Annotated in this window: 36 protein-coding genes and 1 pseudogene; 10 read left to right on the top strand and 27 right to left on the bottom strand. The window is 60.4% G+C overall.

Translation table 11 applies throughout. The features are described 5' to 3' along the window. From selB to AC07VR_RS06460, 13 genes are all read right to left on the bottom strand, one after another. The coding region (gene selB, locus AC07VR_RS06400; RefSeq protein ID WP_495010739.1) for a selenocysteine-specific translation elongation factor at positions 1-1,015 on the bottom strand (1,015 nt) is incomplete at its 3' end. Further along, positions 1,012-2,436 carry an L-seryl-tRNA(Sec) selenium transferase gene (selA, locus tag AC07VR_RS06405; protein WP_495010740.1) on the bottom strand — a complete coding sequence of 475 codons (1,425 nt, stop codon included), beginning with the start codon at positions 2,434-2,436 and terminating at the stop codon, positions 1,012-1,014. The genes selB and selA, both read right to left, overlap by 4 nt. A 220-nt stretch (positions 2,437-2,656) precedes the next feature. Further along, positions 2,657-3,583 carry a formate dehydrogenase accessory protein FdhE gene (gene fdhE / locus AC07VR_RS06410; protein WP_495010741.1) on the bottom strand — a complete coding sequence of 309 codons (927 nt, stop codon included), beginning with the start codon at positions 3,581-3,583 and terminating at the stop codon, positions 2,657-2,659. Between the two features lie 4 nt (positions 3,584-3,587). Further along, entirely contained in the window at positions 3,588-4,241 is a 654-nt protein-coding gene (locus AC07VR_RS06415) for a formate dehydrogenase subunit gamma (protein ID WP_494992826.1), read from the bottom strand. Continuing rightward, entirely contained in the window at positions 4,238-5,188 is a 951-nt protein-coding gene (gene fdxH / locus AC07VR_RS06420) for a formate dehydrogenase subunit beta (protein WP_494992825.1), read from the bottom strand. The genes AC07VR_RS06415 and fdxH overlap by 4 nt, the downstream gene beginning before the upstream one ends. After that, the gene (gene fdnG, locus AC07VR_RS06425) at positions 5,189-8,254 is read right to left on the bottom strand and encodes a formate dehydrogenase-N subunit alpha (protein ID WP_494992824.1); all 3,066 of its coding nucleotides are present in this window, start codon (positions 8,252-8,254) and stop codon (positions 5,189-5,191) included. Between the two features lie 554 nt (positions 8,255-8,808). Next, on the bottom strand, positions 8,809-9,585 hold the full coding sequence (locus tag AC07VR_RS06430; RefSeq protein ID WP_495010742.1) for a TorF family putative porin: 777 nt from the start codon (positions 9,583-9,585) through the stop codon (positions 8,809-8,811). A 109-nt stretch (positions 9,586-9,694) separates the two neighbouring features. After that, positions 9,695-11,437 carry an amidohydrolase gene (locus tag AC07VR_RS06435; RefSeq protein WP_495010743.1) on the bottom strand — a complete coding sequence of 581 codons (1,743 nt, stop codon included), beginning with the start codon at positions 11,435-11,437 and terminating at the stop codon, positions 9,695-9,697. Positions 11,438-11,502: 65 nt separating this feature from the next. Beyond that, complete coding sequence (locus tag AC07VR_RS06440) at positions 11,503-12,801, bottom strand: NAD(P)/FAD-dependent oxidoreductase (RefSeq protein ID WP_495010744.1); 1,299 nt, start codon at positions 12,799-12,801, stop codon at positions 11,503-11,505. Between the two features lie 52 nt (positions 12,802-12,853). Then, positions 12,854-13,942, bottom strand: a complete 1,089-nt coding sequence (locus AC07VR_RS06445; protein ID WP_495010745.1) for a polyamine ABC transporter substrate-binding protein — start codon at positions 13,940-13,942, stop codon at positions 12,854-12,856. A gap of 41 nt (positions 13,943-13,983) precedes the next feature. After that, on the bottom strand, positions 13,984-15,342 hold the full coding sequence (locus AC07VR_RS06450; protein WP_495010746.1) for a glutamine synthetase family protein: 1,359 nt from the start codon (positions 15,340-15,342) through the stop codon (positions 13,984-13,986). Between the two features lie 152 nt (positions 15,343-15,494). Beyond that, positions 15,495-16,379 (bottom strand): helix-turn-helix domain-containing protein, encoded by an 885-nt coding sequence (locus AC07VR_RS06455; protein ID WP_495010747.1) that lies wholly within the window; start codon positions 16,377-16,379, stop codon positions 15,495-15,497. 232 nt (positions 16,380-16,611) lie between these two features. Next, positions 16,612-17,544: a LysR family transcriptional regulator gene (locus AC07VR_RS06460; RefSeq protein ID WP_495010748.1), complete on the bottom strand. Its 933-nt coding sequence runs from the start codon at positions 17,542-17,544 to the stop codon at positions 16,612-16,614. Between the two features lie 121 nt (positions 17,545-17,665). On the opposite strand from AC07VR_RS06460, the gene AC07VR_RS06465 reads away from it, so the two are divergent. Further along, entirely contained in the window at positions 17,666-17,911 is a 246-nt protein-coding gene (locus AC07VR_RS06465; protein WP_494992816.1) for a DUF2790 domain-containing protein, read from the top strand. A 20-nt stretch (positions 17,912-17,931) separates the two neighbouring features. Here AC07VR_RS06465 and AC07VR_RS06470 read toward each other — a convergent pair. The 4 genes and pseudogenes from AC07VR_RS06470 to AC07VR_RS06485 all read right to left on the bottom strand — a co-directional run. Beyond that, positions 17,932-18,309 (bottom strand): annotated as a pseudogene (locus AC07VR_RS06470) (methyl-accepting chemotaxis protein); the annotation flags it as partial. A gap of 515 nt (positions 18,310-18,824) precedes the next feature. Then, the gene (locus AC07VR_RS06475; protein WP_495010749.1) at positions 18,825-20,093 is read right to left on the bottom strand and encodes an OprD family porin; all 1,269 of its coding nucleotides are present in this window, start codon (positions 20,091-20,093) and stop codon (positions 18,825-18,827) included. Positions 20,094-20,170: 77 nt separating this feature from the next. Continuing rightward, on the bottom strand, positions 20,171-21,385 hold the full coding sequence (locus AC07VR_RS06480; protein WP_495010750.1) for a benzoate/H(+) symporter BenE family transporter: 1,215 nt from the start codon (positions 21,383-21,385) through the stop codon (positions 20,171-20,173). A 127-nt stretch (positions 21,386-21,512) separates the two neighbouring features. Beyond that, complete coding sequence (locus tag AC07VR_RS06485; protein WP_495010751.1) at positions 21,513-22,856, bottom strand: aromatic acid/H+ symport family MFS transporter; 1,344 nt, start codon at positions 22,854-22,856, stop codon at positions 21,513-21,515. 444 nt (positions 22,857-23,300) lie between these two features. Between AC07VR_RS06485 and AC07VR_RS06490 the strand changes: the two genes are divergently transcribed. From AC07VR_RS06490 to AC07VR_RS06500, 3 genes are all read left to right on the top strand, one after another. Then, entirely contained in the window at positions 23,301-24,401 is a 1,101-nt protein-coding gene (locus tag AC07VR_RS06490; RefSeq protein ID WP_495010752.1) for a polyamine ABC transporter substrate-binding protein, read from the top strand. A gap of 56 nt (positions 24,402-24,457) precedes the next feature. Continuing rightward, positions 24,458-25,876 (top strand): aminotransferase, encoded by a 1,419-nt coding sequence (locus tag AC07VR_RS06495; protein WP_495010753.1) that lies wholly within the window; start codon positions 24,458-24,460, stop codon positions 25,874-25,876. Between the two features lie 77 nt (positions 25,877-25,953). Next, positions 25,954-26,829: a helix-turn-helix domain-containing protein gene (locus tag AC07VR_RS06500; protein WP_495010754.1), complete on the top strand. Its 876-nt coding sequence runs from the start codon at positions 25,954-25,956 to the stop codon at positions 26,827-26,829. Between the two features lie 90 nt (positions 26,830-26,919). Here the strand turns inward: AC07VR_RS06500 and AC07VR_RS06505 are convergent, their stop codons facing one another. The 10 genes from AC07VR_RS06505 to pedF form a co-directional block, all read right to left on the bottom strand. Continuing rightward, on the bottom strand, positions 26,920-28,647 hold the full coding sequence (locus AC07VR_RS06505; protein WP_494992812.1) for a PAS domain-containing hybrid sensor histidine kinase/response regulator: 1,728 nt from the start codon (positions 28,645-28,647) through the stop codon (positions 26,920-26,922). Next, positions 28,631-29,794 carry an alcohol dehydrogenase-like regulatory protein ErcA gene (ercA, locus tag AC07VR_RS06510; protein WP_494992811.1) on the bottom strand — a complete coding sequence of 388 codons (1,164 nt, stop codon included), beginning with the start codon at positions 29,792-29,794 and terminating at the stop codon, positions 28,631-28,633. The genes AC07VR_RS06505 and ercA overlap by 17 nt, the downstream gene beginning before the upstream one ends. A gap of 237 nt (positions 29,795-30,031) precedes the next feature. Beyond that, complete coding sequence (pqqB, locus tag AC07VR_RS06515) at positions 30,032-30,946, bottom strand: pyrroloquinoline quinone biosynthesis protein PqqB (protein WP_495010755.1); 915 nt, start codon at positions 30,944-30,946, stop codon at positions 30,032-30,034. 57 nt (positions 30,947-31,003) lie between these two features. Further along, positions 31,004-31,075, bottom strand: a complete 72-nt coding sequence (gene pqqA, locus AC07VR_RS06520) for a pyrroloquinoline quinone precursor peptide PqqA (protein ID WP_010209364.1) — start codon at positions 31,073-31,075, stop codon at positions 31,004-31,006. 271 nt (positions 31,076-31,346) lie between these two features. Further along, positions 31,347-32,867 carry an acetaldehyde dehydrogenase ExaC gene (gene exaC / locus AC07VR_RS06525; RefSeq protein WP_495010756.1) on the bottom strand — a complete coding sequence of 507 codons (1,521 nt, stop codon included), beginning with the start codon at positions 32,865-32,867 and terminating at the stop codon, positions 31,347-31,349. Positions 32,868-33,134: 267 nt separating this feature from the next. Then, positions 33,135-34,913, bottom strand: coding sequence for a PQQ-dependent methanol/ethanol family dehydrogenase (locus tag AC07VR_RS06530; protein ID WP_494992808.1), 1,779 nt, complete (start codon positions 34,911-34,913; stop codon positions 33,135-33,137). Positions 34,914-35,146: 233 nt separating this feature from the next. Further along, a complete protein-coding gene (locus tag AC07VR_RS06535; protein ID WP_495010757.1) occupies positions 35,147-36,079 on the bottom strand; it encodes a quinoprotein relay system zinc metallohydrolase 1 in 933 nt (310 codons plus the stop codon). Between the two features lie 15 nt (positions 36,080-36,094). Next, positions 36,095-36,856, bottom strand: coding sequence for a quinoprotein dehydrogenase-associated SoxYZ-like carrier (locus AC07VR_RS06540; protein ID WP_495010758.1), 762 nt, complete (start codon positions 36,854-36,856; stop codon positions 36,095-36,097). A 9-nt stretch (positions 36,857-36,865) separates the two neighbouring features. Beyond that, positions 36,866-37,741, bottom strand: a complete 876-nt coding sequence (locus AC07VR_RS06545; RefSeq protein WP_495010759.1) for a substrate-binding periplasmic protein — start codon at positions 37,739-37,741, stop codon at positions 36,866-36,868. Between the two features lie 3 nt (positions 37,742-37,744). Further along, a complete protein-coding gene (gene pedF / locus AC07VR_RS06550; protein WP_495010760.1) occupies positions 37,745-38,206 on the bottom strand; it encodes a cytochrome c-550 PedF in 462 nt (153 codons plus the stop codon). Positions 38,207-38,762: 556 nt separating this feature from the next. Between pedF and AC07VR_RS06555 the strand changes: the two genes are divergently transcribed. From AC07VR_RS06555 to AC07VR_RS06580, 6 genes are all read left to right on the top strand, one after another. Then, positions 38,763-39,947, top strand: a complete 1,185-nt coding sequence (locus AC07VR_RS06555) for an ABC transporter substrate-binding protein (protein WP_495010761.1) — start codon at positions 38,763-38,765, stop codon at positions 39,945-39,947. A gap of 31 nt (positions 39,948-39,978) precedes the next feature. Further along, a complete protein-coding gene (locus AC07VR_RS06560) occupies positions 39,979-40,938 on the top strand; it encodes a YVTN family beta-propeller repeat protein (protein WP_494992802.1) in 960 nt (319 codons plus the stop codon). After that, entirely contained in the window at positions 40,935-41,678 is a 744-nt protein-coding gene (locus tag AC07VR_RS06565) for an ABC transporter ATP-binding protein (RefSeq protein WP_495010762.1), read from the top strand. Before AC07VR_RS06560 ends, AC07VR_RS06565 begins: the two co-directional genes overlap by 4 nt. Next, on the top strand, positions 41,675-42,466 hold the full coding sequence (locus tag AC07VR_RS06570; RefSeq protein WP_495010763.1) for an ABC transporter permease: 792 nt from the start codon (positions 41,675-41,677) through the stop codon (positions 42,464-42,466). Before AC07VR_RS06565 ends, AC07VR_RS06570 begins: the two co-directional genes overlap by 4 nt. A 266-nt stretch (positions 42,467-42,732) precedes the next feature. Next, positions 42,733-43,290: a PQQ-dependent catabolism-associated CXXCW motif protein gene (locus tag AC07VR_RS06575; protein WP_495010764.1), complete on the top strand. Its 558-nt coding sequence runs from the start codon at positions 42,733-42,735 to the stop codon at positions 43,288-43,290. Between the two features lie 56 nt (positions 43,291-43,346). Next, on the top strand, positions 43,347-44,012 hold the full coding sequence (locus AC07VR_RS06580; RefSeq protein ID WP_494992798.1) for a response regulator: 666 nt from the start codon (positions 43,347-43,349) through the stop codon (positions 44,010-44,012). Positions 44,013-44,133: the final 121 nt, after the last annotated feature.

Genomic DNA, 44,133 nt, shown 5'->3' on the forward strand with positions numbered 1-44,133 from the left:
GGACCAGGCGGTCGCCATGCACCGCCTGCAGCGGCGCGTTCACCAACAGTTGCGCGAACATCCGCTCACCCGGTGCCAAGCGGGTGCCCTCCAGCAAGGCGACCCGGGCGGTGACGTCCTGAGTGCCCAGATGCACGTGTACCGGGCTGAAATGTTCGAAGGCGCGTGGTTCGCTGCCCAGCAACTGCATCTCGATGTCCAGGCGTTGAGTGGGTGCATACAGCCACTCGGCCAGCAACCAGTCGCCACGGTGGATCTGCTCCAGGGCCAGGCGTTCGGCGCTCAGGTTCAACGCCACTCGCTGCCCGGCCCAGGCCTGGACGGTGGCCTGGTTCTGCGCATGCAAGCCACGCACCCGCACAGGCTTGCCGGCCTGGCCCAGCAGCAGCGTGTCGCCCACCCGCACTTGCCCGGCGAGGGCGGTGCCGGTGACCACAATACCGGCCCCGGCTACGCTGAAGGCACGGTCGATGGCCAGGCGCAAACCGCCGCAGGCGCTACGCTGCCGGACCTCGCGCTGGGCCGCCAGCAACGCCTGACGCAGGGCCTCGATGCCCTCCCCGGTCAGGCTCGACACCACGAACTGCGGAGCGCCGCAATAAGGCCCGGGCGCCAGCAATGCCGTAATCTGGGCTTGTACCGCCTGCACCCGGGCCGGCTCGACCCGGTCGCATTTGCTGATCGCCACCAGAGCCTTGGGGATGCCCAACAGCTCGACAATCGCCAGATGCTCGCAGGTCTGAGGCATCACCCCGTCATCGGCAGCCACCACCAGCAGCACCAGGTCAATGCCCTGGGCGCCAGCGAGCATGTTGTGGACGAAGCGCTCGTGGCCGGGTACGTCGATAAAGCCGGTCAGGCTCGCCCCCGGTTCCAGCGCGGCATATAGGTAGCCCAGATCGATGGTGATGCCGCGCTCGCGCTCTTCCCGGCGGCGGTCGCCGGCCTGGCCGGTCAGGGCCTTGAGCAAGGCGGTCTTGCCGTGGTCGATGTGTCCTGCCGTGCCGACGATCACTTTGCCTCGCCCTCCCCTTGTAGCTGGTCCAGTTGGGCGAGCCAGGCCGCCTCGTCGTCCAGTTGGCGCAGGTCCAGCCACAGGGCATCGTCGTCGATGCGGCCGAGCACCGGAATGGGCAAGGCCCGCAAGGCCGCCTCCAGGCCATGCAGCTGATGTCCGCGAAGCCGTTTGGTCACATGCGGGCGCAGGCACAGGGCGGCGCTTGGCAACCGTGCCAGCGGTTGGCTGCCGCTGCCGATCATGCCCAGCGCCGGCAGAGCGGCCACCCCCCAGCCGTCGCCCAGCACGCGAGCCAACAGCGGGCGCAGGCGTTCGGCCTGGGCGAGGATATCGGCTTGCGGGCGGGTCAGCAGGCGCAGGCTGGGCAAGCGTTCGGCCAGCCGGTCGGGGTCGCGGTACAGACTCAACACCGCTTCGAGGGCCGCCAGGGTCAGTTTGTCGACCCGCAAGGCACGCTTGAGCGGGTTTTTCTTGATCCGCGCGATCAGGTCCTTGCGGCCTACGATCAACCCGGCCTGGGGACCACCCAACAACTTGTCACCGCTGAAGGTGACGATATCGGCCCCATCGGCCAGGGCTTGTCGCACCGTGGGTTCGGCGGGCAAGCCCCAGCGGGTCAGGTCCAGCAGGCTACCGCTGCCCAGGTCTTCGAGCAGTGGCAGGCCATGCCGGTGAGCCAGTTGTGCCAGTTCGGCGGTCGGCACCTGGGCGGTGAAGCCCTGGATGCTGTAATTGCTGGTGTGCACGCGCATCAACAGACCGCTGCGCGGGCCGATGGCGGCCTCGTAGTCGTGGGCATGGGTGCGGTTGGTGGTGCCGACTTCATGCAGCCTGACCCCGGCCCGGGCCATGATGTCGGGAATGCGAAATGCGCCGCCGATTTCGATCAGCTCGCCGCGGGAGATGATGCCCTCTTTGCGCGCCCCCAGGCTGTTGAGCGCGAGCAACACGGCGGCGGCATTGTTGTTGACCACCGTCACCGCTTCGGCGCCGGTCAGCTCGCGGAGCAGATTTTCGATCAAGTCGTCGCGGTCGCCGCGCTTGCCGCTTTGCAGGTCCAACTCCAGATTGAGCGGAAAGCGGGCAGCCAGTTGCACCGCCTCGATGGCTTCCTGCGGCAATAGCGCCCGCCCCAGGTTGGTGTGCAGCACCGTGCCGGTGAGGTTGAACACCCGCCGCACCCGGCTGCTGTGTTGGGTTGCCAGGCGCTCGCCTGCCCTGCCCGCTAATACCTGGTCGGTGAATTCAACGGCGTCGAGTTGGCCAAGCCGGACCGGTTCACGCACGTCATCGAGCAATTGCCGCAGAGTGGCGAGCAAGGCGTCGCGGCCATAACGTTCGGCCAGTGGCTGGCAGGCAGGGCTGCGCAGCAGGCTGTCGATGGAGGGCAGATGCAATGGGGGCTTGGCAGACAACATAGCAATTCCCACAGTCTGTACAGGCCTTGAGTGTAGATGCCGTCTTGCTTCTCGTAAGGCAAGCGCTAACGTTGAGTCAAATGGTGGCCCCCCGTAGCAGCTGCCGAAGGCTGCGTTAAAGTCCGCAGGACTTTCATGCAATCATAAATCATGCGCCCGCTTCGCGAGCGGACGCAGCCTTCGGCAGCTGCTACAAGGGTTACGGCATGCGTGGCTGTGATCAATCGCCGCCAGGCGCCAGCATCAGGTTCGGCGCCAGGCGTTGGTAACCTTCCAGGTCCAGGCGCATGTCCAGCGCCAGACTGCTCAGGTCCGCCGAGAGGGCTTCGGCGTCGGCGTCATTTTCCAGGTAGAGCAGTTTCAGGTAGCTGTTGCAGCCGGGACAGATTTCAGCCCGCAGTGGCGCCTGGCTGGCCGTGTGGCGGTCATCATCGAGGCTGACGTATTTGAGCCCCTTGCTCTGTTCGCAGTAAACGCACTTGACCCGCACCACATGCCATTCGCAGGCGCACAGCGAACACACCAGGTAGCGCAGCCCGTTGTACTTGCCCCGTTGGTGGATCACCCCGGCCATGGCCGGCGAGCCGCAGGCCGGGCATTGGCCCAGGCTGGCGCAAGGCTTCAGCTCGCCAGCCTGCATGCTTAGCAGCCAGTGGCTCCAGGCCGCCTGCAAGGCAGCACCGAGAAACGGTACCAGCGCCGCCGGCAGCCCTGCATATTGGCCGCTGAGCAAGGCAATCGCCCAGACCTTGCGTTGCGAGACGCTGGCGCTGCGCAAGGTCGCCACGGCCTGTTGCACCGTAGGCTGCGGCGGTGCCTGGTAACGCCGCAGCAAGGCATCCAGGTACGCCAGCCAGCCGTCCTCGCGCACCAGACTGTCGGCGGCCAGCGGCGGCATGCCATGTTGCTGGCACACCATCAGGTGTTCAGGGTCCAGTGCCGTCGACACCGGTAGCTCGTCCAACAGGCTCTGCTGGAGGTGGCACAGACCGGCGACCAACCGCAGGTAGTCGGCCAGTGGATGCCCGTTGGCCAATTGTTCCAGGCGCACAGCACGCAAAGTGAACAGGTTGTGCGGTGGCAGGCGCAGGAACGGCGGCGTGCTCGCCGAGGCTTCGATCTGTCCGGGCTCCAGTATCAGGCTCAAGGTGTCATCCCTTTTTGGTTATCTGGCTGTCCGGCGTCTCGTCGCGGGTCACCTCACGGTACCAGAGCTCATGGTGTTTCTTCGCCCAGGCGCGGCTGACCCAGCCATGCACCATCGCGCTGACCGAGCCTTTGATCCAGATGGCAGCGTAAATATGCACGATGATGCTCAACACCAGCACGAACGCCGCCAGGGCATGCAGCAGGGCTGCCAGGCGAATGGAGGTGATACCGAAGTACTGGCTGAAATAGGCCCGCCAGATCACCAGCCCGCTAAACAGTAGCACCAGCATGCAGGCCAGCAGGACCCAGAACAGTAGCTTCTGACCGGGATTGTATTTGCCAATCGGCGGTACGCCCTGCTCTTCGTTACGCATCACCCGGTCAATCCGTTTGAGCCACAGGCGGTCGTTGGCGATAAAAATATTAGCCCGCCAGAAGCGAATCACCAGCCCCAGGAAAAACACGAACATCAGCACGCCCATGAACGGGTGCAGGATGCGCGTCCAGGGGCCCCCACCGAACAGTTGGCTGAGCCAGAACAGCGCTGGATGGAACAGTGCCAACCCCGACAGGGCCGCCATGACGAACAGTATCGCCACCAGCCAGTGGTTGGTGCGCTCGTTGGCGTTATAGCGCAGGATCGTTTTGTCTTTCATGGTCGTCTGCCGTCCTGCGGTCCAGGTTTGTTCGGGTCATAGACATGCACGGCCGGGTCGACCTCGTGCACGCTGTCGTCCTTGCCGGCCGGGTGCTCGTCTTCCTCGACCCGCTGCGGGCCGATGCGTACGTAATGGAAGAATCCGGCCAGCACCGCGGCCCCCATGGCCAGTAACGCCAATGGCTTGCTCACGCCCTTCCACAGTCCTACCAACGGGCTGATGACCGGCTGATTCGGCAGGCCGGCGTACAGCGATGGCTGGTCGGCGTGGTGCAGCACGTACATCACATGGGTGCCACCCACTCCCGCCGGATCGTACAGACCCGCGTTGTCGAAGCCCCGTGACTTGAGGTCAACAATGCGCTCGGCGGCATGCTCTTTCATGTCCTCCTTGCTGCCGAACACGATGGCGCCGGTCGGGCAGGTCTTGACGCAGGCTGGCTCCAGACCGACCGCCACCCGGTCCGAGCACAGCGTGCACTTGTAGGCCTTGTGGTCCTTCTGCGAAATACGCGGAATGTCGAACGGACAGCCGGTGATGCAATAGCCGCAGCCAATGCAATGGTCCTGGTCGAAGTCGACAATGCCGTTGGCGTGCTTGATGATCGCCCCCGGGCTGGGGCAAGCCGCCAGGCAGCCAGGTTCGGCGCAGTGCATGCAGCCGTCCTTGCGAATCAACCATTCCAGATTGCCCTGAGGGTTTTCGTACTCAGTGAAGCGCATCAGTGTCCAGGTCTCGGCGGCCAGGTCCTGGGGATTGTCGTAAGTCCCGTGGGTGTGGCCGACCTCGTGGCGCAATTCATTCCATTCCGAACAGGCGACCTGGCACGCCTTGCAACCGATGCACTTGGTGGTATCGATCAGCTTGGCCACTTCCTCCTGCTGTCGAACCGAGGGCGGCGCGGTGGTGGTAGCCGAACGGGCAATGATGTCTTGACTGGCCATTTATATTTTCTCCAGGTTGACCAGGAATGACTTGGATTCCGGGGTCTGGGTATTGCCGTCACCGAGGAACGGCACCAGGGTGTTGGTCAGATAGCCATGCCGGGTCGCTCCGGTGAAACCCCAGTGCAATGGAATGCCGATCTGGTGCACGGTCTGGTTGTTGACCTGCAGCGGACGGATCCGCTTGGTCACCACCGCCACTGCCTCGATATGCCCGCGTTTGGAACTGACCCGCACCCGGTCGCCGGCGGCAATGCCCTTCTCCTTGGCCAGCACTTCGCCGATCTCGACGAATTGCTCGGGCTGGGTCACGGCATTGATCGGGCAATGCTTGGTCCAGAAGTGGAAGTGCTCGGTCAGCCGGTAGCTCGTGGCGGCATAGGGGAAGTCCTTCGCCGTCCCGAGCGACTCCCAGACGGAATCGAAGATGCGCCCGGCCGGGTTGCTGGTCGCCTTTTTGTTGTTGGGGTGCAGCGGGTTGATGCCAATGGGCGTCTCGAACGGTTCGTAATGCTCCGGGAACGGCCCTTCGTTCATCTTGTCGACGGCAAAGAACCGCGCCACCCCTTCGGGATTCATGATGAAGGGGTTCATCCCCGCTTCCGGCGCCACGTCGGCCTTGTAGTCGGGCACGTCGGTGCCGCTCCAGACCTTGCCGTTCCACCACACCAGGCGCTTCTTCGGATCCCAGGGCTTGCCCTGCAGGTCAGCCGAGGCACGGTTGTAGAGAATGCGCCGGTTCATCGGCCAGGCCCAGGCCCAACCCAGGTTCTGCTTCATACCGTAGGGATCGCTGTTATCGCGGCGGGCCATCTGGTTGCCCTGCTCGGTCCAGCTGCCGCAGAAGATCCAGCAGCCGGACGCTGTGCTGCCGTCGTCCTTGAGCTGGGCGAAACCGGACAGCTGCTGCCCGGCCTTGACCGTCGTCCCCGTGGCGTCGGTGACGTCGGCAATGGCGTAGCCGTTGAACTCCTTGGCAATCTCCTCGGGCGTCGGCGAGTCGGGCACCTTGTAGGGCCAGCTGAGCTTGAGTATCGGCTCGGCGAAGGCACCGCCGTTGGCCTGGTAACGCTGACGCAGACGTATGAACAGGTCGCTCATGATTTTTACGTCGGTGCGTGACTGTCCCGGGCCCTCGGCACCCTTCCAGTGCCATTGCAGCCAGCGACCGCTGTTGACCAGCGAGCCGTCCTCTTCGGCGAAGCAGGTGGTCGGCAGGCGGATGACTTCGGTCTGAATGCTGGCTGTTTCGACATCGTTGTAAGGCCCGACATTGCGCCAGAATTCCGAGGTTTCGGTGGTCAGCGGGTCCATCACCACCAGCCACTTGAGTTTGGCCAGCGCGACCATCACACGGTTCTTGTCGGGCAAGGCGGCGATGGGATTGAAGCCCTGGCAGACGTAGCCGTTGACCTGCCCTTTGCCCATCATGTCGAACACTTTCAATATGTCGTAGCCGGGAATGTCGAGCTTGGGCAGCCAGTCGTAGCCCCAGTGGTTGTCGGCGGTGGCGTTGGCGCCGTACCAGGCTTTCATCAGGCTGACGTGGAACTTGCCGTAGTTCTGCCAGTAGGACAACTGCCCGGGCCGCAACGGCTTGAGCGCACGCTTGGCAATGTAGGTGTCGTAGTCCTGTTCGGCATCGCCCGGCAGTGTCAGGTAACCGGGCAGCAGGTTCGACAGCAACCCGAGGTCGGTCAGGCCCTGGATGTTGGAGTGCCCGCGCAGGGCGTTGACGCCCCCGCCCGGCATGCCGACATTGCCCAGCAGCAGCTGCACCATGGCCGCGCTGCGGATCATCTGCGAGCCGGTCGAATGCTGGGTCCAGCCCAGGGCATAGAGGATCGTCATGGTCTTGCCCGGTTGCGAGCAGGTGGCGATCTCTTCCCAGATTTTTTTCATGGCATCTTGCGGCATGCCGCAGATCTGACTGGTCAGTTCCAGGGTGTAGCGGCTGTAGTGCTGCTTCATCAGCTGGTAGACGCAGCGCGGGTGCAGCAGGGACGGATCGACTTTGGCAAAACCGTCCTCGCCGATTTCATAGCCCCAGCTCGACTTGTCGCTGTAAGTGCGCTTGGTCGCATCGTAGCCGGTAAACAGCCCGTCCTCGAAACCAAAGCCTTCCTTGACGATGAACGACACGTCCGTATAGGCGTGCACGTACTCGTGCTGGATTTTGTTTTCAGTGAGCAAATAGTTGATCAGACCGCCCATGAAGGCGATGTCGGTGCCGGTGCGAATCGGTGCGTAATAGTCGGCCACCGAGGCGGTACGGGTGAAGCGTGGGTCGATCACGATCAGTCGCGCCTGGTTGTGCGCTTTGGCTTCGGTCACCCATTTAAAGCCACAAGGGTGGGCTTCGGCGGCATTACCGCCCATGACCAGGACCAGATTCGCGTTGGCGATATCAGTCCAGTGATTGGTCATCGCGCCACGGCCATACGTTGGGGCAAGACTTGCCACCGTCGGGCCATGTCAGACACGTGCCTGGTTATCGAACCCCAGCATGCCCAGACTGCGAACGACCTTGTGGGTCATGTAACCGGCCTCGTTGGAGGACGCGGAGGCAGCGAGAAAACCCACCGTCAGCCAACGATTGACCGTCTGGCCCTTGGCGTTCTTCTCGATGAAGTTGGCGTCACGGTCGGCCTTCATCAGATCGGCGATGCGATCCAGTGCGTCATCCCAGGACACCCGTGTCCACTCGTTGCTGCCCGGCTTGCGCACCTGCGGGTATTGCAGGCGGCTGGGGCTATGGATGAAGTCCAGCAGGCCCGCGCCTTTGGGGCACAGGGTGCCGCGGTTAACCGGGTGGTCGGCGTCGCCTTCGATGTGGATGATGCTCTGGGCGACGTTCTTGGCCGTATCGCCCTGGCTGTACATGATCAAGCCGCAACCCACTGAGCAGTAGGGGCAGGTGTTGCGGGTTTCATGGGTATGGGCCAGTTTGAAGTGGCGCACTTGCTCGGCGAAGGCGGGTGCCGGGGCCATGCCCAGCGCGGCCAGGCTCGAGCCTCCTAGGCCGATGGCGGCGACCTTGAAGAACTGACGACGGTTGAGGTCCATCGTGCACTCCTGATCAGGTGGAGTTACCCGGTACATGGCCGGGATCTCTTGGACGATCACGGCGACGGTTTTACAGCCGCCGACACTTGAAACTTTAGTCAAGATTGCAAGGAATGTATTGAAACCTGATCGTCGGTGGTGTGCTCAGCGTTCATGAACACATCTTGTGAACAGCGCAAGGGAACAAGCATGATCTGGTCAAGTAATCCAGGACACCGGTAATGGTGTTTATGCGAGGCTTTTAAATGATATGAATGATCGACATGCCCCACAGGCTGAAGATCATAGTGTCCCTGCATTCCATGCAGTTGATCTCTTGAGTTCTCCGAACTAAAGACTCCCAGACCTGGAAACTAATGCTTCCAGATGGCGGTGCTCCCGCCGGTTTCATTCTTTGGCACGTGATCCATGGGGGTCAAAGATCTGGTTACCGCCATTGCGAATCACCCATGAAGACCTGAATCTATCGGGAGGCGTCAGAGCGACTCCCTCCAACGGGCACTCCCATTTCAGGCTTGGTCATGAGGCGTTCAGCCGCCCCACTCCACAGGGCTTCAGAACGTCTTGCCGACGCTGGCCACCAGGGTTGCGCCGCACAAGTCGTCGTAACCGGTAAAGCTCAGGCATTCGCTTTTCGAAAGATCAGTATCGATGTAACTCACGCCCCAGGTAATGCCGACAAAGTCACGACTCAGTTTGATTTCCCAATCGTGGTAGTCGGGCCGGCTGTTGCCATTGGCGCTGAAGAATACGTCGTCCTTGTAGTCAACGTACTCAAAGCGCGCTTGCAGGCCGATTTCTGCGGGCAGCACGGTGTGGTAGCCGATAAACACCGAAGAAACGTCTTCGTCTTTTTTGCCCTTCTGGAAATTGCCATCTTCATCCACGTAGTCAGGGCCTTTCATATTGTTGACGTATTTGCCACCGAGCAAGACGCCATAAACATCAAGGGTGGACTGGATGTCGCTCTGGTTATACTGGCTTGCACGCGGGTACTCGTACTTTGTGTAGAAGGTGTCGAGGCTGATGTTGTCGGCAAATTGCCAGAAATAGCCGCCATAGTATTCGAGCTCCTGACGCGTACTGGAGTCATCGCCAAAGTCGACATTCGAGGTCCAGATACCGGCATACAAGCCGCTGGAGTGGTTGAGGGTGATCGCCAGTTGCGCCGCAGGGTCGCCGAGGGTTTGCGAGATGCCGCTAGCGCGATAATCACTGACCAGGGTGGGAGTAATGGCGAGGACGAAGTTGTCGTTGAGTTCCAGCGCCTGAGCGCCGATCAGTGGCGACAGCGCAAGGCCGGCAAGCACGAAGACAGACAATGCGTTCATATGGATTCTCTTATTTTTATGAGTGCGCGGGTGATTTTGGGCAAGGCAGCGCCCAACGCCCCGCAACGCGCGGCGTCAGGTGTGTTACGTGGCGTGGGCGCGTGGGTTGTCAGGCGTCGGGGGCGTAAACCTGCTTGCCGGCAAAAAAGGTTTTCAGGACCTTGGTGTCGAACAACTCGTCGTCGCTGACCTTGAATACATCGCGGTCGAGGATGATCAGGTCGGCCTGTTTGCCGGGCTCCAGAGAGCCAATCTGCTGATCCAGACGCAGGGCTTTGGCGGCGTTGATGGTGTAGGCGTAGAACATGGTCTGCCGATCAATGCTTTCCTTGGCATTCAGCACACCCAGCGGACCTTTCCGAGTGTTGGCCTGAGCAATGGCGTTCCACGGATTGGGGCTGGAAACCGGCCAATCGCTGGCCCCGGCAATCATGGCGCCAGCTTTATGCAGGGACTGCGCGGGATACTGGTAACGGTAGGCAAAGGCACTGATATAGGGTTTGACCAACTTCACCGTGTAGTCCTCACCAGTGGCCCAGAGTAGCTGCATGGAGGCGATCACCCCAAGCTGCTTGAAGCGCGGAAACTCTTTGGGGTTGACCAGTTGCAGGTGGCTGATGCTATGGGCCATCGGCGTCGGGTTGAGCTTACGTGCATATTCAAAGCCATTGAGTGACTCACGGACCGCGCGGTCGCCAACGGCATGCATGTGCACGATCCAGTTGCGCTTTTCTGCCGCCACCACCAGCTCACCAAAGTGCGCCGGGTCGATTAGCAATTGGCCACTTTTAAGACTGTTCTTGAACGGGTCGATAACCGCGGCGGATTGCCCTGGAAATTCCATGATGCCGTCTGCAAAGACCTTGATACCCGGGAAGGTCAGGTTGGGTACGCCCTCGAATTTTTTCATCACCTTGGCCAGAACTTCCAGGTCGGCCGGCTTGCTTTTCGGATTGGTGATCAGCAAAGCGGCGACGTGTGCGCTGAGTTCGCCCTTCTCTGCCAGTTCGCGGTAGAGCGGCAGTACGCCGTAACTCTGCTCAGTCGGGGTGAATTCGAATAGTGAGTCACCGCTGCCGGCATTAGCCGCTGCGTCCATCCAGGCGGTGACGCCGTACTGGTTGTTGATTTTCACCGCCTCGCGGGTGGCGTTCAGCATGAGCTCTGCGGGGGGTGCGGGAAGTTGACTGCGGACCCGGTCCCAGCCATTTTCTGCAAAATAACCATTGGGTGTGAAGTCCGCTTCGTGGCCGATATAGTTGCGCTCTTTTTCCGGCAGGCTTTTGACCAGTGCAGCATCGATCTTCAGGCGCTTGAGCATGGCGTTATTGGCCCAGCCGGTATGACCGTCAATACCGTTCAGTACCACCGGTTGCTCGGCCCAGCGGCCCTGATTGAAGCGTTTGCCGAGTTCGCGGCTTTGTTCCCAATAGGCCGAGCTGACCCCGGCAATGCTAACCACGTCCGCCATGCGCGCGTGACCGGCCTGATCCTCGGTCAGGATCCATTGCTCAAGGTCGGCCAGCGGTTTTACTTCGTCATTTAGATTTGCGCGCAGGCTAGCCATGCCGGCCATCACCGGGTGACTGTGGCTGTCGATCATGCCCGGCATCAAGACCTTGCCGGCGAGATCGATCCGTTGCGTATGGGCGTCGGCCAGTGCGTTGATGTCTGCATCGCTACCGACTTTCAGGATCTTGCCGTTTTCTACCGCAACTGCTTTAGCCAGGGCTTGCCCGGGAATGCCGGTAAATACTTTGCCATTGGTGAGTACCAGGTCCGCCGCCGCCATGGCCTGCAGTGAGGGGAGCGTTAGCATTGCCGCCAGTAAGCACGGGGTAAATCGCTTCATCTGAACATCCTTTTATGTTTATATTTTTGTTTTTATCTTGGTTTTGCTCTTGGCGACTGAGCGAATCAGTGGCCTGCGATTTCCTTGAGCCGGTACCAAAACATGCCCAATGCCAACAATGGAGAGCGCAGCAGTTTGCCGCCGGGAAAAGTCATGTGCGGCACGCTGGCGAACAGGTCGAAACCTTTGCTGTGTTCAAGGCTGATGGCTTCAGCCACCAGCCGAGCCGCCATGTGCGTGGTATTGAGCCCATGCCCGGCGTAAGCCTGGGCGTAGAACACATTAGGCTGAGCCTGCAAGCGACCAATCTGCGGCAGTCGGTTAGCGCCGATGCCAATCATCCCGCTCCACTGAAAGTCGATGCGTTTAGCCGCTAGCTTTGGAAACACCTCGAGCATTTTCGGGCGCATGTAGCCGGCGATATCCTTGAGGGTCCGTCCTGAGTAGTGACACGCGCCACCAAACAGCAACCGCCGATCCGCCGACAAACGATAGTAATCCAGCCCCACACGCTGATCGCACAGCGCCCGGTTGCCGGGTATCAGTGTCTGGGCAAGGGCCTCGCTCAACGGTTCAGTCGCCACGACGTAGCTGCCGGCAGCAAGCACCTTGCCGCTGAGTGCCGGTTCCAGATCACCCAGATGGGCATTGCCGGCGAGTACCAGCGTCTTGGCGTGAACCACACCGTTGGCGGTGTGCACACGAATGCTGCTGCCATATTCGATACGAACGGCCGCACTGTTTTCGCACAAGCGTACGCCCAGACGTTGGGCCAGAGCGGCCTCGCCCAATGCCAGGTTGAGCGGATGCAGATGCCCCGATCCCTCGTCTATCAGGCCGCCGACATAGCGATCAGAACCCACTACTTTGTGCATGTCGCGTTGTTCGACCAGCTCGACCTTGTGAGGGTAACTCTGGTTTTTGAGTGCCTCCTGCTCCGCCAACAGGTTCTGAAAATGTCGGGGGGTGTTCGCCAGTTCACAGTGGCCCCAGCGCAAATCACACTCGATGCCGTGCTGCTGTACCCGCTGACGGACCAAATCAACCGCGTCCAGGCCCAATTGCTCAAGCACCTTTACGCCTTCGCTACCGATGGCTTTTTCGTGCGCACCAAGGTCGTGTCCAATGCCACGAATCAACTGACCGCCATTGCGTCCGGTGGCGCCCCAGGCTATCTGGTGTGCCTCCAGAACGATCACCGAGTGGCCCCGCTCAGCCAGTTCGATCGCGGTATTCAATCCGGTGAAACCAGCACCGACGATGCACACATCAGCCTGTGCCTGGCCTTCAAGTGGCGGGCAGTCGAGCTGACGATTTCGAGTGGCGCTGTAATACGACTGCGGTGAAGAAAACTGGGACGTCATAAGAGCTACTGCCTATCAGTTGCCGGGCGCAAGTTGCAACCCGGCGCAGGGGTTAACGCCCGGACTTGAGGTTGCTCCAGGAACGATTCATCCAGCGCATGATGTCGGGTGGCAGTTGCGTCGAGACGTAGAGCTTTGCCTGTACCGATTCGGGGGGATAGATCGATGGATTGCCGGTGATGTCCTCACTCATCAGTGCCGTAGCCGGGGTATTGGCGTTGGCGTAGCCCACATACTCGCTGACCTTGGTAATCACCTCGGGTTTGAGCAGATAGTTGATGAAGGCATGAGCTTGTTCGGGGTTTTTGGCATCGGCCGGAACGGCCAACATATCGAACCAGAGGTTGCCGCCCTCCTTCGGGACCGTGTAGGCGATCCTGACTCCGTTCCCGGCCTCCTGGGCGCGATGGATTGCCTGGTACACATCGCCTGAATAGCCGAAGGCGATGCAGATGTTTCCGTTGGCCAGATCCGAGACGTATTTGGAGGAATGGAAATAGGTGATGTAAGGACGCAAGGTCAGCAGTTTGCGCTCCGCGACCTTGTAATCTTCCAGCCGGGTGCTGTTGGGGTTCAGTCCCAGGTAATTGAGCATTGCCGGCATAGCCTCGTCTGCGGAGTCCATGAAGGCGACGCCGCAGGCCTGCAGCTTCTTGAGGTTCTCGACCTCGAACAGCGTGCTCCAGGAGTCGATGGTGTCGACGCCCAACACCTGTTTTATCTTCTGAACGTTGTAACCAATGCCATTGGTACCCCACAAATACGGTACGGCGTACTGATTTCCCGGATCGTTGGCTTGCAGGCGTTGCAGCAACACCGGGTCGAGGTTCTTCCAGTTGGGCAGTTGCGTCCTGTCGAGCTTTTGAAAAGCCCCGGCCTTGATCTGCCGACCGAGAAAGTGATTGCTCGGCACCACCACGTCATAGCCGGTATGCCCGGCCAGCAACTTGCCTTCCAGGGTTTCATTGGAGTCGAAAACGTCATAGACCGGCTTGATGTCGGTTTCCCGCTGGAAGTCCGCGAGCGTGGTTTCAGCGATGTAATCGGTCCAGTTATAGATATTCACCATACTTTGCGCCGAAGCCTGGCCAGCCAGACCGCAGAGCGTTGTGAGCATGAGTTTTAGCGCGAATCGTTTCATTCACATGTCCTTGCTGTGGGTACATTTGAGAATGTGGGGTACTACACGCTGAGCAACAGGAACTCCCGTTCCCAGGAACTGATGACCTGCTTGTAGTTCTCGTGCTCGACCCGTTTGACCGCGACAAAGCCTTTGGTGAAACGCTCGCCCAGATACTCTTTGGTGATGTCCGAGTGCTCCATGCGTTCGAGCGCCGCCTCCAGGGTCAGCGGCAGGCGCAGGTTGCGCCGCTCATAACCGCGGCCGACCACCGCCGGGCTTGGCTCGATCCCCTCGACCATGCCCACGTAACCGCACAGCAGGCTGGCCGCCAGGGCCAGATAAGGGTTGGCATCAGCACCGGCCAGGCGATTTTCGACCCGACGATTCTGCGGATCCGAATCCGGCACACGCAGGCCGACCGTACGGTTTTCCTCGCCCCATTCGACGTTAACCGGCGCCGAGGTATCAGGTAGAAAACGACGGAACGAATTCACATTGGGCGCGAACAGCGGCAGGGTTTCGGGAATGTATTTCTGTAACCCGCCGATGTGGTGCATGAACAACTCACTCATGCTGCCATCGGGATTGGAAAACACCGATGCACCGGTTTTCAGGTCCACCACGCTCTGGTGCAAATGCATCGCGCTACCCGGCTCGCCGGTCATTGGCTTGGCCATGAACGTGGCGCTGACATCGTGTTTGAGAGCCGCCTCGCGCAGCGTTCGCTTGAAAACGATGATCTGATCGGCCAGGGACAACGGATCTCCGTGACGGAAGTTGATCTCCATCTGCGCAGTGCCTTCTTCGTGAATCAAGGTATCCAGGTCCAGGCCTTGGGCCTCGCTCCAGTCATACATGTCTTCGAACAGCGGATCGAATTCGTTGGTCGCCTCGATCGAATAGGACTGACGCCCTGTTTCCTGGCGACCGGAACGGCCAATCGGTGGTTTTAGCGGGTAATCCGGATCAGGGCTGCGTTGAGTCAGGTAGAACTCCATTTCGGGCGCAATGATTGGCTTCCAGCCGCGCTCCGTGTAGAGCCTCAACACCTTTTTCAGGATGTTGCGCGGCGACAGTTCAATCGGATTCCCATGCTTGTCATAAGTGTCGTGAATCACCTGTGCGGTGGGCTCCAGAGCCCACGGCACGATAAACACCGCGCCTTCGTCCGGGCGGCAGTGCATGTCGATATCCGCCGCATCCAGCAGGTCGTAGTAGATATCGTCTTCGACGTAATCACCGGTGACCGTCTGCAACAACACACTCTCCGGCAGGCGCATGCCCTGCTCGTTGAGGAACTTGTTGGTTGGAGATATTTTGCCCCGAGCAATGCCGCTCAGATCAGAGATCAGGCACTCGACTTCAGTGATTTTGTTTTCTTTGAGCCATTGGCTCAGTCGATCCAGATTGCCTTTCATAACGCCTCGTACAGGGAAATGCCCGAGCGCCCCATGGCGGCCCAGTTCCGTGCTTCAAGGAGATAGTGCAATCGTGAGGCGGCTGGCTTCTATCCGATTTGCGCGCTTGTTCATGCCCCATTTTGGGGCGTTAACGCGTGGGCGTTGGCTACTTAGCGCGAGCGCAAGAGTGTGCAGCTGGGAAGCTCGCCGAACAGGCCGCGATAGGCCTCTGAGAAACGCCCCAAGTGCCAGAATGACCAGCGCATGGCGATTTCCGCCACGGTGGTTTCACCTGCCGAGGTGCGCAGCAAATCGCGGCGTGCGAAGTTCAACCGGCGCAGTCGTTGCCATTGGCTGGGAGACACACCGGTAAAGGAGGTGAAGCTTTGCTGCAACTGACGCACGGACACCCCGGCGCCACTGGCCAGTTGCAGGGCATTGAAATGCTCTTGCGGGCAAGCCATGACCAGATCGAATACCCGCTGAATGAGCCGGCGGTCATGGGCCAGATGTTTTTGGCTTGCCCGATCCAGGGTCTGGCTCGGGCAGTCGAGGATATACAGGCAATCGTCGACCAGCTGTTGCGCCAGGCCTTCTTCGACCACCTGGGACGGTGCTGCGACCAGCTGTTGCAGCGTGCTGCTCAACCAGCGACCGAAGACCTGGCTTTGCTGGGATACCAGCGGCGTCAGGAACAATCCATCAAGACTGCTCAAGTTCAGGCTATTGAGCTGTTTGAGGTACTGAGGACCAATCACGACGGCTACTTCTTTATAGTTTTCCGGCGTGATCCAGGTGTTTTGACTTTCCTCGTTGAGTAAATACAGCGAGCCATTGCGAGTATCGAAACTGAATACCAATGAATCAGCGGGCGCATGGAAATGCTGTTCTATCCGCGTATTCATGCGCTCTTCATACACCTCAACGCCACCCAGCTCCATGTGCACAACCTTGCCCTGGAAACAACCGGGTGACATTTGCTGGTAATGCTCCTGCCAACCGGCGATGACAAGTTGCTGATCCACATCCGCAGTGTCGTGGGATTGAATCTGCATGCTGTTTTCCTTCCTTGTATCCCCGCCCGGAGGCGCCGGACGAAGCCAGTAATAATTATTATCAGCGCACCCTATCAGCGTGTAAAAAACAGCGCAAACAGACTTGAAACCAGCGACATGCGGGCGTTCGTCAAATAGCAACGGGGGGGGCGTCGATTCAGCCATCGGGGCCTGGTTGGTGGGGCACCGGTTGAGGAGCATCTGCGCCTTCCCCTCTACAAAGGTGCTGGCATCAGGCCCAGTGGCGTGGGTCGTTCATGACCGCCTCATGCTCGGCAAACAGCTTGGGCAGCTCCACCTTGAGAAAGTCCACCCAGGTTCTGACCTTGGCATCGAGGAAACGCCGCGATGGATAGACTGCGTAGACATGTCGTTCACGTAGGCGATAGGCCGGCAGCACACGCAGTAACTTGCCTTCGCTGACCGGACGGGTCGCGGTATAGAAAGGCAGCAGGCTGATGCCCATGCCCGCTTCAGAGGCCTTGACCATAGACTCGGCGACATTGCTCTGGAAGGTCTTGCCGGGTACGAGGCTGTACCCGCCCCGCTCGTCATGGAATACCCATTCATCGTGGTACAACGGATCGAGCATGCGTAAGCAGCGATGCTCATTCAGGTCCACAGGCACTCCCGGTACACCATGGCGTTGCAAGTATTGCGCGCAGGCGCAAGGCAGGCTGTAAATCTGCCCGATGACCTGTGCGACAAATTGCGAGTCGGCCAATTCCTGGGCAATCGAGATGACCACATCATGACCTTCTTCCAGCGGGTCCGGATTGCGCTGAGACAGGGTCAGCTCGAACACCACCTCAGGATGGAGCTCGCTATAACGGGCGATCAGCGGTGTGATCAGCACACCCAAACCGCTCAGGCTGTGCACCCGAAGCCGACCACTGGGGTTGAGATGGGCGTCGCGGGCTTCGGCGGTGGCTTCGTCCATTTCCTCGAGTATCTGCCGGCCACGCCGCAAAAAGCGCTCGCCGGCTTCGGTCAACCGCAGGCGCCGGGTGGTGCGTTGCAGCAGGCGCGCCTGCACATGCTGCTCCAGATCCGCCACCAACCGTGAAACTTGCGCGGTAGAGAAATCGAGTGCCTGCGCTGCTGCGGTAAAACTGCCGCTATCGACCACGCGGACGAATACCCGCAGGCTATTGAGCAGGTCCATATGCCCTCCGGGCGCACTGACTGTTGCGTTTCATGTAAGGCTGCATCAAGCAAACCCCTCTTTATCTACAACAGGCAAGGAATAGACTTCAGGCATCAGGATCACCAAGGAGAAAAATGAAATGAAAACGTTGATCAGTCTGTTTCTGGCAGTCATCGCCACCTCGGTCATGGCGGCCGGCGACGAACAAGTCCCTGCGACTCAGTACAACCCCGCGCAGCCACTCGATATCGCCAAGGTCATCTCGGTGTCGCCCACTGCAAACGCCTGCGAAGTGGTGCCCGCGACCATGGTCTATGTCGATCACCAGGGTGAAACCCATCGCCTGGTTTACCAGGTCATGGGCGGCTGCTCGGGCAACTCCTGATCAAGCCCGGGCAGCGCTACTCATGCGACAAGCCGCGCCGCATGCAATGCCAGTTCATGCAGGCTGGCCAGCCGTTGCATGATGCGTTCGACCACCTCCACCCTGGCCACCGCACCCGTGCGCAGCTCGCCCATTGAGTGCAACGCGACCTCGGCCTTCTCCAGCCCCAACCGGGTTGAAACCGTCAGGTGCTCGATGCCTTGCCGCGCGTCCTCGGCGGACTTTTCCAGGCCCGTAGCGATCTGCCTGATCTGAGCACTGGAGTCGGCGGCCTGGCGGGATAGATTGCGCACCTCGTCTGCCACCACCGCAAAACCTCGGCCATGGCTGCCGGCTCGTGCTGCCTCGATGGCGGCATTCAACGCCAGCAGATTGGTCTGTCGGGCGATGTCCTGAATGCTGCCGACAATGGAACCGATTCGTACCGACTGACTGCCCAGCTCGTCGAACACCTGATCCAGACGCTGCAAATAGAGGTTCAGATCACTCAGCACGCTCGCCGAAGATTGCATACTCTGCGCGCTGGACTTCACTCGCTCGCCCGCCGCCCGCGCCAACTGATCGGCGAAGCGCATGTCCTCCTCAGTCTGTAGCACCGCCTGGGTCAACTGCTCCAGGGTGGCCTGCACTTGTGCGCCCGGCCACGCAGGTTCGGGCACCTGCGTCAGCGTCTGCACCACGGCCACTGGCGCACTGAGCGCAGGCGGTTGCGGTTCGCGCTCCACGTCATCCTCGAGCACCACCACTGGCTGGCGGTGATAGAGCACGGCCCCGAGCAGCAATGCCAGATTTATCCCTGCGGCCAGCAACAGGCGCCCGCTATCGCCCCAGGCCAACACCACTGCACCTATGCCTGCTGCAGACAACAGCAACCCGGCCCAGACTTTTCGTGCCATATGAACCTCCATGCCGATCAACGCAGCGTCCAGGTGTAACTGAGGATCAGGCGGTTTTCGTCGATATCGCTGCGGTAGTTGGAGCGCGCCACGGCGTTGCGCACCCGCATCCCGAGCCCCTTCAAGGTTCCGCTCTGTACCACGTAGCCGAGATCGAGGTCGCGCTCGCGATCCTTGCCTTCGAAGCCCTTGCCGGTGTCGACGTTATTGCCTGTGATGTAACGCACTGTGCTAGTCAGACCGGGCAACCCCAAGGCCGCAAAATCGTAGTCGTAACGCACCTGCCAGGAACGCTCATCGGTGAAGGCGAACTCGTAGGTCGGTGCTTCGTTGCCCAGCGGCGAGACGTTGGCGAATACCCGTGGGAAGGCGCTATCGCCATACATCCCCTGATACCCGAGGTAGAAGGTATGGCCGCCGTGTCTGGCCGACAGCAAGGAGAAGAACGCCCGATTATCGATCGTGCCCAGCAGCTTTTTACCGTCTTCGCGGGCATCGTAGTAACCCAGATTGGCGCCCAGGGTCCAATCACCGAAAGGCTCGCTGTGTTTGAGGCCCAGGAAGCGCTGGCTGTAGATGTCCTCCAGTTGCCCATACCAGGCACTGACCGAGGTACGCTTGTTATTGAACGCGTAATCGGCGCCCGCATAATTGAAGCCATCACTGCTGACCTGGCGTTGCGGCAGATGACCGAGCATGGCCTGCAGTTTTTGCTCGCCAGCTTCGTTGCGCAGGCTGGTTGAGCTCAAATGACCGCCCTGCAGGGTCAGGCCATTGATCTCGCTGGAGGTGATGCTCGTGCCCTTGTAGCTGGGAGGTAGCAGACGGATATCGCTGAAGGCCAACACCGGGAGATTGGGTTGCAACTCGCCGACCCGCAGTTCGGTCTTCGAGTAACGCAGCTTCAGAGCAGCCTCCAGACGGCTGTAATCATTCGGCGCGCGACCATCGCCCTGCACCGGCAACAACCCGGTGTTGGCCCGGTCCGGGCTGCTGTCGAGCTTGAGGCCCAACAGCCCCATGGCATCCACGCCTACCCCGATCGGCCCTTGGGTATAACCCGATTTGAGGTTGAGGATAAAGCCTTGCGCCCACTCCTCGGTCTTCGACTGCTTGTTCGCCCCGACGATGTCGGAAAAGTCGCGGCTGAAGTAATAATTGCGTGCCTGCAGGGTGGCGCTGGCATCCTCGACAAAGCCACCCTCGGCGGCCATCAGGCCGCTGGAAAAACTCAAGGCGACAGCCAGGGACAACACTGAACGAGTTGCTGGAGAAGTCTGTTTCATCGTTTTGCTCTTATTGTTATTGATCGACAGGTTGCAGTGCTCCACCCGCATCGGTTTCGATGTGGATGTCTTGGATCTCAGCGCGCCACCTCCTCCTGGCCGCGGGTTATCCGAGTAACGGAGTCGGGTCGCCGGGCACTCAGCAACAGGTGCGTGGACATGCCGAAAATCAGCCCCCAGAAGGCAGCGGACAAACCAAACAGGGACATACCCGATGCCGTGGTGAGCAAGGTCACCAGCGCCGCCTCGCGGTCATTCGGTACCGCCATGGCCCCCGCCAGCGCACCTGCGATTGCGGCGAACAACGCCAGCCCGGCCAAGGCTGCGATCAGCTCTTTGGGGAAGGCGGAAAACAGCGAGACCAGAGTGGCGCCGAAGATGCCCAGCAGCAGGTAGCAAAGGCCACCCACCACCCCGGCGACATAACGTTTGCCTGGGTCTTCGTGGGCCTCACGCCCTGTGCATATAGCGGCGGTAATCGCCGCCAGATTCAGACCATGGCAGCCAAAGGGGGCAAGAAGCGCAGTACCCAGCGCGCTGCTGGCGATGATCGGGCTGGCCGGCGTGGCATAACCGCTGGCACGCAGAACCGCCATGCCCGGCACGAATTGACCGGTCAGCGCCACCATCACCAGTGGCAAGGCGATATTCAGGGTCGTGCTCAGGCTGAAATGCGGTGTGATCCACACCGGTGTGGCCAGGCCGATCACCAGCGCCTCGCGATGCAAGTCGCCCGCCAGCAAGGCGATGGAGCAACCGACCAGCAGTACCACCAACACCGCGTAACGCGGTATCACGCGCTTGCACACCAGGTAGGTGGCGAACATCGCCAGCACCAGTAGCGGCTTGCCTTGCAAGGACACGAACAACCCGGTACCGAAGCTGAACAGAATGCCGGCCAGCATCGCCGCCGCGATCGCCGCTGGCAGCTTGCTGATAATCCGGTCGAAGGCACCTGATACCCCCACCACAAAGATGATCAGACTGCTGATCAGGTAGGCGCCCACCGCCTCGTGCATGGAAATGCCCGGCAGCAGTGCCACCAGCAGCGCCGACCCGGGTGCCGACCAGGCGATGATCAGCGGTACGCGGTAACGCAGGCTCAGGCCGATGCCAAGCAATGCACTGCCAATGGAAATGGCCCACACCCAGGACGACAACACGTCACGTGGCAGATGGGCAGTCTCGGCCGCCTGAAAAATGATCACCAAAGGCCCGGCATAGGAAATCACCGTGGCGATAAACCCGGCGACCGCGGCGGACAGGGAAAAGTCGTGGAGCAACGCTTTCATGGGACCTCGCCGCAAGGCTCATCAGGCGATCCGTGGCACGCGGCCCGGATGCTCTTGTCAGGGGGAAATCGATTGATTCAGGAGCAACCGGGGAACACGGCGAACGCCATGCTCCCCTTCATCAGCCTCAGGCCCTGGCCGTAATCAGCGCGGACGCAACGCTGTTGGCACGACGCTGGCTACTGATGGCGAACAAGGTCATGGCGATGGCCGCGATCGCCCCCGGCAAGGCAAAGGCCATGAAGTTAAGCTGCAACGGCAGGCTGATACCCAGCAGAGCGCCGCCCAACAGCGGACCGACGATGGCACCGTTGCGACCGATACCCGACGCCCAACCCAGCCCGGTGGAGCGAATAGCCATGGAGTAGAACTGTGCGGCACAGGCATACAGCAGGATTTGCGAACCGATGGTGGTGGCGCCGGCGATGGCGATCAGCAGGTAAAGTACCGGCGTCGGGCTCTTGAAGCCGAGCAAGGTGATTGACACTGCAGCGATGGTGAAGAACACCGCCAATACCCGTGGCAGATTGAGTTTGTCGCCCAACATCCCGCCGCCCACCGCGCCGAAGATTGCACCGAAGTTCAGCGCCAGCAGGAAAGACAGGCTCGAGCCCAGGCTGTAACCGGCGTTGGCCATCAGTTTGGGTAGCCAGGAACTCAGTGCGTAGACCATCAGCAGGCAGCAGAAAAAAGCCACCCAGAGCATCAGCGTGCGCAGTGCACGGCCTTCGCGAAACAATTGCAGGACGGGAGTGCCGGTGCCTTTCACTTCCGTCATGTGCAGACGGTCGCTGTCTTGCCAGGCATAGCCAGGATCCACGCGTTCGAGGATTTTGCGCGCCTCGTCATTGCGCCCCTGACGCAGCATGAAACCCACCGACTCGGGCAGGAAGTACATAATCAACGGCAACAGCAGCAACGGCAGAACCGCCACATAAAACACCGCCTGCCAACCGAAGCTGGGGACCAATACGATGCCCAGGCCAGCGGAGAGCATGCCGCCCACCGAATAGCCGCTGAACATGATCGCCACCAGCGTGCTGCGGATTTTCTTCGGCGCGTATTCGTTCATCAGCGCCACCACGTTGGGCATCACGCCGCCAATGCCCAGACCGGCAATGAAACGGCAGATACCAAACTGCGTGGGGCTGCTGGCAAAACCATTGAGCACGGTAAAGCCGCTAAACAGGATGACGCACAGGGTGATGGTTTTCTTTCGCCCGATCTTGTCCGAGAGCGGCCCGAAAAACAGCGCACCGAACATCATGCCGAACAGCGCATAACTGCCCAGCGCCCCAGCCTCCAGCGGGCTCAACCCCCACTCTTTCATCAGCATGGGCAAGACAACGCCATAGATCACCAGGTCGTAGCCATCGAAGATGATGATCAGGGCACACCAGAACAACACCATCCAGTGGAAACGGTTGAAGCGCGCGTTGTCGATAACTTCATGTACGTCGATATTTCGCATGGCGTCTGTCTCTTGTTGTTATTTTTAGAACTGCATGGGTAAACCCCGAAACCCTCGTCGCCACCCACCACCGACAGGGTCACGCGGGTGATACAGCAGGCGTCATCCCCGGCACCTTGCTTGAGCATGTGCGGCATTGCCGCGTGGCAGCTCCTCGATTGTTCTTGTTCAGGCCATGTGAGGTTATGAAGGCGAAGCGAGGGGCGATATCCGCTTTGTGCAGATCGCTATCCGTTTTGTGCAGGGGGGGTGAAATGCCAAGCCAGGACTCACCGGCGCGGGTAAGCGCCCTTGCGCCGGGTTGCAGCCAGGCATCAACGCCGGCATTTACCCGAACGCACCTCTCACCTACCCGATCGGGTTATGGCGCGATTGCAGGCGCTGCTTGAAAGTGAGCCTGGCAGCTCGCCCCGAGCGCAAGAACAACAATAAGGTGGGACTGATATGCGCAAAATCTTCGCAGCAGTACTCAGCGCGGCACTGGCCGCAATACCCGCGCTCAGCCATGGCGCGGATGCGCCCGGCAACACGCTGCGGCTGTACAACTGGGCGGATTACATTGGCGAAAACACCATCGCCAACTTCGAAAAGGCCACCGGCATCAAGGTGACCTACGACACCTTTGATTCTTACGAAACCGTCCAGGGCAAGCTGTTGCCGGGCCGCTCCGGCTACGATCTGGTGGTGCTCAACGCCGCCCTGGTGCCCCTGCTGATCAAGGCCAAGGTATTCCAGCCACTGGACAAGACGCTGTTGCCCAGCTGGCGGAATCTCGACCCGCATGTACTCAAGAGCCTGGAAAACTACGACCCCGGCGTGACCTATTCGGCGCCCTATACCTGGGGCAGCAACGGCGTGACCTACAACGTCAGCAAGATCAAGGAACGCATGCCGGACGCCCCCATCGGTTCGCTGGCGATGATCTTCGACCCCAAAGTCGTGTCACATTTTGCTGACTGTGGCGTGACCTTGATCGATTCGCCCACCGACATCATCCCGTTGGCGCTGACCTATCTGGGCCGCGACCCCAATAGTGTCGAGCCGAAGGACCTCAAGGCTGCGCAGGAGGTGCTGATGGCGGTGCGTCCCTATATTCGCAAATTCGATTCGACCGGTTACCTCAACGGCCTGGCCAATGGTGACCTGTGCCTGTCCACCACCTGGTCCGGCGACTACGCCACCGCCCAGGCACGCGCCCAGGAAGCCGGAGCGAAGATCAAGCTCGACTACTTCATTCCCAAGGAAGGTTCGCTGATCTGGTTCGATGACTTCTACATCCCGGCCGATGCACCCAACGTAGCCAATGCCCACAAATTCATCGAATACCTGCTGCAGCCGCAGGTGATCGCCGAGGTCAGCGACTACATCCGCTATGCCAACAGCAACAAAGCCGCGACGGCACTGGTGACCGCGGACATTCGCGACAACCCGGCGATCTACCCGGACCCGGAAACCCTCAAGCGCCTGTTCACCCAGAAGACCCAGTCGCAGGCAAGCGTCCGTCTGATCACCCGCACCTGGAATATGGTGAAGACCGGTAAATGACGCCGCTCCCTGCGCCGAAAGATTTCCACCCCACAGTTATTCCGAAGGTGAAGGCTATGCCAACTCAATCCCCAGCGTTCTTTGCGCAATTTGACCAGGAAAAACTGGTCGCCGCCGACAAGGCGCACTACATGCACGGCTTCCACATGTTCGACGAGCATCGCGAACAAGGCTCATTGAACATTGCCGCAGGCGATGGCGCCTATATCTACGACACCGCCGGCAATCGCTACCTCGACGCCGTCGGCGGCATGTGGTGCACCAACATCGGCCTGGGGCGCGAGGAAATGGCCGAGGCCATCGCCAATCAGGTGCGCCAGCTGGCCTACTCGAACCCGTTCTGCGACATGGCCAACGTCACCGCCATCGCGCTCTGCGAGAAGCTCGCCAACCTGGCCCCCGGCGACCTCGATCATGTGTTCCTGACCACCGGCGGCTCGACTGCCGTAGACACCGCCTACCGGTTAGTCCAGTTCTACCAGAACAGCCGTGGCAAGCACGAAAAGAAGCACATCATCTCGCGGATCAACGCCTACCACGGCTCGACCTTCCTGACCATGTCGATCGGCAACAAGGCCGCCGACCGCGCGCCTGAATTCGACTTCATGAGCGACCTGTTCCACCACGTCTCTTGCCCCAACTATTACCGGGCACCGAAAGGCATGAGCGAAGCGGACTTCCTCGACTTCCTGGTCAACGAGTTCGAAGACAAGATTCTCACCATTGGCCCCGACAACGTTGCGGCATTCTTCGCCGAGCCCGTCATGGGCTCGGGCGGCGTGATCATCCCGCCTGAGGGTTATCACCGCCGTATGTGGGAAGTCTGCCAGCGCTACGACATGCTCTATGTCGCCGACGAAGTGGTGACCTCGTTCGGTCGGCTGGGCAAGTTCTTCGCCTCAGAAGAAGTGTTCGGTATGCAACCGGACATCATCACCACTGCCAAGGGACTGACCTCGGGCTACCTGCCGCTGGGTGCCTGCATCTTCTCCAGGCGCATCTGGCAGGTGATCGGCGAACCCGGCAAGGGCCGCTGTTTCACCCATGGTTTCACCTACAGCGGGCATCCGGTCAGCTGTATCGCGGCGCTGAAGAACATTGAAATTATCGAACGTGAAAACCTGCTGGCCCACGTCGAAAATGTCGGTAGCTACCTGGAGGAGCGCCTGCAGACCCTCGCCAACCTGCCACTGGTGGGTAACGTGCGCTGCAAACGACTGATGGCGTGTATCGAATTCGTCGCCGACAAACAGAGCAAGGTGCTCTTCCCGGACGCACTGAACATCGGCGAGAAAATCCACCTGCGGGCACAAGCCAAAGGCTTGATGGTGCGTCCTATCGGGCACCTGAACGTGATGTCGCCGCCGCTGATCATCACTCACGCACAGGTTGATGAGGTGCTCCGGATCCTGCGCGAATGCATCCTGGATACCGCCGATGAACTCAAGCGCAGCGGTCAGTACCAGGGCCAATGAGCTACCGGCAATATATGGCGGAAAAAAGGCTGCCTGGCGTTTTGCCTGCAACGTGCCCGGCGAGTAGACTGCCGGGCATGACCGATACCCCAAGCGATATGTCTACCGCGCTCCCTCTCCAGGCTTTTCAGACCTGGCATGGCGGGCTGGCGACGGCCTTCATGGCGATAGATGACGCCACCTTCCTCGAACATCTGGCGGCGGCGCTCAACGGTTTGACGCCCATCGAGTCGATGATGATCAGCCTTGAACGCAAAGGCCTGCCGCCGCAACTGCTGCACCAGCGAGGCATCCCGCGCGATCACCGCGACGACATCATCAACCGCTACTTCTCCCGTGGTTACCTGCTTGATCCGTTCTGTCTGGCCGTGGAAAACGGCCTCGCCGAAGGCTTCTACCACCTCTCGGAAATCGCTCCGGATGATTTCTTCAGCAGTGAGTATTACAAGACTTACTACCTCAAGAGCGGCGCCGTGGAAGACTGCTACTACATCGTCGACCTCGACCGGCAGAGCAAGATTTCGCTGTCCATGTTCCAGGGCCTGAGCACCACACCCTTCAATGCGCAACAACTGGGACTGATGCGTGCCGTAGAGCCAATGGTCCGCGAACTGCTGCGCCGTTTCGGCACCACCGGAGGCCTGCGGAGCCTGTTTGCAGAGGCCGAACGGGACACCCCACCTGGCCCGCAGACCAGCCTCAACCAGCAAATCGAAGCCGCTTTCATGAACTTCGGTAGCGCCCTGCTGACCGTACGTGAACGCGAGATCGCTCACCTGATCCTGCGTGGCCATTCGGTAAAATCCACCGCGCGGGTACTGAGTATCTCTCCGGAAACCGTGCGCATGCACCGCAAGAATCTCTACACCAAGCTGGAAATCAGCTCGCAGGCGGAGTTGTTTTCACTGTTCATCGACTGGTTGACCCAGAACCGGGAGACCCGAGTAGCCTGACGCCGAGCCGGCCATATCGGCACTCAACCTGGCGGGCCTGCCCCCTCCTCGGCGGTCATGCAGCACGTTGCGATGGCTTGCCTGCGTGCACTAACCCAGCAACTGACTCAACGCTGCGCGCAACTTTCCGGGTTTGACCGGTTTGTTCAACAGCGGTGCGCCGAGTTTTTGCAACGAGCGTCGACACTGATCACTGCGGTCAGCCGTGATGATGACGGCCGGGATAGGCCGGGCAAAATGTTCGCGCAGATGCTTGACCACCTCACAGCCGACGACGCCGTGATCCAGGTGAAAGTCCGCCAGAATCAGTTCCGGTGCCCGCCCTTGCAACGCCTGCAGTGCGCTGACCTCGTCGGTCGCCGTCACCACCTCACAGCCCCACTGCCCGAGCAGTGCGCTCATGCTTTCAAGGATGCTCAATTCGTTGTCCAGCACCAGCAAACGTCGGCCCGGCAAGGGGTTGCCCGTACCTGGCTGCGGCGCTGCCTGACTGATGGGCAGCGGCACTTCACGGGAGATCGGCACGTCAATGCTGAACATCGAGCCGCGTCCCGGCCGTGAGTGAACCTGGACCCGATAGCCGAGGATTTTCGCGATGCGCTCGACGATGGCCAGACCCAGTCCCACCCCCTTGCGGTCGGCAGCGCGGCCGACGTCCAGTTGGTTGAACTCAAGGAAAATTGAATCCAGCCGGTCGGCGGCGATACCGCGACCGGTGTCCCAGACTTCCAGGCGCAGGCAATTGCCCCGCCGTCTGGCGCCGAGCAGGATGCTGCCCCGATCGGTATAGCGGCAGGCATTGCTGAGGAAGTTGCGCATGATCCGTGTCATCAGCCGCAAGTCGGTACGTACGGCAAAATCGCCAATGCGTACCCGCAGGTTCAAACCGGACGCCTCGGCGACTGACTGGAATTCCGAGACCAGCGGCGTGAGCAATTCATCGAGGCGGTAAAGCGCGATGTCCGGTTTGACCGCGGCCTGATCGAGTTTGGAGATATCCAACAGGTCCGTGAGCAAGTCTTCGGCCCCTTCCAGAGCCTGATGGGTGCGCTCGACCAACACCTGTTCGACGTCCGGCAAATCCCGCTCGCGCAAGGTCGAAATCAACAAGCGTGCGGCGTTCAGCGGTTGCAGCAAGTCATGGCTGGCGGCGGCCAGGTATTTGTCCTTGCTGCGATTGGCGGCCTGGGCGGCATCCCGGGCCTCGCGTAAGGCGTGTTCGATCTGTTCGCGCCGGGCGATCTGCTGTTGCAGATTGCGGTTGGCTTCCAGCAACTCGTCGGTGCGCGCCGCGACACGTTGCTCCAGTTCATCATTGAGTTGTTGCAGACGTTGCTGGGCCAGTTTGCGTTCGGTGATATCGGTGACAAAGCCTTCTACCAGCCCATCCTGATCGGGTTTGAGCAGCAGGTTCATCAGCACATCGAGACAACTGCCATCCTTGCGCCGCAGCTGTGTTTCGTAACCAAGCAGGCTGCGCTGGCGTTGCAAGGTCTCGCCGATGGACTGCAATTGGGCGACACCGCCAATAAACAGATTGCCGGCCAGATCCTTCAGGGAAAACAACACTTCCTGTGGATCTTCGTAGCCGAGCATTCGTGCCAGTGCCGGGTTGGCAGCGCGCATCCCTTCTTGCAGGCTGGCCTGGAAAATACCGTGTACCGCATGCTCGAACAGCCATTTATAGCGATTGCGCTCGGTCTCCAGATCATCCAGACGCGCCGCCAGCTCCGGGTAATGGCTCTTGCGCGCCGAATGGCTGCCCAGCCCCAACAGCCCGGCCAGAGCACGCTGTTGTTCGTCAGAGGGCTTCGCCATAGACGACCTCGACATCACGCTGGCTCGACTCGCGCGGATTGGTAAGGATGCACGGGTCGTCCATGGCGTGCTGCGAGAGGAACGGAATGTCCGCCATGCTGACGCCGTGCAAGCCGAGGGTTTCATGGAAACCGATCGAGTGTTTGAGGGCGATCAGATGTTCCACCAGTCGCCCACAGATCTGCCGGTGATTGAGGCCACGACAGTCGATACCGAAGGTCTCGGCAATCACCTTGAAGCGCTCCGGTGCCGAGCTGTAGTTGAACGCCACCACATGCTCGACCAGCACCGCGTTGCACAGCCCATGGGGCAGATCAAGAAAGCCGCCCAGGCTGTGGGACATGGCATGCACCGCACCGAGAATCGCATTGGAGAACGCCAGCCCGGCCTGCATGCTGCCAAGCATGATTTTTTCCCGCAGCGCGATGTCTGAGGGGTTGGCGATCATTTGCAGCAGATTGCCGTTGATCAGGCGCATCGCCTCCAGCGCATGAGGATCGGTCAACGGCCCGTGACCCGTGGAAACGAAGGCTTCGATGGCGTGCACCAGGGCATCGATGCCGGTACAGGCAGACAGGAACGGGTCCATGCTCAGGGTGGTTTCCGGGTCGATCAATGACACGTCCGGCACCACCGCTTTGCTGACGATGGAGAACTTCATCCGCTCCTGCTGATTGGAAATGATCACGAATTGCGAGACGTCGGCCGAAGTACCGGCCGTGGTCGGGATCAAAATCAGCGGCGGGCTCGGCACCCGAATGGTGTCCACGCCTTCGAACTCAAGAATGCTGCGCCCGTGAGCGACAACGATACCGATGCCTTTGCCGCAGTCCATCGGGCTACCGCCGCCGACGGCGACGATCACATCGCAGTGGTTTTCCCGGTACATCTCGGCACCCAGCATGACCTCTTCCGCCCTGGGGTTGGGCGAGACCGCGCTGTACAAGCAGTAGTCGATACCTTGAGCCTGCAGGCTGGCTTCGATATCGGCGACCCAACCGGCGGCGATCACCCCGGGATCACTGACCACCAGGACCTTGCGTGCACCGAAGGTTTTTGCGTAGTTGCCGACGTTATGCCGGCAACCGGCACCAAAGATGATTTCAGGAGAAACGAATTTACGCAGCTGGCTGAGGTTCTGGCTCATGGAAAGCCTTTTTTATTGTTTTGAAGATAAACGCCAGCCTAAAGCATCTTGTTACGAATGCAATGAGACCAATGGGTAGCCTGTCATGCCGCTTTCGCGGGCAAACCCCAATGCCGGTGTAGGAGCGAGCTTGCTCCGGGCGGCGTTCCGACGATGGACCTGAGTGCGACGCGTTTATCCAGAAAATCCGCGTTACCGTTAACGTCCATATCGCGAGCAAGCTCGCTCCTACAGGGATTACAGGTCGATATCCATCCCATCGAATGCCACTTCAATCCCGCGCCGCTCCAGCAGTGCGCGCTCGGCCGAGTCTTCGTCGAGGATCGGGTTGGTGTTGTTGATATGGATGAGAATCTTGCGCTGTTCGGGAAAACCCTCGAGCACCTCGAGCATTCCGCCGGGCCCGCTTTGCGGCAAATGCCCCATCTCGCTGCCGAGTTTGTCACCGACTTCACTGACGCGCATTTCATCGTCGCGCCAGAGGGTGCCGTCCACCAGTAGACAGTCGGCGCGGTGCATCCAGTCGAGCAAGTGGTCGTCGACTTGTCCAAGCCCCGGGGCGTAGAACAGGCTGCGACCGCTGCGCAGGTCTTCGATAAACAACCCGATGTTGTCGCCAGGTTGTGGATTGCCGCGATGGGGCGAATACGGTGGCGCGCTGCTGCGTAAGGCAATGGCCCGCAGTTGCAGGTGGCTACAGGCGGGAATGCTGAACGGTTCGCCGCTCAAGCCGATGGGCTGCCACTGCAGCCCGCCATTCCAGTGGCTCAGCATGGTGAACAACGGAAAACCGCTGCTCAGGTCCTGATGGACCATCTCGGTACACCAGACCTGATGCGGGCAGCCTTCGCGCAGGCTCAGCAAGCCGGTGCAATGGTCGATCTGGCTGTCCAGCAGGATCACCCCGGCAATCGCCGTATCACGCAACTGGCGGGCCGGTTGCAGCGGTGGGAATGATTCCAGCTGAACCCGAATGTCCGGCGAAGCGTTGCACACAATCCAGTCCACACCGTTATCGCTCAGGGCAATCGAAGACTGCGTACGCCGTTGCGCCCGCAGGCTGGCATTACGTACGCCTGCGCAATTGCGGCAGTTGCAGTTCCATTGCGGGAAACCACCGCCAGCGGCGGAGCCAAGAATCCGGATGTGCATAGGGCAGCGCTCCAATGTGCAGGCCCCGGCCAATGCAGGGATTGGCCGGGAAAACGATCAACGGCTGGCGAAATACATGGTCACTTCAAAGCCAATACGCAGATCGGTAAACGCGGGTTTAGTCCACATGGGTCAATCCTCTTCTTATGCCGGGCAATTCCGGTAGAGGCATTAATACACGGGCTGTGGCGCGACCGAATGCTACTTTCGAAGGAGGTTGCGGGGTGCATTGGTAGGGGGTGTTGGCGGGGGTGTCAGGCAAGCCCCATTCGCGGGCTTGCCTCCTGTAGGAGCGAGCTTGCTCGCGATGAACCTGAGGACGACGCGTTCATTCAGACAGCACGCGTTATCGTTAACGTCCATCGCGAGCGAGCTCGCTCCTACAGGGGTGTCCGCTAGATCAGAAGAACCCCAACGGGTTGATGTCGTAGCTGACCAGCAGGTTTTTGGTCTGCTGGTAATGGTCGAGCATCATCTTGTGGGTTTCACGACCGACACCGGACTTTTTATAGCCGCCGAACGCGGCGTGCGCCGGGTACAGGTGGTAGCAGTTGGTCCAGACACGCCCGGCCTTGATCGCCCGGCCCATGCGGTAGGCACGGTTGATGTCACGGGTCCAGAGACCGGCACCGAGACCGAACTCGCTGTCGTTGGCAATCGCCAGGGCTTCGGCTTCGTCCTTGAAGGTGGTCACGCCGACCACCGGGCCGAAGATTTCTTCCTGGAACACACGCATTTTGTTGTGCCCCTTGAGCAATGTCGGCTGGATGTAATAGCCGCTGGACAGGTCACCCTCAAGCCGCTCGGCAGCGCCACCGGTGAGCAGTTCAGCACCCTCCTCCTGAGCGATTTTCAGATAGGACAGGATCTTGTCGTATTGCTGCTCGGACGCCTGGGCGCCGACCATGGTGTCGGTGTCCAGTGGATTGCCGCGCTTGATCTTGACGATTTTTTTCATCACCTCGGCCATGAACGGTTCGTAGATCGACTCCTGCACCAGCGCCCGCGACGGACAGGTGCAAACCTCGCCCTGATTGAAGAATGCCAACACCAGGCCTTCGGCGGCTTTTTCGATGAACTGAGGCTCGGCGTTCATGATGTCTTCGAAGAAAATGTTCGGCGACTTGCCGCCCAGCTCCACGGTGCTCGGAATGATGTTCTCGGCGGCGCAATGCATGATGTGCGCGCCCACCGGGGTAGAACCGGTGAAGGCGATCTTGGCGATGCGCTTGCTGGTGGCCAGGGCTTCACCGGCTTCGCGACCGAAGCCCTGAACGATGTTCAAGACGCCCGCCGGCAGTAAATCAGCGATCAGTTCAGCAAACACCATGATCGACAGTGGCGTCTGCTCGGCCGGTTTGAGCACCACGCAGTTGCCGGCCGCCAGCGCCGGAGCGAGTTTCCAGGCAGCCATCAGCAGCGGGAAGTTCCACGGAATGATCTGCCCGACCACGCCCAGCGGTTCGTGGAAATGGTAGGCGGCGGTCAGTTCGTTGATTTCGGCTGCGCCGCCTTCCTGAGCACGGATGCAACCGGCGAAATAGCGGAAGTGATCGGCGGCCAGCGGCACGTCGGCGTTCAGGGTTTCGCGTACGGCCTTGCCGTTGTCCCAGGTTTCGGTGACCGCAAGGACCTCCAGATTCTGTTCGATGCGCTCGGCGATTTTCAACAGCACCAGGGAGCGGTCCTGAACCGAAGTCTTGCCCCAGGCATCGGCTGCGGCATGGGCAGCGTCCAGTGCCTTGTCGATATCGGCGGCGCTGGAGCGAGGGAACTCGGCAATCACTTCGCCCGTCACCGGAGAGGTGTTGGTGAAGTATTCGCCATTGACCGGTGCGACGAACTCACCGCCGATGAAGTTGCCGTAGCGTGGTTTGAAAGACACAACGGCGCCTGGTGTTCCGGGTTGAGCATAAATCATGGTGGGCCTCTATTTGGGTCGATGCCTGTCGGGCGGACAGGCGATGAATCGATGGTAGAGAGCCCCGCGTGCCGGACGAATGCGCCGTTGGCAGGGGGGACTCTCGTTATTTGGTCGTAGTTTTCGCGTATGTATAGAGAACCTGTGGATCGTTCCCACGCTCCGCGTGGGAATGCAGCCCGTGACGCTCTGCGTCACAACGGACGCAGAGCGTCCAGTGAGGCATTTCCACGCGGAGCGTGGGAACGATCATGGGCTTGTGTCAGATCAATGCTTGGCCACCACCAAGTCTTTCGGCAATTTGAAGGTCCAGAGCATGCCGCCCTGGTTGAAGTCTTTGACGCGTTTGGCCACTTCTCCACCCCACAATGGAACGGCGCCGCCCCAACCGGAAAGCACCGAGATGTACTGTTCGCCGTCCATTTCCCAGGTGACGGGCGAGCCAAGCACGCCAGAACCGGTCTGGAATTCCCAGACTTTCTCGCCGGTTTTGGCGTTGAACGCTTGCAGGAAGCCCTCAGGCGTACCGGTAAAGACCAGGTTGCCCTTGGTGGTCAGCACCCCGCCCCAGAGCGGCGCGTAGTTCTTGTGACGCCAGACTTCCTTGCCGGTTTTCGGGTCGATGGCGCGCAATACGCCAATGTAGTCTTCGTTCAACGGCTTGATGGTGAAGCCGGCCCCGAGGAACGCCGCGCCTTTCTTGTAGGCGATACCTTCGTTCCAGATGTCCATGCCCCACTCATTGGACGGTACATAGAACAGACCGGTGTCCTTGTTGTAGGCCATCGGCATCCAGTTCTTCGCCCCGAGGAAGGCCGGCGCGACGAACACTGAGCTGCCCTTGGCTTCGCTGCCCGGAGCGCCCGGACGGCTGGCCTCGTTGTAGACAGGTCGACCATCCTTGTCCAGGCCGCTGGCCCAGGTGATTTTGTCAACGAACGGGAAGCCGCGGATGAACTTGCCATTGGTGCGATCGAGCACGTAGAAGAATCCGTTACGGTCGGCCGTCGCCGCGGCTTTGATCTCTTTACCGCCTTCGGTGTAGTTGAAGGACACCAGTTCGTTGACGCCGTCATAGTCCCAACCGTCGTGAGGGGTGCTCTGGAAGTGCCATTTGATGGTGCCGTCGTCCGGATTCAGCGCCAGACGCGATGACGAATAGAGGTTGTCGCCAGGACGCAGGTGCGAGTTCCAGGGCGCCGGGTTGCCGGTGCCGAACAGCAGCAGGTTGGTTTCCGGATCGTAGTAGCCACCCAGCCAAGGCGCGGCACCGCCGGTTTTCCAGAGATCGCCCGGCCAGGTCTTGCCCGCTTCACCACCGGAAATGCCGCTCTCGATCGCTTTGCCGTCCTTGTAGACGTAACCCATGTGGCCTTCTACAGTCGGCCGGGTCCAGAGCAAATCGCCATTTTTCGGGTCATAGGCCGAGATCTTGCCGACCACCCCGAACTCACCACCGGCCACCCCGGTAATCAGTTTGCCGTTGATCACCAACGGCGCTGCGCTGATGGAGTAGCCTTCTTTATGGTCGGCGACTTGCTTGCTCCAGACCACCTTGCCAGTGTTTTTATTCAGGGCCACGAGCTTGGCGTCGAGGGTGCCGAAAAACACCAGATCGCCGTACAGCGCGACACCTCGGTTGATCACGTCGCAGCAGGGGCGAATATCATCGGGCAGGCGCGCATCGTATTGCCAAAGCTTCTTGCCAGTGCGTGCATCCACCGCGAACACCCGCGAGTAAGAGCCGGTCATGTACATCACGCCGTCCTTGACCAATGGCTGCGCCTGCTGACCACGCTGTTTCTCGCCACCGAAGGAAAAGGCCCAGACCGGTCGCAACTCTTTCACGTTGTCGACGTTGAGGGTATCCAGCGGACTGTAGCGCTGGCCCTGGACACCCAGGCCGTTGGTGACGATCTGCTCCGGGTTTTTCGGGTCCTGGAGGATATCTTGATCGGTGACTGCGGCCAGGGCCGAGCCGGACAACAGCATGGCGCTGAGCAGCACGCTCAAGGCGAAGGGTTGGCGACGTGCGGGTTGGGTCATGACGGCTACCTCTGCGGTTTTTGTTGTACCCGGGAAATTTTCCCGGTCTGGTGCAGATTCTTGGTCGCCGCCGTCCTGCCAACAATTGCCCGCAGTGCGGAGTTTTCTAGTTCCTTGGTACAAGGAACGTGTAGGAGCCGAGCTTGGTCCGGGCGGCGTTCCGACGATGGCGATCTCAAGAACGCCATCGCCGGCAAGCCGTGCTCCTACAGGATTGCGTGCACCAGCGAGATTTATTGCTGGCCATCCACCCGCTTCATCTGCCCACGCTCATAGCGCCGATACAAATGGCTGACGCTGCGGATCAGTTCATAGCGGCTCAGGCTGATACCCGCGAAGCGCTCGGGAATCGGGCTGCGGATCATCTCGCCCATTTCGCTGCCATTGGCGGCACCCTCGCGCATCAACCGGTCGAGCCAGCCGAGGTAGTCGCGCATCTGCACGAAGGGTTTGTGGTCGGTGGCAATCGGGCCGTGGCCGGGCACGATCTGTTTCCACGGCAGGGCTTCAAGCTGATCGATATCCGCTTGCCACACTTCCAGTCCCGGGGAGTTAGGCGTGGTCAGGGCTCGCTCATAAAACACCAGATCACCGGCAAACAGCACACCGGTTTTCTCATCGAGGATCGCAAGATCGGCGCCGGTATGCCCGCGCAGCCCCAACAAACGCAACGGGTGACCACCGATATCCAGGAGGCCGGGGGTTATCTCCTGGGTTGGCAACACCACCTCGGTGCCGCGCATCCAGTCGCCCACCAGTCGATACATGTTCTCGGCCATGGCATCGCCTTGCTGTCGCAACAACCCGGTAGTACCGGCCAGAGCACCGATGGGAACATCGCTGAACGCCTGGTTGCCCAGCACATGATCGGGATGATGGTGCGTCAACAAGACCTCAATCAGCGGTTTATCGGTGGTTGTGGCAATCGCTTTACGCAAGGCTTCGCCGTAGCGTTTCGACGGTCCTGTATCAATCACTACGACCCCGCGCTCAGTGACGATAAACGCGGTATTGACGATATTGCCGCCGTTGGCCTTGGCGAAATTGTCGGTGCTGCCTTCCAGTAGCCAGGTGTCCTCGGCGATCTGCCGGGGTTTGAGTTGATAGTCGAAGTCCGCCAGGGCTGGCAGGCTCAGACTCAGACATAACAGCAGCATCCAGCGCATGGCGCTCTCCTCTGATCAGGGAATCGCCGCATCGAATTCATTGCCGCTGTTATCGCGCAGCAACAGACGCGTCTGCCCCGCTCCTTCAATGTCAAAAGCCAGGTTCGGGTTCTCGCTGACCGCGGGGAACAGCTCAAGATTGGCCAGCACCTTGTCGGCGGCGTCGCGCAACTCGGCATGGTTGAGGAAGAACTCTGGAATACCGCTGACCATGCCGTTATCCATCGGATGCGCTACCTGCACTCGCAGGCGACTGAACCCGCCGCGCGGATAACGCCCGCCAAGGACTTCGCCGATATGCTCCTCCCAGCCCGGCTGGGTGCGCACCACGCTGGGCGCCGTGCAGCCACCGCCAGCGGCGTCGATCAGGGTCGAGCCGACATGCCAGAGCCCGTCGCGGGTCAGCACCGCCGCACGCAACGGCGTGGCCTGTTCGATACGGATGCGGATCGACAGCCAGGGCAACACCCGCTCCCCCGGCTGAAAATCGACGATTTTCGGCAACGGGTTGAGCTCGGCCCAGGCGAGAATCTTCACCACCTCACCCTTGAACACCCGGGCGTCAATTTCCAGCGGCACCTGCCGGGCATCCTCGGCGAACGGCGGCGCCAGCAGCTTGACCCGCTCATCGAACACGAACGGCGCATCGCCAAGTATCTGTTTGTGATAAAAGGCCCACATCACCGAAGGCACCGGATCCTTGCCCGGATCGACCTCGATGGCCTGCGCCGCCAATGGCAGCCAGCAGGCCAACAGACAACTCGCTCGCCAGATCATCGCCCGCTCCTATTGATACATCTGCGGTACTTCATAGCGCAGCCCGTACCCGGCATAGATCGCCTTGAGCGTACCGTCGCGGATCAGCCCTTCCAGAGCTTCTTCCACGGCATAGGCCAGTTGGCGATTGCTTTCATGCACCGCCATGCCAATCTCCCAGAGCTGTTTACCCATGTTCGGGTAGGCGTTTTGCGCCAGCGCCAATTGCGGGTCCTTTGCCAGATGCACCTGCCAGTCGATCTCGCCGCGCATTGCCATCACCGCATCCACCTCTGCGGCCTTCATTGCGGCAAAGGCTTGCGGCACGCTGGGGTAATGGTGGGTGCTGGCGCTGAGCATGCCGTTGAACACCGAGGTCAGGTAGAACGACGGCACACTGTCCACTTCGACGCCGATGGGGTGGTGTTCAAACACCGCGACGCTGCCCACCGAGTCGAGTCGGCGGCGGTCATACGCGACTTGCCAGGATTCGTTCTGGTAAGGGCCGAACATCACCACATGGCCGTTTTCCAGCTCGCCGAATTCATTGCGTTTTTGTGCATAATCGCGGTCGTAAGGCACGCGCATCATCAAGTCAGCCAACTGCTGGTTGCGCAGCTGATTGCCGCGCCAGATGTAGTCGCGCAGATCGTCGTCGAGCTTCTCGCCCGCTGGCGCCCAGATCAGCACCAGGCGCACCCCGAGGGCTTTGGCCAACGCCTGCGCAAGCTCCACATCGACGCCCCGCGGCTGGCCGCCGTCTTCAAAGCTGTAGGGTGCGAAATCCTTGTAGACCGCGACCTTCAGCTCGCCCGCGGCGATCATCTGGTCGAAATTGCGCACCTGCGCCTGCACCGTCTGGCAGCACAGCAGCACTACGGTGAAAAACACAGTGAGCAGGCGCATGGGTTACTCCTCGACGTGCACGCTGTCCAGGTAGGTGCGTACTGCCCACAAGGCTTCCTGACTCAAGTAGTCGGCCATTTTCGGCATGTAGACACGACCATCGCGGACCGCGCCATGACGCACGCGCTCGACGAACCACTCATCCCCGGCGTCGCCGACATCGAGTTTGCGAAGGTCCGGTGCAATACCCCCGGACTTGGCTTCCAGGCCATGGCAAGCGGCGCAATTCTGGTTATAGGCCGAGGAGCCGATTTCCAGCGCCTTGTCGTGTTCCGGGGAGGTGCGATAGGGGTTCACCGCAGCCCAGCCATCACCATCAACCTGTACCCCGGCGTCCTTGATCGGTGTCAGGCCTTTGGTTTCCACGGCTTGCGGCACCACGTTGCCGTGGGCCATTGCCGAACCCGCGCTGATCAAACCGGCCAGCAGCCCGGCGGCAAGCATGGCGTTGCGTATTGTTGTCATTGTTATGCCCTCAAGATTGCACGCAAAACCTCTCTGCAGAGGCTATGCCGCCATCTTAAGAACTGGCTTCGGTGAGCCGTATGCTGCTTTGGTTGTCGCCCTCTACTCCCTTGGTAGTAGGGCTTGCGGCGAGGGCCTGAAGCATGTGATCGATCCCACGCAGGAGCGCGGGAACGATCACATCTTGGACACGACTCGATTGTGTAGGAGCGAGGCTTGCCCGCGATCGGCTGCGCAGCAGTCGTAAAACCTGCGTATACGTTCGATCTGAATACACTCGGTGACTGAATTCAGGCTTCAGGGCTCTTTCGCACACGCAGCTCTTCCAGTTAGACCGTATTGCGACTGCTTCGCAGCCGATCGCGGGCAAGCCTCGCTCCTACAGGGGCGTGGAGTTCCGGACTACACCGTCAGGTTGTGCGCCAGAGTGCCGACATGCCTAGCGCCCCGCGCATGCCTTGAGTTACGACCTTGGTACTGGCCCATTGGTACTTTCTGCATATTTCCCCGCACCCCGTCACTTCCTATGCTGGCGCTACCTGTAGTGGAGTGCCCTATGCGCCAGCTTGTCGGTTACGCCTTGTTCTACCTGCTGGCGATTGCCAGCGCCGCGTTGCTGGCGACCCAAAGCCAGGCGCAGGACGCCGGGTTGCAGGTCCGCATCGGCTACCTGGGCTATCGGCCCGATCCCGGCCCGCTGTTGTCGAACATCATTCCCGAACCCACCGACGCCGGGCTGCGCGGTGCCGAGCTGGCGATAACCGACAGCAACAGCACCGGGCGTTTTCTCAATCACAGCTACAGCCTGGTCAGCGCCAGCGTCGACAGTCCCGAAGCCTTGCTCGACGCAGCGAAGGTCCAGCACGACCAAGGCCTGCGGTTGTTCGTGGTGAATGCGCCGGCCGACAGCCTGCGCCAGCTCAGCGCCGCCCTGCCCGACAGCCTGCTGTTCAATGCCGGCAGTGCCGACGACAACCTGCGCAGCACCGACTGCCTGGCGAACGTGCTGCATAGCCTGCCGAGCCGGGCGATGCTCGCCGATGCACTGGCGCAATTTCTGGTGGTGCGCAAATGGCAGCGCCTGCTGCTGATTGTCGGCCCGACCCCGGATGACCAGGCCTATGCCGCCGCACTTCGGCGCGCGGCGAAACGCTTCGGGTTGCAGATCGTCGCAGAGAAACCCTGGTCCTTCGACAATGACCAACGCCGCAGTGCCCAGGCCGACATGCCGCTGTTCACCCAGACGGCTGAATACGACGTAGTGCTGGTGGCCGATGAGCGCGGCGACTTTGGCGAGTACCTGCCCTACCAGACCTGGTACCCGCGGCCGGTCGCCGGCACCCAGGGCCTGACCCCGACGGGGTGGCACAAAACCGTGGAAACCTACGGTGCCGCGCAGTTGCAAAAACGCTTCGAGGCCATGGCCGGACGCTGGATGAACGACCGTGATTTCGCCGCCTGGATTGCCGTGCGCAGCGTCGCCAGCGCCGTGAGCAAATTGCGCCAAACCGATACCCAGGCGATTCGCCAACTGGAGCTCAGTGATCAGTTGCCACTGGATGGTTTCAAGGGCCGCAAGCTCAGCTATCGCCCGTGGAATGGCCAGTTACGGCAACCGATACCGATCGTTCAGCCCCGGGCACTGGTCAGCACCTCGCCGCAAGACGGCTTCCTGCACCCCTTCAACGAAATGGACAGCCTGGGCTACGACAAGCCCGAAGTGACCTGCCGCTTTCCCTGATTCCTACAACGACAACAACAAGGAACCTGCCATGCGCCGCACCCTGCTTGCATCCGCCTTACTGCTCGCCACCGCGCCCGTGCTGGCGAGTACCGCCTGGGTTTCCAACGAAAAGGACAACAGCCTGAGCCTGATCGACATGCAGACCCTGCAAGTCACCGACACCCTGTCGGTCGGTCAGCGTCCACGCGGTCTGTTGCTGTCCCATGACAGCAAGCTGCTGTACATCTGCGCCAGCGACTCGGACCGGGTCCAGGTGATGGACGTCGCCACCCGCAAGATCATCAAGGAACTGCCCTCCGGCAAAGACCCGGAGCAATTCGCCCTGCATCCCAATAACCGTTGGCTGTACGTATCCAACGAGGACGATGCGCTGGTCACGGTGATCGACACCGAAACCTCCAAGGTGCTTGCCCAGGTCAATGTCGGCGTCGAACCGGAAGGCATGGCGGTCAGCCCCGACGGCAAATGGGCGGTGAACACCAGTGAAACCACCAACATGTTGCACTGGATCGACACCAGCACTCAGACCCTGGCCGACAGCACCCTGGTGGATCAGCGACCGCGCTTCGTCGAGTTCAGTCAGGATGGCTCGCGGCTCTGGGCCTCGGCCGAGATTGGCGGCACCGTGACGATTCTCGACGTGGCGACCCGGAAAATTCTCAAGACCTTGAAGTTCCAGATCAAAGGCGTGCACCCGGACAAGGTCCAGCCGGTTGGCGTCAAACTCAGCGCTGACGGTAAATACGCTTTCGTTGCCTTGGGCCCTGCCAACCATGTCGCGGTGGTCGATGCCAAAACCTTCGAGATTCTCGACTACCTGCTAGTGGGCCGTCGGGTCTGGCAGATGGCGTTTACCCCGGATCAGAGTCAGTTGCTGGCCACCAATGGCGTCAGCGGCGATGTGTCAGTGATCGATGTAAACAGCCTCAAGGTCATCAAGTCGGTCAAGGTCGGCCGTTATCCATGGGGCGTGGTGGTGACCCCATGAACGCCCTGGAAGTGACTGACCTGAGCTTCGCCTACGGCCCCCGTGAGGCATTGCGCCACGTGACGTTCAGCCTGCTGCCTGGGCGTTTCGCCGCATTGTTGGGGCCAAACGGCGCTGGAAAATCGACCCTGATCGCCCTGCTGACGCGATTGTATGACGTGCAGCGCGGCGACATTCGGGTTGGCGGTCACTCCCTGCGCAGCACTCCGCGTCCGGCTTTGCGCCAACTGGGTGTGGTGTTTCAACAGAGCACGCTGGACCTTGACCTCAGCGTCGAACAGAACCTGCGTTATCACGCAGCGTTGCATGGCTTGTCCCGTCGCCAGGCCCATGCGCGGGTCGAGGCCGAACTGGCGCGCCAGGCACTGACCGAGCGGCGCCGTGAACGCGTCCGCGAACTCAATGGCGGCCACCGTCGTCGAGTGGAAATTGCCCGGGCACTGCTGCATGAGCCGCGCCTGTTGTTGCTCGATGAAGCCAGCGTCGGTCTCGATCCGGCCAGCCGCCTGGCACTTAACCAACACATTCGCAGCCTGTGCCGCGACCACGGTATCAGCGTGCTCTGGACCACCCATCTGCTGGACGAAGTGCAAGCCCGTGATGACCTGCTGATTCTGCATCAAGGGCGCCTCGTGGCCAGCGGCCAGGCCGATGCCCTGAGTCTCGAACACGGCGGTGACCTGACGTCGGCGTTCCAGCGCCTGACCACTTCAACGGCTTCGGGAGTCGCAGTTCGATGAACGCTTATTGGCAGTGTTTCAGCGGTATCGTGCTGCGTGAATGGCTGCGTTTTATCTTGCAGCGCACGCGTTTTCTCAGTGCGCTGGTGCGCCCTCTGCTGTGGCTGCTGGTGTTCGCCGCGGGTTTCCGGGCGGCGCTGGGCATCGCCATCATCGAACCCTATGACACCTACATTCCGTACGAGGTCTACATCATCCCCGGTCTGGCCTGCATGATCCTGCTGTTCAACGGCATGCAGGGTTCACTGTCGATGGTCTATGACCGGGAAATGGGCAGCATGCGGGTGTTGCTGACCAGCCCCCTGCCCCGGGCCTTTCTGTTGAGCAGCAAATTGCTGGCGACCTCATTGATCTCACTGCTGCAGGTCTATGCCTTTCTCGCCATCGCCTGGGTCTACGGCGTGCAACCACCAGCTTTCGGGTTGGTTGCCGCGCTGCCGGCGTTGCTGCTGGTGGCGTTGATGCTCAGTGCGCTGGGGTTGTTGCTGTCCAATGCCATCCGCCAACTGGAGAACTTCGCCGGGGTGATGAATTTCGTGATCTTCCCGCTGTTTTTCCTGTCCTCGGCGCTGTACCCGCTGTGGAAAATGCGCGAAGCCAGTGAGTGGCTGTATTGGCTCTGCGCCCTCAACCCGTTCACCCATGCGGTGGAATTGGTGCGTTTTGCCTTGTACCAGCGCTTTAACCTGATGGCTTTGGTGGTTTGTCTGGGGTTGACGCTGCTGTTTTCACTGCTGGCGGTGCTGACCTTCAATCCGCAGCATGCGGCGGTACGACGGGCTGGCTGATCCAAAACCTGTAGGAGCGAGCTTGCTCCGGGCGGCGTTCCGACGATGGACTCAAGGGCGGCGCGTTTATTCAGATAACACGCGTTATCGTTAACGTCCATCATCGCGAGCAATCGAGCGTCGACCGGCTGCTCCTACAGAGGTTTGGTGTCGCCCTCCCGAACGCAAAAATTACGACTTTAGTACTGGTTTCCCTGTCTATCGTCGCATTCACAAAGCACCAGCACTGGCATGTAATGGGTCTATAACAAGAAGGACCAAACCCTATGCTGCGTGCCCCGCGTTATCTGCTCTGCCCGCCCCTTGCAGCCTTGTCGCTGAGCCTGTTGCTGGGTGTCGCGCAGGCCGAAACACCGCTGTTTTCCCCTGAAGGCTATCGCACCAGCCTCTATCGCAGCCCGACGCCGAATCATGTGGACGGCGCCAGAATCATTGACACCGAGAGCCTGAAAGCCCTGTTGACGCAAATACCCAGGCCGATACTGATCGACGTCTATCGTCGGCAATGGCTTGAGGGGCGTTTCATCGAAGACCAGCCCCATGCCAACCTCCCCGGCAGCCACTGGCTGGCCAACACTGGTGATGGTGAACTGAGCCAGCAAGTGCAGGACTACTTCGCGCGCAACTTGCAAAAGGCTACGGCCGGGCGCGAGGATCAGCCATTGGTGTTCTATTGCCGCGCCGATTGCTGGCTGAGCTGGAACGCGGTAAAACGCGCCACCGCAATGGGCTATAAAGCTGTGTATTGGTACCGTGACGGGCTGGATGCCTGGGAAGCGGCGAACCTGCCAGTGGAACCGTCCCGGCCCGAGCCTTTTCCCTGACCCGCCAGGCTGCGTGCCCCCGCCACACCATAATCAAAATAACGAGGTGAAAGGCCATGTACAAAATTCTGATTGCCGACGATCACCCACTGTTTCGCGAAGCCATTCATAACGTCATCAGCGACGGTTTCCCTGGCAGCGAGGTCATGGAAACCGCCGACCTGGACAGCGCCCTGGAGCTGACGCAACAGCATGACGATCTGGACCTGATCCTGCTTGATCTGAACATGCCGGGCATGCACGGTCTCAACGGCCTGATCAATCTGCGCAACGAGGCACCGACCATTCCGGTGGTGATTGTCTCCGCCGAGCAGGACAAGCAGGTCGTGCTGCAAGCCATTACCTACGGTGCGGTGGGTTTCATCACCAAATCCTCCCCCCGCTCACAAATGACCGAGGCTATCCAGCAGATTCTGAACGGCAACGTTTACCTGCCCTCAGACATCATTCGAACGCAAAAAACCGGGACACGGCGCAGCATGAATGACACGCCGAATTTCCCGCCGGAACTGCTTCAGGCCCTGACCCGCAAGCAGCTGTTGGTGCTGGAACGGATGACCAAGGGCGAATCGAACAAACAGATCGCCTATTCCCTGGAAATTGCCGAAACCACGGTAAAGGCCCACGTCTCGGCGATCCTGCGCAAACTCAACGTGCACAACCGGGTGCAGGCGATTCTCAGCGCCGGCGATATTGATTTTGCGGCGTATTTGCGGCGCTGACATTTCACTCAAAGGTCTGTGATAACCCTGTAGGAGCGCAGCTTGCTCGCGATGACGTTAACGAAAACGCGTGTTTTCTGAATAAACACAGCGCCCTTGAGTCCATCGCGAGCAAGCTGCT

Source organism: Pseudomonas sp. GW821-FHT02H09 (assembly GCF_059421425.1).

Excerpts from the sequence above, each read along its gene's own strand:
- AC07VR_RS06505 (WP_494992812.1), bottom strand. The coding sequence starts at position 28,647 with ATGGCGAAGCCCTCTGACGAACAACAGCGTGCTCTGGCCGGGCTGTTG.
- AC07VR_RS06435 (WP_495010743.1), bottom strand. The coding sequence starts at position 11,437 with ATGAAGCGATTTACCCCGTGCTTACTGGCGGCAATGCTAACGCTCCCC.
- AC07VR_RS06565 (WP_495010762.1), top strand. The coding sequence starts at position 40,935 with ATGAACGCCCTGGAAGTGACTGACCTGAGCTTCGCCTACGGCCCCCGT.
- AC07VR_RS06560 (WP_494992802.1), top strand. The coding sequence starts at position 39,979 with ATGCGCCGCACCCTGCTTGCATCCGCCTTACTGCTCGCCACCGCGCCC.
- AC07VR_RS06455 (WP_495010747.1), bottom strand. The coding sequence starts at position 16,379 with ATGCAGATTCAATCCCACGACACTGCGGATGTGGATCAGCAACTTGTC.
- AC07VR_RS06480 (WP_495010750.1), bottom strand. The coding sequence starts at position 21,385 with ATGAAAGCGTTGCTCCACGACTTTTCCCTGTCCGCCGCGGTCGCCGGG.
- AC07VR_RS06535 (WP_495010757.1), bottom strand. The coding sequence starts at position 36,079 with ATGCGCTGGATGCTGCTGTTATGTCTGAGTCTGAGCCTGCCAGCCCTG.
- AC07VR_RS06415 (WP_494992826.1), bottom strand. The coding sequence starts at position 4,241 with ATGAAAGACAAAACGATCCTGCGCTATAACGCCAACGAGCGCACCAAC.
- AC07VR_RS06500 (WP_495010754.1), top strand. The coding sequence starts at position 25,954 with ATGACCGATACCCCAAGCGATATGTCTACCGCGCTCCCTCTCCAGGCT.
- AC07VR_RS06445 (WP_495010745.1), bottom strand. The coding sequence starts at position 13,942 with ATGAAACGATTCGCGCTAAAACTCATGCTCACAACGCTCTGCGGTCTG.
- fdxH (WP_494992825.1), bottom strand. The coding sequence starts at position 5,188 with ATGGCCAGTCAAGACATCATTGCCCGTTCGGCTACCACCACCGCGCCG.
- AC07VR_RS06485 (WP_495010751.1), bottom strand. The coding sequence starts at position 22,856 with ATGCGAAATATCGACGTACATGAAGTTATCGACAACGCGCGCTTCAAC.
- AC07VR_RS06540 (WP_495010758.1), bottom strand. The coding sequence starts at position 36,856 with ATGATCTGGCGAGCGAGTTGTCTGTTGGCCTGCTGGCTGCCATTGGCG.
- AC07VR_RS06440 (WP_495010744.1), bottom strand. The coding sequence starts at position 12,801 with ATGACGTCCCAGTTTTCTTCACCGCAGTCGTATTACAGCGCCACTCGA.
- AC07VR_RS06530 (WP_494992808.1), bottom strand. The coding sequence starts at position 34,913 with ATGACCCAACCCGCACGTCGCCAACCCTTCGCCTTGAGCGTGCTGCTC.
- AC07VR_RS06450 (WP_495010746.1), bottom strand. The coding sequence starts at position 15,342 with ATGAAAGGCAATCTGGATCGACTGAGCCAATGGCTCAAAGAAAACAAA.
- AC07VR_RS06465 (WP_494992816.1), top strand. The coding sequence starts at position 17,666 with ATGAAAACGTTGATCAGTCTGTTTCTGGCAGTCATCGCCACCTCGGTC.
- pqqB (WP_495010755.1), bottom strand. The coding sequence starts at position 30,946 with ATGCACATCCGGATTCTTGGCTCCGCCGCTGGCGGTGGTTTCCCGCAA.
- AC07VR_RS06490 (WP_495010752.1), top strand. The coding sequence starts at position 23,301 with ATGCGCAAAATCTTCGCAGCAGTACTCAGCGCGGCACTGGCCGCAATA.
- AC07VR_RS06460 (WP_495010748.1), bottom strand. The coding sequence starts at position 17,544 with ATGGACCTGCTCAATAGCCTGCGGGTATTCGTCCGCGTGGTCGATAGC.
- pedF (WP_495010760.1), bottom strand. The coding sequence starts at position 38,206 with ATGACAACAATACGCAACGCCATGCTTGCCGCCGGGCTGCTGGCCGGT.
- AC07VR_RS06495 (WP_495010753.1), top strand. The coding sequence starts at position 24,458 with ATGCCAACTCAATCCCCAGCGTTCTTTGCGCAATTTGACCAGGAAAAA.
- exaC (WP_495010756.1), bottom strand. The coding sequence starts at position 32,867 with ATGATTTATGCTCAACCCGGAACACCAGGCGCCGTTGTGTCTTTCAAA.
- AC07VR_RS06430 (WP_495010742.1), bottom strand. The coding sequence starts at position 9,585 with ATGAACGCATTGTCTGTCTTCGTGCTTGCCGGCCTTGCGCTGTCGCCA.
- AC07VR_RS06570 (WP_495010763.1), top strand. The coding sequence starts at position 41,675 with ATGAACGCTTATTGGCAGTGTTTCAGCGGTATCGTGCTGCGTGAATGG.
- AC07VR_RS06545 (WP_495010759.1), bottom strand. The coding sequence starts at position 37,741 with ATGCGCCTGCTCACTGTGTTTTTCACCGTAGTGCTGCTGTGCTGCCAG.
- AC07VR_RS06580 (WP_494992798.1), top strand. The coding sequence starts at position 43,347 with ATGTACAAAATTCTGATTGCCGACGATCACCCACTGTTTCGCGAAGCC.
- ercA (WP_494992811.1), bottom strand. The coding sequence starts at position 29,794 with ATGAGCCAGAACCTCAGCCAGCTGCGTAAATTCGTTTCTCCTGAAATC.
- AC07VR_RS06475 (WP_495010749.1), bottom strand. The coding sequence starts at position 20,093 with ATGAAACAGACTTCTCCAGCAACTCGTTCAGTGTTGTCCCTGGCTGTC.
- AC07VR_RS06555 (WP_495010761.1), top strand. The coding sequence starts at position 38,763 with ATGCGCCAGCTTGTCGGTTACGCCTTGTTCTACCTGCTGGCGATTGCC.
- AC07VR_RS06575 (WP_495010764.1), top strand. The coding sequence starts at position 42,733 with ATGCTGCGTGCCCCGCGTTATCTGCTCTGCCCGCCCCTTGCAGCCTTG.
- selA (WP_495010740.1), bottom strand. The coding sequence starts at position 2,436 with ATGTTGTCTGCCAAGCCCCCATTGCATCTGCCCTCCATCGACAGCCTG.